Annotated in this window: 51 protein-coding genes and 2 pseudogenes (2 of these 53 cut by a window edge); 19 read left to right on the forward strand and 34 right to left on the reverse strand. The window is 68.8% G+C overall.

Annotated features, from left to right (window positions below):
- On the reverse strand, positions 1-418 hold the 5' portion of the coding sequence (locus ABEA43_RS40135; RefSeq protein ID WP_345570416.1) for a sigma-70 family RNA polymerase sigma factor. It extends 479 nt beyond the left edge of the window; only the first 418 of its 897 coding nucleotides appear in the window; its start codon is at positions 416-418; its stop codon lies off the left edge, out of view.
- A 75-nt stretch (positions 419-493) separates the two neighbouring features.
- Between ABEA43_RS40135 and ABEA43_RS40140 the strand changes: the two genes are divergently transcribed.
- Entirely contained in the window at positions 494-1,228 is a 735-nt protein-coding gene (locus ABEA43_RS40140; RefSeq protein WP_345570418.1) for an FMN-dependent NADH-azoreductase, read from the forward strand.
- Positions 1,229-1,410: 182 nt separating this feature from the next.
- Here the strand turns inward: ABEA43_RS40140 and ABEA43_RS40145 are convergent, their stop codons facing one another.
- Entirely contained in the window at positions 1,411-1,806 is a 396-nt protein-coding gene (locus ABEA43_RS40145; protein ID WP_345570420.1) for a CocE/NonD family hydrolase C-terminal non-catalytic domain-containing protein, read from the reverse strand.
- Positions 1,807-1,837: 31 nt separating this feature from the next.
- On the opposite strand from ABEA43_RS40145, the pseudogene ABEA43_RS68295 reads away from it, so the two are divergent.
- Positions 1,838-2,065, forward strand: a pseudogene (locus tag ABEA43_RS68295) (hypothetical protein); the annotation flags it as partial.
- Here ABEA43_RS68295 and ABEA43_RS40150 read toward each other — a convergent pair.
- The 4 genes from ABEA43_RS40150 to ABEA43_RS40165 are packed head-to-tail and all read right to left on the reverse strand — an operon-like array spanning position 1,971 to position 5,811.
- Complete coding sequence (locus ABEA43_RS40150) at positions 1,971-2,942, reverse strand: PhzF family phenazine biosynthesis isomerase (protein ID WP_345570422.1); 972 nt, start codon at positions 2,940-2,942, stop codon at positions 1,971-1,973. The pseudogene ABEA43_RS68295 and the gene ABEA43_RS40150 overlap by 95 nt on opposite strands.
- Before the next feature lie 28 nt (positions 2,943-2,970).
- The gene (locus tag ABEA43_RS40155; RefSeq protein WP_345570424.1) at positions 2,971-3,339 is read right to left on the reverse strand and encodes a RidA family protein; all 369 of its coding nucleotides are present in this window, start codon (positions 3,337-3,339) and stop codon (positions 2,971-2,973) included.
- Positions 3,340-3,370: 31 nt separating this feature from the next.
- Positions 3,371-4,885 (reverse strand): leucyl aminopeptidase, encoded by a 1,515-nt coding sequence (locus tag ABEA43_RS40160; RefSeq protein ID WP_345570426.1) that lies wholly within the window; start codon positions 4,883-4,885, stop codon positions 3,371-3,373.
- The gene (locus ABEA43_RS40165) at positions 4,882-5,811 is read right to left on the reverse strand and encodes a DMT family transporter (protein WP_345570428.1); all 930 of its coding nucleotides are present in this window, start codon (positions 5,809-5,811) and stop codon (positions 4,882-4,884) included. The genes ABEA43_RS40160 and ABEA43_RS40165 overlap by 4 nt, the downstream gene beginning before the upstream one ends.
- 130 nt (positions 5,812-5,941) lie before the next feature.
- Here ABEA43_RS40165 and ABEA43_RS40170 point away from each other — a divergent pair, with 130 nt between their 5' ends.
- Positions 5,942-6,844 carry a LysR family transcriptional regulator gene (locus tag ABEA43_RS40170; protein ID WP_345570430.1) on the forward strand — a complete coding sequence of 301 codons (903 nt, stop codon included), beginning with the start codon at positions 5,942-5,944 and terminating at the stop codon, positions 6,842-6,844.
- A gap of 78 nt (positions 6,845-6,922) precedes the next feature.
- A complete protein-coding gene (locus ABEA43_RS40175) occupies positions 6,923-7,150 on the forward strand; it encodes a hypothetical protein (protein ID WP_345570432.1) in 228 nt (75 codons plus the stop codon).
- Between the two features lie 1,248 nt (positions 7,151-8,398).
- On the opposite strand, the gene ABEA43_RS40180 is transcribed toward ABEA43_RS40175, so the two are convergent.
- Entirely contained in the window at positions 8,399-10,024 is a 1,626-nt protein-coding gene (locus tag ABEA43_RS40180; protein ID WP_345570434.1) for a helix-turn-helix domain-containing protein, read from the reverse strand.
- Between the two features lie 128 nt (positions 10,025-10,152).
- Between ABEA43_RS40180 and ABEA43_RS40185 the strand changes: the two genes are divergently transcribed.
- The 9 genes from ABEA43_RS40185 to ABEA43_RS40225 all read left to right on the forward strand — a co-directional run bounded on the left by ABEA43_RS40185 (position 10,153) and on the right by ABEA43_RS40225 (position 21,859).
- Complete coding sequence (locus ABEA43_RS40185) at positions 10,153-12,018, forward strand: SIP domain-containing protein (RefSeq protein ID WP_345570436.1); 1,866 nt, start codon at positions 10,153-10,155, stop codon at positions 12,016-12,018.
- Positions 12,019-12,058: 40 nt separating this feature from the next.
- The gene (locus ABEA43_RS40190; protein WP_345570438.1) at positions 12,059-13,069 is read left to right on the forward strand and encodes an ABC transporter substrate-binding protein; all 1,011 of its coding nucleotides are present in this window, start codon (positions 12,059-12,061) and stop codon (positions 13,067-13,069) included.
- Positions 13,066-14,109 (forward strand): FecCD family ABC transporter permease, encoded by a 1,044-nt coding sequence (locus ABEA43_RS40195; RefSeq protein WP_345570440.1) that lies wholly within the window; start codon positions 13,066-13,068, stop codon positions 14,107-14,109. Before ABEA43_RS40190 ends, ABEA43_RS40195 begins: the two co-directional genes overlap by 4 nt.
- The gene (locus ABEA43_RS40200; protein ID WP_345570442.1) at positions 14,106-15,164 is read left to right on the forward strand and encodes a FecCD family ABC transporter permease; all 1,059 of its coding nucleotides are present in this window, start codon (positions 14,106-14,108) and stop codon (positions 15,162-15,164) included. Before ABEA43_RS40195 ends, ABEA43_RS40200 begins: the two co-directional genes overlap by 4 nt.
- Before the next feature lie 2 nt (positions 15,165-15,166).
- Positions 15,167-16,015, forward strand: a complete 849-nt coding sequence (locus ABEA43_RS40205) for an ABC transporter ATP-binding protein (RefSeq protein ID WP_345570667.1) — start codon at positions 15,167-15,169, stop codon at positions 16,013-16,015.
- A complete protein-coding gene (locus ABEA43_RS40210) occupies positions 16,008-17,204 on the forward strand; it encodes an alpha/beta hydrolase (protein ID WP_345570444.1) in 1,197 nt (398 codons plus the stop codon). The genes ABEA43_RS40205 and ABEA43_RS40210 overlap by 8 nt, the downstream gene beginning before the upstream one ends.
- Positions 17,201-18,961 (forward strand): ABC transporter transmembrane domain-containing protein, encoded by a 1,761-nt coding sequence (locus ABEA43_RS40215; protein WP_345570446.1) that lies wholly within the window; start codon positions 17,201-17,203, stop codon positions 18,959-18,961. Before ABEA43_RS40210 ends, ABEA43_RS40215 begins: the two co-directional genes overlap by 4 nt.
- Complete coding sequence (locus ABEA43_RS40220; protein ID WP_345570448.1) at positions 18,958-20,709, forward strand: ABC transporter ATP-binding protein; 1,752 nt, start codon at positions 18,958-18,960, stop codon at positions 20,707-20,709. Before ABEA43_RS40215 ends, ABEA43_RS40220 begins: the two co-directional genes overlap by 4 nt.
- A gap of 343 nt (positions 20,710-21,052) precedes the next feature.
- Complete coding sequence (locus ABEA43_RS40225; RefSeq protein ID WP_345570450.1) at positions 21,053-21,859, forward strand: hypothetical protein; 807 nt, start codon at positions 21,053-21,055, stop codon at positions 21,857-21,859.
- Here the strand turns inward: ABEA43_RS40225 and ABEA43_RS40230 are convergent.
- The 5 genes and pseudogenes from ABEA43_RS40230 to ABEA43_RS40250 all read right to left on the reverse strand — a co-directional run bounded on the left by ABEA43_RS40230 (position 21,828) and on the right by ABEA43_RS40250 (position 28,324).
- Positions 21,828-25,064 carry a S8 family serine peptidase gene (locus ABEA43_RS40230; RefSeq protein ID WP_345570452.1) on the reverse strand — a complete coding sequence of 1,079 codons (3,237 nt, stop codon included), beginning with the start codon at positions 25,062-25,064 and terminating at the stop codon, positions 21,828-21,830. The two genes, ABEA43_RS40225 and ABEA43_RS40230, sit on opposite strands and share 32 nt — an antisense overlap.
- A gap of 275 nt (positions 25,065-25,339) precedes the next feature.
- The gene (locus tag ABEA43_RS40235) at positions 25,340-26,302 is read right to left on the reverse strand and encodes a CU044_5270 family protein (protein WP_345570454.1); all 963 of its coding nucleotides are present in this window, start codon (positions 26,300-26,302) and stop codon (positions 25,340-25,342) included.
- Positions 26,299-26,871 carry an RNA polymerase sigma factor gene (locus tag ABEA43_RS40240; RefSeq protein WP_345570456.1) on the reverse strand — a complete coding sequence of 191 codons (573 nt, stop codon included), beginning with the start codon at positions 26,869-26,871 and terminating at the stop codon, positions 26,299-26,301. Before ABEA43_RS40240 ends, ABEA43_RS40235 begins: the two co-directional genes overlap by 4 nt.
- A 337-nt stretch (positions 26,872-27,208) precedes the next feature.
- Positions 27,209-27,574, reverse strand: a pseudogene (locus tag ABEA43_RS40245) (IS1634 family transposase); the annotation flags it as partial.
- Positions 27,575-27,931: 357 nt separating this feature from the next.
- Positions 27,932-28,324: a VOC family protein gene (locus ABEA43_RS40250; RefSeq protein ID WP_345570460.1), complete on the reverse strand. Its 393-nt coding sequence runs from the start codon at positions 28,322-28,324 to the stop codon at positions 27,932-27,934.
- A gap of 88 nt (positions 28,325-28,412) precedes the next feature.
- Between ABEA43_RS40250 and ABEA43_RS40255 the strand changes: the two genes are divergently transcribed.
- Positions 28,413-29,051: a TetR/AcrR family transcriptional regulator gene (locus ABEA43_RS40255; protein ID WP_345570461.1), complete on the forward strand. Its 639-nt coding sequence runs from the start codon at positions 28,413-28,415 to the stop codon at positions 29,049-29,051.
- A gap of 618 nt (positions 29,052-29,669) precedes the next feature.
- Here ABEA43_RS40255 and ABEA43_RS40260 read toward each other — a convergent pair.
- From ABEA43_RS40260 to ABEA43_RS40325, 14 genes are all read right to left on the reverse strand, one after another.
- Positions 29,670-31,571, reverse strand: coding sequence for a hypothetical protein (locus tag ABEA43_RS40260; protein ID WP_345570462.1), 1,902 nt, complete (start codon positions 31,569-31,571; stop codon positions 29,670-29,672).
- A gap of 104 nt (positions 31,572-31,675) precedes the next feature.
- Positions 31,676-32,539, reverse strand: coding sequence for an ABC transporter permease (locus tag ABEA43_RS40265; RefSeq protein WP_345570464.1), 864 nt, complete (start codon positions 32,537-32,539; stop codon positions 31,676-31,678).
- Positions 32,539-33,603 carry an ABC transporter substrate-binding protein gene (locus ABEA43_RS40270; RefSeq protein WP_345570466.1) on the reverse strand — a complete coding sequence of 355 codons (1,065 nt, stop codon included), beginning with the start codon at positions 33,601-33,603 and terminating at the stop codon, positions 32,539-32,541. Before ABEA43_RS40270 ends, ABEA43_RS40265 begins: the two co-directional genes overlap by 1 nt.
- 27 nt (positions 33,604-33,630) lie before the next feature.
- Positions 33,631-34,326: a GntR family transcriptional regulator gene (locus ABEA43_RS40275; protein WP_345570468.1), complete on the reverse strand. Its 696-nt coding sequence runs from the start codon at positions 34,324-34,326 to the stop codon at positions 33,631-33,633.
- A 55-nt stretch (positions 34,327-34,381) separates the two neighbouring features.
- Entirely contained in the window at positions 34,382-35,233 is an 852-nt protein-coding gene (locus tag ABEA43_RS40280; protein WP_345570470.1) for an amidohydrolase family protein, read from the reverse strand.
- Positions 35,230-36,159 carry an ABC transporter substrate-binding protein gene (locus tag ABEA43_RS40285; protein WP_345570472.1) on the reverse strand — a complete coding sequence of 310 codons (930 nt, stop codon included), beginning with the start codon at positions 36,157-36,159 and terminating at the stop codon, positions 35,230-35,232. The genes ABEA43_RS40280 and ABEA43_RS40285 overlap by 4 nt, the downstream gene beginning before the upstream one ends.
- Positions 36,156-36,998, reverse strand: a complete 843-nt coding sequence (locus ABEA43_RS40290) for a substrate-binding domain-containing protein (protein ID WP_345570474.1) — start codon at positions 36,996-36,998, stop codon at positions 36,156-36,158. Before ABEA43_RS40290 ends, ABEA43_RS40285 begins: the two co-directional genes overlap by 4 nt.
- Positions 36,995-38,116 carry a DUF3500 domain-containing protein gene (locus ABEA43_RS40295; RefSeq protein WP_345570476.1) on the reverse strand — a complete coding sequence of 374 codons (1,122 nt, stop codon included), beginning with the start codon at positions 38,114-38,116 and terminating at the stop codon, positions 36,995-36,997. The genes ABEA43_RS40290 and ABEA43_RS40295 overlap by 4 nt, the downstream gene beginning before the upstream one ends.
- Before the next feature lie 29 nt (positions 38,117-38,145).
- Positions 38,146-38,934 carry a PhnD/SsuA/transferrin family substrate-binding protein gene (locus ABEA43_RS40300; protein ID WP_345570478.1) on the reverse strand — a complete coding sequence of 263 codons (789 nt, stop codon included), beginning with the start codon at positions 38,932-38,934 and terminating at the stop codon, positions 38,146-38,148.
- Positions 38,931-40,574, reverse strand: coding sequence for a thiamine pyrophosphate-binding protein (locus ABEA43_RS40305; RefSeq protein ID WP_345570480.1), 1,644 nt, complete (start codon positions 40,572-40,574; stop codon positions 38,931-38,933). Before ABEA43_RS40305 ends, ABEA43_RS40300 begins: the two co-directional genes overlap by 4 nt.
- Positions 40,571-41,587 (reverse strand): amidohydrolase family protein, encoded by a 1,017-nt coding sequence (locus tag ABEA43_RS40310; RefSeq protein ID WP_345570482.1) that lies wholly within the window; start codon positions 41,585-41,587, stop codon positions 40,571-40,573. Before ABEA43_RS40310 ends, ABEA43_RS40305 begins: the two co-directional genes overlap by 4 nt.
- Positions 41,584-42,441 carry an HpcH/HpaI aldolase family protein gene (locus ABEA43_RS40315; protein WP_345570484.1) on the reverse strand — a complete coding sequence of 286 codons (858 nt, stop codon included), beginning with the start codon at positions 42,439-42,441 and terminating at the stop codon, positions 41,584-41,586. Before ABEA43_RS40315 ends, ABEA43_RS40310 begins: the two co-directional genes overlap by 4 nt.
- Entirely contained in the window at positions 42,425-43,018 is a 594-nt protein-coding gene (locus ABEA43_RS40320) for an SRPBCC family protein (protein WP_345570486.1), read from the reverse strand. The genes ABEA43_RS40315 and ABEA43_RS40320 overlap by 17 nt, the downstream gene beginning before the upstream one ends.
- Before the next feature lie 13 nt (positions 43,019-43,031).
- The gene (locus ABEA43_RS40325; RefSeq protein WP_345570488.1) at positions 43,032-43,811 is read right to left on the reverse strand and encodes an ABC transporter ATP-binding protein; all 780 of its coding nucleotides are present in this window, start codon (positions 43,809-43,811) and stop codon (positions 43,032-43,034) included.
- Positions 43,812-44,329: 518 nt separating this feature from the next.
- On the opposite strand from ABEA43_RS40325, the gene ABEA43_RS40330 reads away from it, so the two are divergent.
- The 3 genes from ABEA43_RS40330 to ABEA43_RS40340 all read left to right on the forward strand — a co-directional run bounded on the left by ABEA43_RS40330 (position 44,330) and on the right by ABEA43_RS40340 (position 46,722).
- Positions 44,330-45,445 (forward strand): lactonase family protein, encoded by a 1,116-nt coding sequence (locus ABEA43_RS40330; RefSeq protein WP_345570490.1) that lies wholly within the window; start codon positions 44,330-44,332, stop codon positions 45,443-45,445.
- 306 nt (positions 45,446-45,751) lie between these two features.
- Positions 45,752-46,168: a DoxX family protein gene (locus ABEA43_RS40335; protein WP_345570492.1), complete on the forward strand. Its 417-nt coding sequence runs from the start codon at positions 45,752-45,754 to the stop codon at positions 46,166-46,168.
- A gap of 65 nt (positions 46,169-46,233) precedes the next feature.
- The gene (locus ABEA43_RS40340) at positions 46,234-46,722 is read left to right on the forward strand and encodes a hypothetical protein (protein WP_345570494.1); all 489 of its coding nucleotides are present in this window, start codon (positions 46,234-46,236) and stop codon (positions 46,720-46,722) included.
- On the opposite strand, the gene ABEA43_RS40345 is transcribed toward ABEA43_RS40340, so the two are convergent.
- The 6 genes from ABEA43_RS40345 to ABEA43_RS40370 form a co-directional block, all read right to left on the reverse strand.
- A complete protein-coding gene (locus tag ABEA43_RS40345) occupies positions 46,716-47,336 on the reverse strand; it encodes a DAK2 domain-containing protein (RefSeq protein WP_345570496.1) in 621 nt (206 codons plus the stop codon). The genes ABEA43_RS40340 and ABEA43_RS40345 overlap by 7 nt on opposite strands.
- A 3-nt stretch (positions 47,337-47,339) precedes the next feature.
- Positions 47,340-48,341: a dihydroxyacetone kinase subunit DhaK gene (locus ABEA43_RS40350; RefSeq protein WP_345570498.1), complete on the reverse strand. Its 1,002-nt coding sequence runs from the start codon at positions 48,339-48,341 to the stop codon at positions 47,340-47,342.
- A gap of 35 nt (positions 48,342-48,376) precedes the next feature.
- The gene (locus ABEA43_RS40355; protein WP_345570501.1) at positions 48,377-49,456 is read right to left on the reverse strand and encodes an ABC transporter permease; all 1,080 of its coding nucleotides are present in this window, start codon (positions 49,454-49,456) and stop codon (positions 48,377-48,379) included.
- Positions 49,453-50,508 carry an ABC transporter permease gene (locus ABEA43_RS40360; RefSeq protein WP_345570503.1) on the reverse strand — a complete coding sequence of 352 codons (1,056 nt, stop codon included), beginning with the start codon at positions 50,506-50,508 and terminating at the stop codon, positions 49,453-49,455. The genes ABEA43_RS40355 and ABEA43_RS40360 overlap by 4 nt, the downstream gene beginning before the upstream one ends.
- Positions 50,505-51,974, reverse strand: coding sequence for a sugar ABC transporter ATP-binding protein (locus tag ABEA43_RS40365; RefSeq protein WP_345570505.1), 1,470 nt, complete (start codon positions 51,972-51,974; stop codon positions 50,505-50,507). Before ABEA43_RS40365 ends, ABEA43_RS40360 begins: the two co-directional genes overlap by 4 nt.
- Before the next feature lie 107 nt (positions 51,975-52,081).
- Positions 52,082-53,122: a substrate-binding domain-containing protein gene (locus ABEA43_RS40370; RefSeq protein WP_345570507.1), complete on the reverse strand. Its 1,041-nt coding sequence runs from the start codon at positions 53,120-53,122 to the stop codon at positions 52,082-52,084.
- A gap of 186 nt (positions 53,123-53,308) precedes the next feature.
- Here ABEA43_RS40370 and ABEA43_RS40375 point away from each other — a divergent pair, with 186 nt between their 5' ends.
- Together ABEA43_RS40375 and ABEA43_RS40380 are read left to right on the forward strand one after the other, a co-directional pair.
- Complete coding sequence (locus ABEA43_RS40375; RefSeq protein ID WP_345570509.1) at positions 53,309-54,052, forward strand: DeoR/GlpR family DNA-binding transcription regulator; 744 nt, start codon at positions 53,309-53,311, stop codon at positions 54,050-54,052.
- Complete coding sequence (locus ABEA43_RS40380) at positions 54,049-54,333, forward strand: hypothetical protein (protein WP_345570511.1); 285 nt, start codon at positions 54,049-54,051, stop codon at positions 54,331-54,333. Before ABEA43_RS40375 ends, ABEA43_RS40380 begins: the two co-directional genes overlap by 4 nt.
- A 122-nt stretch (positions 54,334-54,455) precedes the next feature.
- Here ABEA43_RS40380 and ABEA43_RS40385 read toward each other — a convergent pair whose 3' ends face one another.
- Positions 54,456-55,823, reverse strand: a complete 1,368-nt coding sequence (locus tag ABEA43_RS40385; RefSeq protein ID WP_345570513.1) for an alkaline phosphatase family protein — start codon at positions 55,821-55,823, stop codon at positions 54,456-54,458.
- Positions 55,820-56,890, reverse strand: the 3' portion of a protein-coding gene (gene eboE / locus ABEA43_RS40390) for a metabolite traffic protein EboE (protein WP_345570515.1). It continues 78 nt past the right edge of the window; 1,071 of the gene's 1,149 nt are visible here — the last part of the coding sequence; its start codon lies beyond the right edge, outside the window; its stop codon occupies positions 55,820-55,822. The genes ABEA43_RS40385 and eboE overlap by 4 nt, the downstream gene beginning before the upstream one ends.

Below are 56,890 nucleotides of genomic sequence, written 5' to 3' on the forward strand. Positions count from 1 at the left end.
TCTGATCGAACGGCACGGCGAACATGTCGTGCAGCACGAACGCGATCCGTTCGGCAGGGTTCAGTGTGTTGAGGACGACGAGCAGCGCGTTGCTGACGGAGTCGGCAAGCTCCGCCTCTTCTTCTGGCTGGGTCCCCCGAGCGGTTGCAGAGATCTCGTCGAGCTTCTGCTGCTCGGTGGGATCCTCTTGCCGTGACCTGCGGGAACGGAGCAGGTCGAGGCAGATGCGGGTCACCACGGTACGCAGCCAGCCGGCCAGGTTGTCCACCTGCTGGGAGTCGATCCGGCTCAGGCGAAGCCACGCGTCCTGCACGGCATCCTCGGCCTCACCCGGCGAGCCGAGCATCCGGTAAGCGAGTGCGCGCAACTGGCCGCGCTGCTCCTCGAACCGTTCTGCCAGATCGTCTCGCTCGCTCACCCGGTCACCTTTCCGCGCCTCGTTCCGTCGCCTCCTATGACGTACCCGACGTAACTGAGGTGACAGGAGACGAGCATGGCGTCCTTGCTGCACGTGGATTCCGGTGCCAACCGTTCCGACGAGTCGATCAGCAGGCAGCTGACAGCGTTGTTCGCCGGCACCTGGAGGGCCGTGCACGGCTCGGCCAGCTACCAGTACAGGGATTTGGCCGCCACCCCGGTGCCGCCGTTGGGCACCGCCTATTGCGCGCTGGGCAGGCGGGTGGAGCGGCATGGTCTCCTCCCGCCCGCCAGGGTGGCCGAGCTGATCGAAAGCCCGGCCGAGCAGCGTGAATGGGAGCTGACCCGCCCACTGATCGCTGAGTTGCTGTCAGCCGGCACGGTACTGATCGGCGCCCCGATGTACAACTATTCGATACCTGCCTCGCTGAAGTCCTGGATCGACCGGGTGAGCTTCCCTGGGGCCTTCCATGCCTCTGACACCGGAGACAGCCTGCTGCGCGACACCAAGGTCGTGGTGATCACCGCGCGAGGTGGCTCATACGGTCCCGGCACCCCGCGGGAGTCCTGGGACTTCCAAACCCCTTACCTACGCGCGTACTTCGCCAAGCAGGGCGTGTCCGATGTGAACCTCTCCTTCATCACCGCCGAGATGACCCTGGCCTGGCTGGTCCCCCATCTGGCCGACTTCCGGTCGTCGGCAGCGAGTTCGCTGGCCACGGCACAAGCCGAGGTGATTGGCCTGGCCTCGTCCCTGTCCGGTGCCACGAGATCTTCCTCGATTGCCGATGAATCTTGCTCACCCCTCTGACCTGGCCACTGATGCGCGACTGTTGCGAGAGGTTCCGATGGACGGTCGCCACTCAAGATTCCGCACCGCAGGTCAGCCCGGGCGGCGTGACGATCAAGTTCTGACACCGGGCAGGGAGAACCCGGCCTTCGCTGTACGGTCGCGACCACGCCGGCCGCGACCGTAGGCGAAGATCGATCGGCCTATTGCCCGCTGGACGCGCCGGCGACCAGCGGCAGCGAAACTGACGTGCCGGCCACGTCAACGGTGACCTTGGTCCCAGTGCCGGGTTCGGCGTCGGTGATGTCGTCGTTGGTTCCGGTCCGTACCAGGCCCAGCCGGTGCCCAGCCTTGAACTCGTAGTCCTGCGGCAGCATCTTCAAGGTGATCTCGTAGGGCTTGCCCGGCGTCAGCGGTGTCGGACGACTCAGCGACTTGTGGTTCTGCGCGTCCAGGACCCCGCGGGTGACTACCTGTAAGCGCAGGTCACCGTGTTGTCGGCGGAGGTGCTCCGGGCCGCGGCCCCGGCCGGCTCCCGCCTCAGCGTCGCCGCCGAGTTCCTGCTCCTCGTGGCAGCAGAACCAGGACGACCGGAACACCGGTCACCATCTACGCCGAACCCTCACCCGCTACCTGCAGCACTACAACACCGCCCGACCCCACCGCGGCATCGGACAGCTGACCCCATCGCAAGCCGAAACAAGACCGCCAACCCCCATCGACCTGCTCGACCAACGAGTCCTGATAGGGACCGACGTGCGCTTCAGCGGAATGAAAGACCCGGCTCGTTCAGCGGTCCGGACGCCGTGGCGTCCGCTGGATGCCCGTCCGGCGGGGGACTGTGCAGCTCGGCCCTGAATGCTGTTGCCGCATCACCTGTGATGGATGCCAGGAGTCTGCCGTCAAACTGGGTTTCGACATGAACGCGAATATCACCGGGCCGTCCCATCGCTGCTCCCTGTCTCCCGGTGAAGGTGAGTCGGCCGCCGGGTGCCGGGACGATGCCGTGCCACACCAGATACGCGCCGAGCGGGCCGTGCCCGTTGCCGGTTACCGGATCCTCGGTGATGCCGATCGCGGGTGCGAACATCCGCGACCAAGTGAGCAGACCGGCGTCACCGGTGGCACGGGAGAAAACGAAGAAGCCGTTGCTGCCCACTTCATGGCTGAGCTCCATCAACGCGGCGGGATTCGGCTTCAAGGCGTCCACCGCGGTGCGGTCACGCAGTTCCACCAACACTTTGGAGTGCCCGGTCGAAACGACCTGGACCGGACCGTTGTCGGCGAGGTCGCCGGCGCCGGCGCCCAGACCTCGCAGCAGCCTGTCCACCTGGTGGCGGTCCAACTCGGCGCCGAAGCCGGCCACTCCCTGGTGCATCCCGATCCGCACCCGGTCGCCGTCCCGGTGGACTTCCACCCGCTGGAGCAACCCAGTGCCCGTCTTCTGCACCAGCGAGCACGACGGTAGGTCATACTCGACGGCTCGGGCGAAGTGTGCCCCCACGGTGGCGTGCCCACAAGTCGGAACCTCTGTTGTCGGGGTGAAGAAGCGGACTCGCACATCGTGGTCAGAACCATCCGGGGGCAGCACGAAGGCGGTCTCGGAGTTGTTGAGCTCTCGCGCGACCGCAAGCATCTCGGCGTCCGTCATGCCCTGTGCCGTCAGCACCACACCGGCCGCATTGCCGGTGAACGGAGTGCGGGTGAAGGCATCGACTTGGTAGAGAATCCTCATGGCCGCCGGCCCCTTCGATCGGGATTCATCATTGTGTGCGCCAGGAGACAGCGTCTGCCGCTACGCGAAAGCCATGGTGCAACCCGCCGACTTGGAGCACAGTCCGCGCTGGGCGATGTTCGCCGAACACCTCAGCGAAGACGGTGTCGACCGCGTCCCAGTCGGAGATGTCCGTCAGGTAGAGGTTGACCTTGGCAACGGACTCAATCCTGCCTCCGAAGGATTCGACGATCGACAAGACATTCGACAATGCCTGTCGTGCCTGCCGTGGAACGGGGGAATCGGAAGAGATGCCGCTGCCCACCGGAAGCTGCGCGGACACCCAGATGGTGCCGTCCGGCGTGACCGTGGCCAGTGAGTAGTGGCCGAAGGGTGCGGCGGAGTCGAGAAGGGTCATACGGTCTTCGGTCCTCATTCGTCGTGGATTGTCATCTGCCGGCAGGCTTGCGATCGCCCGCGATGTCTTCCGCCAGTTGGACCAGGGTCCGCACTGCGGATCCGGTACCGCCCTCCAGGGTGTAGCCGTAGGGGGCGCCCTCGTGGAAGGCCGGTCCGGCGATATCAAGGTGAGCCCAGTCGGTGTCGTCCGGCACGAACTCTCTGAGGAACAGGCCGGCCACCAGGCCGCCTCCCATCCGCTCGCCGGTGTTGGCGATGTCGGCCACCCGGGAGTCCAGGCTCTTGCGCAGCTGGTCAGGCAGCGGCAGCGGCCAAGCCTGTTCGCCGGCCCGCTTGGAGGCGTCGAGGATGCGGTCGCGGAAGTCGTCGTTGTTGGACATCACGCCGAAGATGCGGTTGCCCAGTGCCATCCTCATGGCCGCGGTCAGGGTGGCCACGTCCACGATGGCGTCAGGCTTCTCCTCGCCCGCGCGTACCAGGGCGTCGGCGAGCACCACCCGTCCCTCGGCGTCGGTGTTGAGCACCTCGACGGTCTTGCCGCCGTACATCCGCAGCACGTCGCCGGGGCGGGTGGCGGACCCGGACGGCATGTTCTCGGCCAGCGCCAGCCAGCCGGTGAGATTGATCCGCAGGCCGAGCCGGGATACGGCCGCCACGGCTGCGAACACGGCGGCGGCGCCGGACATGTCGCGTTTCATGATCTCGTTGGAGCCGACCGGCTTCAACGAGATGCCGCCCGAGTCATAGGTGATGCCCTTGCCCACGAAGGCCAGGTTGGTCTTCGCCTCCGAGTGGTTGTAGGCGATCTTCACCAGCCGAGGTGGGTTGGCTGACCCCTGACCGACACCGAGGATGCCGCCGAACGAGCCTTCCGCGAGCATCTTGTCGTCGAGGACCTCGACCTCGAGCCGGTACTCCGCACCGACTGCCTGCACGGTGGCGGCGAAGCTGTCCGGGGACAGGTCGTTCGCCGGCATGTTGACGAGGTCCCGGCAACGGTTCAGCTCCCGGCCGATCACGGTGGCGCGCTGTACCGCGGCCTTGGCGCTCGCGTGGCCCGCGTGATCGGTGAGGATTGTCAGCTCACCGACAGGGGCCTTGGCGTTGCCGGCTGTGCGGTACGCGGTGAAGGTGTACGCGCCGAGCAGACCGCCTAGGGCCACCGCCTCCGCGGCTTCGGCGGTCTCGACAGGAAGGGCCAGGGCGGCCTTGCCGGTGCCGGCCAAGCTCCGGGCGGCCGCACCTGTGGCCTCGCGCAGTTTCTCGGCATCGTACGCGCCGCTGTTGACGGCGTCGCCAAGGCCGACCGCGAGGACCATGCCGGCCTCGACGCCGTCGGGGGACGGCAGCTTGACCACCTCGCCAGCAGCGCCGGTCACGCCGAGCATGCCGAGGATCTCGGCCAACGCACCGTCGAACGCCTTGGCCACTGTCTCCGCGCCGGGTGCCGGCACCGGCCCCTGAGGGCCTTTGGCGACACCGATCACGATGGCGTCCGCTCGCAGCGACACCGCCGGGGAGATGCTCACTGTCACTGTCGTCACTGAAGGACATCCTCTTCTTTCGCAGTCCGCGAGGTTTCGACGGCCGGTTTCCGTCGACGCGTCATTCCGACACCGATGAGGACGACGACCATGCCGGCGGCGACCCTGACACTGAAACCCTCGTCCAGCACGATGGCCCCCAGCACCACCGAGACCACCGGCAGCAGGTAGCCGACTGTCGCGGCATTGGTCGCGCCCTCGTCCGCGATGATCCGGAACGTGAGGTGGAAGGTGATTCCGGTGGCGAAGATCCCCAGGATGACGACGGCGATCAAGCCCCGCTGGTCGGCCTGGACCGGCGCCAGGCTGCCGGCCGGCAAGGTCAGCGCCGTCAGTGCCGCCGCCGCGAAGAGCTGAGCCGTGGAGAGGGAGATCGTGGCGGCACCCTTCCCGACGAGGTTTCGTCCCATGTAGATGAAGCCGATGGCATAGCTGGCCGCTGCGACGACGATGGCGAGCACCCCCCAGCCGACAGGGCCGGCATGCTGCCATGGAGCGAAGATCACCACGACTCCCGCAAACCCGAGAAGCAGCCCGCCCAGGCGGATCGGATGGATTCCGCGTTCGGTGCCGATGATGATCCCGATCAGCAGTGACCACAGCGGGGTCGTCGCGTTCAGCACGCCGGCCACCCCGGAGTCCACGCTCTGCTCACCGATGCTGAAGAGCAAGAAGGGCAAAGCGTTGCAGAAGAAGGCGGCGGCGAAAAGGTGTCCCCAGATCTTGCGCCCACGGGGGAGACGCTGACGCGCCCCAAGGCACAACGCCAGCAAGGTGAGCGCCCCGAGTACGCAGCGAGCGAAGGTGAGCTGGGCAGGAGACAGCGCGGTCAGAGCCAGTTTGATCCAGAGGAATGTCGATCCCCACAAAAGGGCGAGTACGCCCAGACGGGCCCATGCCCACGTTCTCCCGGCGATGCCGTTCACACGTGTTCTCCTCGTCTCGAGGCGTCTTGCGGACGCATGCCGTCGCTGATCGTGCCGTCACCTGCTCAGTTTCGGTAGGCTGCAGAGATGAAGCAAATAAATCAAGCTCATCTATTCATGAGGTAAATGCATGAGCGTGACCCTGCGCCAGCTGGAGGTGTTCACGGCCGTGATCGACCACGGTGGCTTCGGTGCGGCAGCCGACCATCTCCGGATGAGCCAGTCAGCCGTCTCCCACACACTCGCCGCGTTCGAACGCGCCACCGGAGCCCCGCTCGTGCGCCGTTCCCCCGCCATCACCGCAACCGTGCTCGGCGAGGTCCTCCTCCCGCACGCCCGCAGTGTGCTCGCGGCGGCACGCGCCCTGGAAGCCGCCATCGAGACCCACAACGAAAAGGACGCCACCGGCCTCGTCCGGGTGGCAGCGTCGCCGACTGTCTCCCACCGGCTCATTCCCGAACTGTTCGCCCTGTGGCGTAGGGAGATCCCCGGGGTCGACATCCGGCTCTTCGAAGGCAACGATGCCGAGCTCGAGGAATGGCTGGCGACCGGGGCCGTCGACGCCGCCGTGCTCATCGACCCCGACCCGTTCCCGGCGGGCGGTCTGCTGCTGGCCAGCGACGACTTCCGGGCCGTGCTCCGACGGGATCACCCCCTGGCGGCCAGCGGACGCATCGAACTCGAGGACCTTCTGGCGGACCCGCTCGTGGTGACCTCCAGCGGCTGCGAGCCCCAGATCAAGCAACTGCACGCCACGTCCGGCGCCCGCTACGCCCCCGCGCAGAGGGTCCACGAGGTCAGCACCGTCTTCGCCATGGTTGAGGCACACCTCGGCGTCGCGATCATGCCTTCGCTCGCCGCCACCATGCTTCCCGACACCCTGATCATGGTCGAGCTCGAACCGAGACTCGGCCGTCGGCTCGTACTCACCGGCCCCACGGACCGGCCTTGGCATCCCCATGTCACACGCATGCGAGACATCGCACAGAAGTCCACGGGGAGTCGCCCCGAGGCGGGCCAGCGCCGGGCGTGAGCACGCTGGTCAACTCGCGCATCGTCAGGGGCGGCGCCTGCACCCATCTGGCGGCAACAGCACCAGTGGCGCCGCCAGATGGCGCGGGCCTGCGACGACCTCGCCGATGACCTCGAAGCCGGACACCTGCCAATCCCGCGCCGCTTCGCCGAAGAGCCGGCACTCCACCCGGCCCTGTCCGAGGAAGCTCCGTCGATCCTCGAACAAAAGGAGGACATCGAAGATGAGCTGCACACCTCATTGCCAACCCATGCCGGCGACTACGACGTCACACCGCGCAACCCTGAACGGGGAGACAGGCGCTGAGACGACCCACACCGGCAGTTTCGCCACCACGTGAGGCGCTGAGGTTTGGCGAAGAGGTTTCCGCCAAACCTCAGCGCGGTTCACCGGGCTCGCCGACGCCACACCGGCCAATGGATGCTCGATGGTTGACGCGTTCGATCTGCAGCGAAACTCCAGCCTGATCACGAAGTTCTGGCCCCTCTGCAGGCCACCGAGACGGGCACAAATGACGCATATTGCCGATCGACACTCGTCGGCATTGGGCGACATTGATCGAACCGACTCATAATCCGTGGGTCGTGGGTTCAAGTCCCACCCGCCCTACTTCTCTGGAACAGCCAAAACCCTCGCCTGACCTGCACTTTCGCGCAGAGACGGGGGGTTCCACGTGTCCGGTTGCCGCTGTGACCGGCCCACTCCGCTGCCTGCGTGGCCGGTACGCCGGCGTTGAGCCACGTCGAGACGCAAGCGTGGCGTAGGCCGTAAGGCCGCTTCGCCAGAGGCGGCCCTTGTCCGGTGCCAGAGCTGATGCAGCATGTCTGACCTGGTCTTCCAGGCTTGACTTTCGGGCTGTTTCGACTTGTGAATCTGCTGATGGTCAGGGTGTTCGGCTGGCTGGTGCTGCTCACACGGGGCAGCGCTTCCCAAGAAGCGGAGATCTTGGTGTTGCGGCATGAGGTCGCCCGGCCCAGGCCGGACTGGGCCGATCGGGCGGTGCTGGCCGCGCTGGCCGCGCTGGCCAGGCTGCTACCCGCTCGCCTTCGACGGCATCGCATCGTGACGCCCGGCACGCTACTCGCCAGACATCGCAGGCTGGTCAAGAAGAACTGGGCCTACCCCGCCACGCAGGGCCGGCCCCCAATCTCCGAAGAGATCCGTGATCTGATCATCCGGCTGGCACGGGAGAATCCGCGATGGGGACATCGACGCATCCAGGGCGAGCTCCTCGACCTTGGCTACAGGTCGGGGAAGGGACGGTCCGCCGGGTTCTGGCAGCGGCGGGGCTGGAGCCCGCGCCGCGCCGGGCCTCACCGACCTGGCGCCAGTTCCTCATCGCTCAAACCTCCGGCATCCTGGCATGCGGCTTTCTCCACGTCGATACGATATTCCTCAAGCGCCTGTACGTGTTGTTCGTCATGGAGACCCGGCGCGAGAGGGCTGGTACACCTGCACCGGCCGCACAGCCGTCTCGGCTACCGTAGCCCTGCCGAGTACGAGGCACCCAGGCGATGGTGTCCGCCGAAGCGGAGCAAGCTCACAGCAACGGCACTACTGGTTCCGCTCAGACTCGCGCTGCTGGTAGTCCCGCGGAGACAGTCCGTGGAAGCGAGAGAAGGCGGCGCTGAACGTAGGCAGGTGGGCGTACCCGACCCGGCGCGCGACGGCGCTGGGCGGGGCGCCCGCGGCGAGCAGGTCGCGAGCGATGCGCATGCGGGCGGCATAGCGCCAGCGACCCAGTGTCATACCCGTCTCGTCGCGGAAGGCACGGTGGATCTCAGCGCGGACATCGACATCCTGCGTCTCGCCAGGCTCGCCAGGCTCGCCAGGCTCGCCGATACGACGCAAGCACTCCATCGCGACAGCACGCGCGCGCGGATCGCTGGGCATCGGCACCGACAGCGCTCGCTGCGCGGCGACCTGTTCCGCGAACAGGTCGAGGATGTGGCGGGGGTTGTGGTCGTCGGGACGCAGTACGGACCGGGCGCTGATCGAGCAGAACATCAAGTAGTCGTCCCACGCGGGCGAGAACCGCACCTGCAGCGGCGCTGTCAGTTGGAGGTCGCCGGTGCTCGCGTTACCCAGCGGCAGTGAGACGGAGTTCTCACGCAGGCCGGTGACATGGTCCAGTTCTGCGGGGATCCAGGTCGCCACCCCTCGCTCCCGCTCGTAGCGTCGGTCGCCGATGTCCAGGTACCCGCTGCCCCGATACATCCAGCTGAGGACGTGGATGTCGTTGGTGTGCGACGGCGTGCTGGCCGCGGGCAGCATCTCGGGCGCAGCGGGAGCGTCCGTCTTGCGCATCATCCGGATCAGGTCGTCGGTCTGCCGTGCCGCCGCTGCCCGTTGCGTCAGTCCACCGGCGCCAGGTCGGGCGGAGAGCTCCCGTCCGAACTCGTGGGGGGTCAGTCCGAACCGTCCCTTGAAGGCCCGGGTGAGGCCGTTGCGGCTGGCGAAGCCCACTCGAGCGGCCACCTGGTCCACGTCGTAACCGGCGGCGAGGAACTCCACGGCAGCGCCGAGCCGGCAGAGCAGGCGCCACTGCTCGAACGTGAGCCCGGTGTCGGCGAGAAAGTCGCGGCGAAGGGTGCGCGCGCTGGAGAGCACCCGCGACGCCCATTGCTCGACCGTGAGGTCAAGCGCGGAGTCGCGAATCAGCTCCTCGGCGACTGCTCTGGCGCCGCGGGCTCGCGGCATCGCCGGCGATGCGAATCCCTCCGAGCTCGGATGTCGCCCGACCTCGACGGGCACCGACGAGCGCGAGCCAGGACGCCGCAGGAGCTCCTCGATCGCCTCGGGTGAGTACCCGCGGCCGCTGAACGGAGTGACCTGCAGGTTGAAGAGCTGGATCAACCAGTCCTGCCAGCCACTGGGAACGTCGAACCGCGTCGGTTCCGACGACCCCCAGGCGCCGACGCCGGCGTGGGGCCACAGCGGGAAGGCGACAGTGCCTGGCTCAGTGGTGATCGCCCGCTCTGCCCAGCCATCTGCGGGAATCCAGACGCCCTCGCCGGTCTTGAGGTGGAGCGCCGGCCCGCCGTCGAGACGCACGTGCACCGCGCCGGTGCGAACCCAGAGCAGCAGCGGCCGAACGGGCGCATCTGACGTACCCAACCGCGCGCTCGGAATCGGCGGCGGGTCGCTGGCGCCTGCGGCGAACGACGAGGGCACCACCACGTCCTAACCATTCGGCAGTCTGCGCACACTATTGTTAGTGAGGTTTGCCTAACCTTACCAGTGCGTGCCGTCCCGATGCCGACGCGCGGCTTCTGCCCTCGAAACGAGCGGAAAGTTCGGTTCCCCGCATGCCCAAGACCTCACGCCGGCTCACCGTGCACCCGCCGACCCTGCGTGAGGTCGAGGTGGTCCGGACCGTCGACATCACCCCGGGGATGCGGCGGGTCACGCTGGGCGGCGAACAGCTGCGTGCGTTCACCACCGCGGACGGCTTCGTACGGCCGGCCTTCGAGTCCTCGGGCTTCGACGACGACCTCGCGTTCTACTTCCCGTACCCAGGTCAGCGCGATCCGGCGCTCCCGGTCCAGGGCGAGGCCACGTTGATCGTGCCCAAGAATCCTCGACCGCTGTCGAGGGCCTACACGGTTCGCCGGTGGGACCCCGAGGCCGGCGAGCTGGACGTGGACTTCGTCAAGCACGGGGTGGGCGCCGGAACGACGTGGGCCTATCGCACCCAGCCGGGTGACCGCATCCACCTCAGCGGCCCGAGCACGTCCAAGGCGTTCCCGGTCGGCGTCGACTGGTTGCTCGTGGCAGGCGACGACACCGCACTCCCCGCGATCGGCCGCCTGCTCGACGAGCTCCCGCCCGACGCCCGGGCGCAGGTGTTCATCGAGATCGCCGAGGACGCCCACCGCCAAAAGCTGCGCGAGCTGCCCGGGGTGGACGTGACGTGGCTGGTCCGCCCCGGCGTGACGGCCGGGACCGTGTCGCTGCTGACCGAGGCCGTCCGCGGTGCGGAGTGGTGGTCGGGCCAGGCGTTCGCGTGGCTGGCCGGCGAGCACACGGCCGTCCGGGACATCCGCCGGCACCTGGTCGAAAACCGTGGCGTGCCCAAGGAGGACATCGACTTCGCCGGCTACTGGCGTCGCTCCCAGGTCGTCGCCCTGGAGAGCGACGGAGCGGTACCCGACCCGGAGAAGACGGTCACCCCGTTCCAGAAGCTCCACGATCTGACCGAGCTGGTCGCGCCGATCGCGATCCGCACCGCCGTCGAGCTGGGCGTCCCCGACCTGGTCTCCCGCGGCGTGACCAGCGTGACCGAACTGGCCTCCAAGTCCGGCGCCGACGAGCGCGCTCTGGGCAAGCTGTTGCGTTACCTGCACACCCTGGACGTGGTGACCGAGACAGAACCGGGTCACTACGCCCTGACGCCGGTCGGCGATGTCCTCACTCTCGAGTTCATCGCGGACCGGCTCCACTCCGCTGGGGTGGTCGGCCGCGAGATGCTCGGGATCCACGGCCTCACCGAGTCGGTCCGCACCGGCCGGCCCGCCTACGCCTCGGTCACCGGCCAGACCTTCGCCGACGTGCGAGCCGAGCAGGACTACGAGGACCGTCACCTGGAGCGCCTGGCGAAGTTCCAGCCCGCACTCGCCGAACCGATCGCCATGTCCGGCCTGCTCACAGGAGTCCAGCACCTCGTGATCCACTCCGGTGGTGCCGGCGCCCACGCCCGTGAGTACGTCGCGGCCCACGAAAGCCTGCGCGTGACGATCTGCGCTCTACCGGCCCAGGCCGGCTGGCTGCGCCGCGACCTGCCCGCCACGATTCCCGACGAGCGGCAACGCACGCGGGTCAGCGTGCTGGAGCAGTCCGTCTTCGAGCCCAGCCCGGCAGCCGACGCCGTGCTCGTCAGCCGCGCCTTCAAGACCCTGCCCGACGCCGACGCCGCTCACGCACTACGCCGGGCAGCCGAGAACCTCGCCCCCGGCGGACGGGTGCTGCTGATCGAGGAGGTCTTCGACACCGACGACCTCGACGAGCACGACGGCGAGGAAGACCTGATCGGCCTGGTCTGCCACGGCTCCGGCCTTCGCACCGCAGCGGAGCTGGACGCTGTCATCGCCCGGGCCGGCCTCACGCGCAGGTCGGCGCACACCGTCGGCCTGGGCACCACCGTCCACGAGCTCCTCCGCTCCAGCGCCGACTGAACCCCTCCCTCCCGAGAAGAAGTGAAAGAAGAGACCACCCATGAGCAACATCCCCCTGAGGAGGCGCGGCGCCGCCCTTGCCGCCGCGCTGATGAGCGCGTCGCTCGTCCTCACCGCCTGCGGCGGTGACGGCGACGGCACCGGCGTCAAGGCCGCGGAGGCCCCCGGCGTCAAGGCCGCCGAGACCCGAACCGTCAAGGCCGAGAACGGCACCATCGAGGTTCCCGTCAGCCCCCAGCGGGTCGTCACGATCGGCAACACGAACCTCCCCTTCATCGATCTGGGTGGCAAGCCAGTAGGCGTCACCGAGGCGTCCGACTCCGAGCTGGGCGTGCTGCCGGAGGAACAGAGGACCGTTTACGAGGCAGCCGAGATCATCGGCAGCAACGGTGGTGAGGTGGACCTCGAGAAGCTCGCCGGCCTCAAGCCGGACCTCATCCTGGTCCAGTTCCACTCGAGCGACTGGGACAAGGTCGGCAAGCGGCTCGAGGCGATCGCCCCGACCGTGCTCTGGGGGCTCGACACCGAGTGGAAGGCCTTCGCCGACGCAATCGCGGAGGCCGGCAACGTCGCGGATGCACTCAACCGGCAGAAGGCGGAGTTCAAGGACAAGGTCGCCAAGATTCAGGCGACCTACGGAAAGATCATCGACGACACCTCGTTCGTCGACGTCTCCCGCGGCGACTGGAACGACCCCGGAACGTTTTACATCGCGGACATCGGTTGCTCCGAGATCGCCCGGGACGACGTCGGCCTGGACCTCCCCGAGGCGGCCGAGGGCAAGGACCCCTTGGCCTACGAGTCCTTGCCGTTCGAGCAGATCGGTGAGCTGTCCAAGTACGACGTGATCACCTACCCCGTCGACGCCGAGGGCCGGCCGGCAGAGTCCTTCGTGCCGGTGGTCGAGACCAACACCTGGAAGGCGCTGCCTGCCGTGAGCTCCGGCCGTGCGCTGGGAGTCTTCTGCCCCGGCAACAACTCCTACGGGCCCGTCATCCGGTACCTGGACTCGCTCGCCGGCGCACTGGCGGCCCTGCCGGCCAAGAAGTGACAGCCCTGGCCCTCCGGCAGGACGGTCCGGGCACCGAGACGGTGCCCGGATCGCGTCGTCGTCTGCTCGGCCTGGTCGTCGCGCTGGTGGTGCTGGTGGTCCTGCTGGTGCTGAGTGTCATGATCGGGTCGACGGCGATCGCGCCGTCAGTGGTGTGGGACGCGCTGTTCCGCTCCTCGGCCGACATCGACCAGTTCGCGATCCGCGATTTCCGGCTGCCGCGCACGATCGTGGGTCTGGTCGTCGGCGTCGCACTCGGTTTGTCGGGCGCGTTGATCCAAGCCCTCACCCGCAATCCCCTGGCCGATCCGGGTGTCCTCGGCGTCCACGCCGGCGCGTCCTTCGCGGTGACGGTCGCCGTGGGCGTGCTCGGCGTCCGCGACGCCCAGGGCTACATGTGGTTCGCGTTCGCGGGGGCACTGATCGTCACGCTCCTGGTGCTCGCCCTCGGGTCGACCCGGCAGGGTTCCTCGCCGGTGTTCATGGTGCTCGCCGGGGTCTGCGTCGGCGCCGTGTTCGGCGGCGCCAGGGAGGCGCTCCAGTTGACCAACCCGGACGCCTTCGACGCGATGCGGTACTGGAACGCCGGGTCGATCGTGGGTCGCCCGCTCGAGGTCGTATGGCCGATCCTGCCGTTCTTCGCGGTGGCACTCATCCTGGCCTTCGCGGTGTCGGGCCCGCTCAACGCCCTGGCTCTGGGTGACGAGCTGGCGGTCGCCCAAGGGGTCCGGTTGGTACGCACCCGTGTGCTCGCGGTGATCGCCCTCACCCTGCTCGCCGGTGGCGCCACCGCGATCGCCGGACCCGTCGGATTCGTCGGGCTCATGGTGCCGCACGTGGCCCGCTGGATCGTCGGCCCGCACCAACGCTGGATCTTCGCCTACAGCATCCTTCTCGCCCCGAGCCTGCTGCTGGTCTCCGACATCCTCGGCCGCATCGTGATGAGACCCAGCGAGATCCCCGTGGGTGTCGTCACCGCCTTCGTCGGAGCTCCCGTTCTCGTCGCGCTGGTGCGGCGGAAGAAGGCGAGCAGACTATGAGCACGCACATTCCGCGGGTGGACTTCGGGAGGCGGGTGCTGGTGCTGCGGCACCGGCGGATCGCCGTACGGCTCCAGTGGCGCTCGGTCGTCGTCTGCGCGGTGCTCGCGGTCACGGTCGCCGGTACGGCGGTGCTCGCGCTGATGACCGGCTCGTACGGCCTGAGCCCGGGTCAGGTGCTCTCCGCACTGACCGGCCAGGAGACCGGCATCGTCCACGACATCGTGGTCGAGTGGCGCCTGCCCCGGGTGGCCGCGGCGCTGGTGTTCGGCGCGGCTCTGGGGGTGAGCGGGGCGGTCTTCCAGTCACTGTTGCGCAACCCTCTCGCCGACCCCGGCATCATCGGGTTCTCCCAAGGCTCCTACACCGGCGCGCTGATCGTGATCCTGGTCGTCAACGGCACCTACGCGCAGCTGGTCGGCGGGGCGTTGCTGGGCGGGATGGCCACCGCCGTGGCCGTGTACGTGCTCGCCTACCGACGAGGGGTGCACGGGTTCCGGCTGATCATCGTCGGCATCGGCGTCTCGGCGATGCTCGCGTCGCTCAACACCTGGCTGATCCTCAAGGCCGACCTGGACCAGGCGATGTCCGCGGCCGCGTGGGGTGCCGGGTCGCTCAACGGCGTGTCCTGGGACCATGTCGTCATCGGCGGCGCCTGCGTCGCCGTACTCCTGCTGCCGGCCGGGATGTTGAGCCGGCCGCTGCGGCAGATGGAGCTGGGTGACGACGCGGCCGCCTCGCAAGGGGTACGGGTCTCGCCCGCACGCCTCGGCCTGATCCTGGTGGGAGTGGCGCTGACGGCGACGGTCACGGCCGCGTCGGGGCCGATCGCGTTCATCTCCCTGGTCGCGCCTCAGATCGGACGCCGGCTCGCCCGCACCGCCGGGATCACCCTCGCCCCCGCCGCCCTCGTCGGCGCGCTGCTGTGCCTGGCGTCGGACTACCTCGCCCAGCACGTCGCCCCCACCCCGCTGCCGGTCGGCATCATCACCGTCGTGCTCGGCGGCGGCTACCTCGGATACCTGCTGTTCACCGAAGCCAGGAGGCGCCTGTGAGCGTGACCCCGCCCGGCGCCGCGCGCCTCCGTGTGGAGTCGGCGACGATCGGCTACGACAGGCGGATCATCTCCGAGCACCTCTCGGTGGCGATCCCCGACGAGTCGTTCACCGTCATCGTCGGCCCGAACGCGTGCGGTAAGTCCACCCTGCTGCGCGGCCTGTCCCGGCTGCTGAAGCCGTCGGCCGGGCAGGTCGTCCTCGACGGTGCCGACATCAACTCCTACAAGACCAAAGAGGTGGCGCGGCGGGTCGGACTGCTGCCGCAGGCCTCGATCGCCCCGGACGGGATCACCGTCGCCGATCTGGTGGCCCGGGGACGGTACCCCCACCAGGGGTTCATCCGGCAGTGGACCGAGGACGACGAGCAGGCCGTGCTCAGGGCGATGCACCAGACCTCGGTCACCGACCTGTCCGGGCGCCTGGTGGACGAGCTGTCGGGCGGGCAGCGCCAGCGCGTGTGGGTGGCGATGGCGCTCGCGCAGCACACCGACATCATGCTGCTCGACGAACCGACCACCTTCCTCGACATCACCCACCAGATCGAGCTGATGGAGCTGTTCACCGACCTGCACCACGCCGGCCACACCCTGGTCGCCGTCCTGCACGACCTGAACCACGCCGCCCGCTACGGCACCCACCTGATCGCCATGAAGGACGGCGCCGTGGTCGCCGAGGGCACTCCGGAGGAGGTCGTCACGGCCGAGCTGGTCGAGGAGGTGTTCGGTCTGCGCTGCCTGGTGCTGCCCGATCCGGTGGCCGGCAGCCCCCAGGTGGTGCCGCTCGGCCGCGAACGAACCCGGCCGAGGCCCGCTGACAACGCCGACGTGGAGAGCGCGAGAAATGGCTGATCCGTTTGTCGAGAAGCTGTCGACCGGTGAGTGGAGCCCGGAAAGGTTCAGACGACATCTTGAGGAGACGGGTGCACCGCTCGTCGAGCGGGTCTCCGCGGACGAGGTGGAGGTGACGTTCGTCGACGAGCCCGGAGACGACACGACGGTCACCCTCTCGGTGGTGATCGGCCCCAGAATCGGCTTCAACCCGATCGGCACGGAGTTCGCCTCGGTGGCGGGGACGCCGTTCCGCGTTCTCCCCCTGCGGATGCGTTCCGACCTGCGCTTCTCGTACGTGTTCACACGACGTGGGCCGACGGGTGAGGGTGAACGGATTCCGGACCCGTTCAACCCGCCACCGAGGTTCTCGGAGTGCTCGGTGGAGCGGTTCTCCGATGCCTCGGTGGCAGTGCTGCCCGACGCGGTGCCGATGCCCTGGCTCGATCAGGCCGAAGCGCGACCGGCCCCGGCAGTGGAAACCGCCGTGCTGACGAGCGAGATCCTGGGCGACGAACGCCGCGTCTGGGTCTCGATGCCCCCGGGAGAGTTCTCGGGCGAGAGCGCGCTGCCCTTCGTGATTCACCTGGACGGGACGCCGGACCACAGCGCGCCGAGCGTTCGTGACGCCCTGGTCCGGGCGGGACTGGTCCGACCCTGCGTGGTGGTCCTCGTCGGTCAGCCCGCGCTGCGGCGCGATGAGGAACTGCTCTGCAACCCGGCATTCTCCCAGATGCTGGTCCAGGAACTGCTGCCGTGGCTCCACCACCGTTATCCGCTCTCACGGGATCCCGGTGACGTTGCGCTGGCCGGCGAGAGCTTCGGCGGTCTTTGCGCCGGCTGGACGGCGCTCCACCACCCGATGACGTTCGGCAACGCCATCCTCCAGTCCCCGTCGTGCGGGTACCACCCCGACCTCACGTGGGGCACCGGCTCAGGTGAGCTGCTGCGCCGTACCCCCGTACCGACACTGATCGCCGACTACCTGGCCGCGGAAACGGCACCGATCCGCATCTTCCACGACGTCGGTGAGCTGGAGACCTCCAACACCCACAGCCGCTGGCTGGACCACGTGCTCACCGGGAAGGGCTACGACACCCGCTACAGAGAGTTCGCCGGCGGACACGACTACGCCTGGTGGCGAGGAATCTTCGCCGACGCCCTGCTCTGGTGCTTCCCGCTCAGGAGCACGGACCGGAGCCAGGCATGAGGAACTCCTCGCGTTTCTCGGGCGCCGACACCGCAGGCCTGGGGCGAGGACCGCTGACCCGCTGGCTGCCAGTGCTCCTGCCCGCTCCCACTGAGCCGCTCGGTGCCCGGCCGTTCGAATCCGGGCCGGGGATCACCCCGGGCCGGTTCCTGCTGCGCGTGATCTTCTCGGTGCGGTGGGTCAGCGTTCCCGCGATGCTGCTGGCGATCGTGTGGCAGGTGGGCGAGTCCGCGGTCCCCGTGGTGATGGGACTCGCGATCGACCGGGCCCTGGCGACCGGGGACGAGGGACAGCTGGTCCTGTGGCTCGGCGTGCTGGTGGCCCTCTACGTCGCGCTGACGTCGGCGGCGAGGCTCTCGCTGCGGCTGACCGCCTACGCGGTGCAGGTACTGCAGCACCGACTCCGCGGCACCCTGTCCACCGGCGTGCTGCACCCGGTCGGCGGCACCGCCCGGGCGCCGGGCGGCAGTGTGGTCTCCGTGATGACGAACGACGTCGCGCGCCTGTCCAACGCGGTGATCCTGATGATCATCCCGGTCTCGAGGATCACGGCCATCGCATTCATCGCGGCATCGCTGCTGGCGACGCACTGGCTGCTCGGACTCGTGGTGCTGCTCGGGGCGCCCGTCGCGGTCTGGTCGATGGGCGTGCTCAGCGAGCGGCTCTCCCGGGACACCCGCGCGTACCAGGAGCTGCTGGCCTCCACGGCCGGACGGGCCACGGACCTGGTCGCCGGATACCGGGTGATCAAGGGGGTGCGTGCCGAGGCCGAGGCGACCAGCCGGTACCGGCAGGCAAGCCAGGAGACCCTTGCCGGCGCCAGGCGCAACGCGGGCCTGCTGGGCAGGTTCCTGGTGGGCTCGGGCGTGGTCAGCGGCACGTTCGTCGCCGCGGTGATGGGGCTGGCGGGCTGGTTCGCCGTGGACGGACAGCTCAGCATCGGCGGGCTGATCACCGCCGTCGGCCTCACCCAGGCACTGCTGCCGCAGATCCAGGCCATCGCAAGCACGTCCATCCCGAACCTCGCCGGCGCCCGCGCCTCGTCCTTGCGTGTCCTCGACGTGCTGCGGGACAACGCCGCGTCGACCGCTGGGCCCGATGACGTGACCCGGCGGGAAATCACCGCGCTGCCGGAGCTGGACGTGGTCGTGCCGAGCCTCTCCGGGCCCGGCGTGACGATCCGGGTCGAGCCCGGCGAGCTCGTGGGCGTGCGCGCCGACGACCGGACCGCCGCCCGTGTCGTCGAGGCGCTGCTGGACCCGAGGGCCGAGGGAGGGATCGAGGCGCGGCTGGACGGGATCGCGGCGCGGGAGCTGTCCCCGGTCGAGTACCGCTCCCTGGTCACCGTCTCGCCGCACCGCGCCACGCTGTTCAGCGGCACCCTCCGCGACAACGTCACCGTGATCGCGGGCGCGCCCGAGCGGGTGGACGCCGCGGTGCGAGCCGCCGCTTGCGACGACTTCGCAGCCGACCTCGACGTCCCTGTCGGCGAGGACGGCAACCGGCTCTCGGGCGGCCAGCGCCAGCGGGTCGCGCTCGCCCGCGCCCTGGCGAGCGACGCACCGGTGCTCGTGCTCCACGATCCGACCACCGCGGTCGACTCGGTCACCGAGCACACGATCGCAGGCCGGCTGGGCGGTGTCCGTGCAGGCCGCTCGACGCTGCTGATCGCCTCGACCCCGGCGCTGCTCGCCGCCTGCGACCGCGTCGTCGAGCTGCCTGACGACGTACCCGCGCCCTCAAGGACGGCGCGGTGAGCGGCGGCTCCGCCGTACCCGAGACCGCGGCCTCCGATGCCGGGCTGCCCGGGCTGCCGGTCGCGGGCGGCCGCGAGACGGTCAGGGAGGTGTGGCGGCTCAGCCACGGGTACCGGCTCCGGCTCGCCGCGACCGGGGTGCTGGGGATCGTCAGCACCGGCGTCGACCTGATCGTGCCCGGGGCGATCGGATTCCTCGTCGACCGCGTGCAGGCAGGCACCGCGGACCTCGCCACAGTGCTGACGGTCACGGTCGTCATGGCGCTCTCGGTGGTCCTCGGTGCTTCGGGCACCGCGCTGACGATCGTGCTCGCCACCCGCGTCTACCACTCCATCCTCGCCGCGCTGCGCGAGCAGCTCGTGGGCCACGCGATGACGCTCCCCCAGCACCTCGTCGAGCGCGCCGGCACCGGAGACCTGATCTCGCGGTCCAGCGACGACGTCACCGCGGTCGCCGACGCCGCCCCCGCCGTGATCCCGGTGCTCACCGTCACCGCCTTCACCATCGTCGTGTCGCTGGGCGGGCTCGCGGCACTGGAATGGCCCTACGCGGTCGCCTTCGCCGTCGTGCTGCCGGTCTACGTGCTGGCCGTGCGGTGGTACCTGCGCATCGGACCAGGGGTCTACCGCGCCGAGCGAACGGCGATGAGCGCGCGTGCCCAGCAGATCCTCGAATCCCAGCGCGGCTACGCCACCGTGCTCGGCTTCGGGCTCGCCGAGCAACGACACCGGGCCGTGATGACGGACTCCTGGCGCGTCGCGGGGCAGTCGCTACGCGCACGCACCGTGCTGAGCATGCTCAATTCCCGGCTCAACCTCGGGGAGTGCCTGAGCCTGACCGCCGTCCTCGTCGTCGGCTTCGTCCTCATCGACCACGACGCATCGTCCGTCGGCGGCGCCACCACCGCCATGCTGCTCGTGCTACGCCTGCTCGGACCGGTCAACCAGCTGCTGCTGGTCGTCGACACCCTCCAGTCCGCCCTCGCATCGCTGAGCCGCATGATCGGGGTCGTCACGATTCCGTTCAGCTCGCCTGATGTCCCAGCACAGGCCGCAGGCACCGCCGTACGGCTCGACGAGGTCTCGTTCCGTTACGGCGAGGGGCCACGGGTGCTCGACGACATCACCCTCGACATCCCGTCCGGTCAGCGCGTGGCCGTCGTCGGCGTGTCCGGGGCAGGCAAGACCACGCTCGCCGGTGTGGTCGCCGGCACCCACCTACCGGAGGCCGGGAAGGTGACTCGCCCCGGCCGTACCGCGATGATCACCCAAGAGGTCCACGTCTTCGCGGGCACCCTGCGCGACAACCTCACCCTCGCCGCCCCCCGGGCCACCGATCGCGACCTCCATGCAGCGCTCGAAACCACCGGCGCCGCATCGATCCTCGATGTGCTCCCGGACCGGTTGGACACCCTGATAGGTGTCGGCGGACACCCGCTCACCGACGCGCAGGCACAGCAGCTCGCCCTCGCCCGCCTGCTGCTCACCGACGCTGATCTGGTGATCCTCGACGAAGCGACCGCCGAGGCCGGCTCCACCTACGCCGGACAGCTCGACCGCGCTGCCGATGCCGTCCTCGCCGGGCGCACCGCGGTCGTGGTCGCGCACCGTCTCTCTCAAGCGGCAACCTGCGACCGGATCATGGTGATGGAGCACGGCCGGATCATCGAGACCGGCACCCACGGAGAGCTGGTTGATGCCGGTGGTGTGTACGCCGGGTTGTGGAGGGCCTGGGAGGCCGCTCAGTGACGACGGCGCGACCATGGACGGTCTCGGCGAACAAGGCGTCGAACTCGGCCACCCGCAGCGGCTGCTCGGCGGTCGGCAGCGTGCACTTCGCGGCGATGGCCGAGACCGAGCGCGAGAACATCCGGGAGTCGGCCCTCGAAGGACTCGACGCAGCGGCCCGCAAAGGCAAGCACGGCGGCCGACCTGTGCGGTGCCAAACTCGCCCATGGCATCTGATCTGGTCTTCTATCCTCGACACTCGTGTTTCTGCGCCTGCTTCTGCTCATGGTCCGGTTGTCCGGCTGGTTGACGCTACTCACGCGGGGCGACACCTCCAAGGACGTGGAGATCCTGGTGCTGCGTCATGAGGTCGCCGTCCTGCGTCGTCAGGTCTCCCGGCCACGACCAGACTGGGCCGACCGGGCGCTGCCGGCCGCACTGGCGCGACCGCTGCCCACCCGGCTTCGCCTCCATCGGATCGACGCCAGGCACCCTGCTGTCCTCGCACCGCCGCCTGCTCGGCCATCAGATCGGAGAAGGCACCATCCGCCGCATCCTCACCGCGGCCGGCCTCGGCCCAGCGCCACGCCAGACCTCACCGACCTGGCGACAGTTCCTCACCTCGCAAGCCGCCGGCATCCTGGCCTGCGACTTCCTGCACGTCGACACCGTCTTCCTCAAACGCCTGTACGTCCTGTTCGCCATGGAGATCGAAACACGCCGCGTACACCTGCTGGGCCTCACCTCCAACCCGACGGGCGCATGGCCCTGCGCACCCAGCACCAACACGCCCGCCACATCATCGCCGCCGGTGGCTCCTACCTGTTCATCGTCAAGGGCAATCAGCCCCTTCCCCCACGCGGCCCAGGCCATCCAGATCAAACGCCGCCGCACCGACCAACGCAGCAGCAAGACCACCATCGTCACGGTCTACGCCGTCACCAACCTCCCACCGGGACGCATCACCCACGCCCGGCTCGCCGCCCTGATCCGCGGACACTGGAGCGTCGAGACCCTGCACCACATCCGCGAAGACGCCTCCAAGGTCCGCACCGGCAACGCACCCCGGATCATGGCCGGCCTCCGCAACCTAGCCATCGGCCTGGCCCGCCTGATCGGCTGGACCAATGGCTACCGGGTCACGACGGCCGGATGCGGTAGGCCCGGATGATCGTCTGCTCTACCGTGTTGCCCGCCTCGTCCACCGCTCGGGCGCGCAGAGACACGAACCCGTCGCCGGCCGGGTGGCGCAGAACGGCCGCCGGCCCGTGGATCTCGGTCTTGGTCCAAGTGGCTCCGTCGTCGTAGGAGACCTCTACCGAGAGCCGCTTGACGTGGCGGGAGGTGCTTCCCTGCAGCGGCTGAACGGTCACCGGCACGGTGAAGCGCCGTCCGGACGGGGCGGAGTTCTCGGTGTCGAGGGCCGGGCTGAAGCGCACGACCGACACGGGCAGCCGCGCGGGCGTGTCGCTCGTGGCGGCGTGCCCGGACCGGAACGTCCACACGCCGGACACGCGCGTGGACAGCGTCGCGGGCGCACCGCGCTCGGATTCGACGACGAGACGGTAGGCGGCCTCCCGCGCGGGCACGGTGAAGCTCGTCCTGGTCTCCGGCTGCTCGCCCACGAGGGTGCCGTCACGGTAGAGGGCTGTTCGCTGCGTGGCCCGGGTGGAGGAGCCGAGCGCTCCTCTGCCGTCGCCGTACATGAGCAGGTCGGTCGAGATGACGTCGCCGGTGCGGCTGACGCCGTTCAGTCCTTCCGCGCCCGCCCAGGGCAGCGTGGGCGAGAAGACGCCGCGGTTCCACAGTTCCGTGTACGTCCGCCCGGACCGGTAGACCGTGAAGGGCGAGTCGAAGCGGTTGAGCCGGCCGTCGGAGCCGTACTCGAACAGGTGACGCTGCCAGCGGATGCCGTCGTCGGTGTTGACGTACTCGACCTGTTTGAACGGCGTGCCGAACGTGGTGGGATACAGGAAGGCGAAGACGGCGCCGTCGCGCGGCCAGGCGCCGCTGTACGCGTTGGCCTCCGCGTCGGGCAGGTGGCGGGCGTAGTCGGTATGGATGGCGGCCAGGTCCCGCTGCGCCACGCGCCGCTCGAATCCGTTGACCATGCCCCCGGAGTGGAACCAGGTCAGGTGGTAGGCGTACGGGCTGCCGACCCGGGCGGCGGCCCACAGCCCGGCGACCTTGGTGCGCACGCCCGGATAGGTGCGGGCGGGGCCGAGCTGGGCGGTGAACGTGCTGTCGTAGGAGTTGCCGAGCCAGCCCCAGGCACGCGACGTCCCGTCGGCAACCTGGTACTGGTAGACGACCTCGGCCAGCAGCGAGACGGCGTCCGCGCGGGGAAGCGTCAGCGAGATCGGCCGGCCCAGCCGCGCGTCGGCCTCCACGGTCTGCGACCGGTCCAGGTCGAGGCCCGGGTGGACGAGGAGCGTCCTGCTCTGGTCGTCGCGGATGGAGGTCCTGATCAGCCATCTGCCCTTGGGCAGCCGCAGGGTGGCCGGCCCCTGGGGCTCCTCCAGGTCGATCGGCGTCTGCTCGGCGTCCAGGCGGTACAGCGTCGTGAAGGTGCCGGTGGCCGGTTGGCCGTTCCTGTCGGTGAACCTGAGGGTGAGGTCGTAGCTCTCGATCTCCTTGTCCACCCCGACCGGCGTGCTGAGGACCAGCTCACCGTCGCCGGTGGCGACGACGTGCCCGCTGAGGAGGCCGTCGGGCCCGCCGGCGCGAGTGTCGGAGGTGACGACGGCCTCGGCCTGCCCGCCCGCGGGGACGGTCAGCGTGGCGGGCGTGACGCTGAAGGCCTTGTCGCCACGCACCTCCAGGTGGAGGGTCACCGGCTGCTGCTGGTGGTTGCGGTAGACGATCTTCTTGCTGGCCGGCTGGTCGTCATCGTGCGGCCATGCCTGCCGTCCGAAGCCGAGACCGGTCGGTTCGGCGGTGACGGCCTGGCTCGTACCGCGGTCGGCGTCGACGAGCCCCGCGCCCTGCGCGAATACCCCGATCCCCGGCAGCGGCCGGGCGGTGCCCATGAGGGTCGCCTTGAGCGTGCCGCCCTTCCAGCCGGCATGCGCCCCGGCCAGCAGCGCGGCGACGCCCGTGACGTGCGGGGTGGCCATGGAGGTGCCGGACATGGCGACGTAGGAGCCGTCGCCGGGACTGTCCTTGCCACGAGCCGCGGTGATGTCCACGCCGGGGGCGGTGATATCCGGCTTGAGGCCGTCATCACCGGCGCGCGGCCCGCGGCTGGCGAAGCCGGCCTGCTCGCCCGACTTGCTGACGGCGCCGACCGCGAGCGCGGCGTCGGCGGTGCCGGGCGAGATGAGCGTGCGATCGGCGCCGTAGTTGCCGGCCGCCGCCACGAACAGGGTGCCGTAGCGCTCGCTGAGCGTCTGCACGGCCTCCTCCAGCGGGTCGGCTCCGGGGGTGTCCGGGCCCCCGAGGCTCAGGTTGACGACCTTCGCGCCCTGCTCGGCCGCCCACTGCATGCCCGCCAGGATGGCCGAATCCGAGCAATACTCCGACTCGCACACCTTGCCGTCCAGCAGCGTCACTCCGGGCGCCACGCCACGGTACCTGCCGCCCGAGGCGGCGCCGCTGCCCGCGATGGTGGAGGCCACGTGTGTGCCGTGCCCGATCACGTCGCGTTCGTCCTGGACCTCGGTGAAGTCGGCCCGCGCCGCGACCCGCCCAGCGAGATCGGGATGGGTCGCGTCGATCCCCGTGTCGAGCACCGCCACCTTGACGCCGGCGCCCGTGTGCCCGCGCTCCCACGCCTGCGGCGCGCCGACCTGCTTGACACTCACGTCGAGCGTGATGTGCCGGCGCCCGTCGAGCCAGATCTTGCCCGTGCCGGCCGCGAGCGTCCGCCACGTCCGCGCGGACTCGCCCCTGCGCTGCCGTACGGAGAAGCCCCGCACCGCGCCCAGCGGCCTGAACCCGCTCATCGCGCGGACGGCGGGCGTGGGACCAGAGGACCCCGTCACGAGCAGGGGGAGCTCCTTGCGGTTGTCGTCGTACCCGAGCTCCAGTAGCCCGGTCACGTCGAACAGCCGGGGGTCCAGCCGTCCGGCGGCGACCAGCGGCGCGGCGTCGCTGGGTAAGACGCGCAGCCGCCCCCGCGCCTCGTCGGTGAGGAAGGTGACCTTCTCCCTGCCCTCCCCCGGCTCGACCATCGCGCTCGTCGGGCCGGTCACGGTCACCTTGTCACCGGTGATGAGCGTGACCGTCCGCACGCCGGTCATCGCCTGGTCGCCGGCCGCCGCGACCGCCTGTGGCGGGGCGGCCGACTCTGCGACCGCTTGTGGCAGGGCGGCCGGCTGGACGGTCATGGCCACAGCGAGCACGGCGACACCGGCCCACCTCGTCGTTCTTTGCACTCAATTCTCCGATCATCAGGGAGATATCACTACGTAGTGGGCGATGGTTAGGTTTAGTTACACGGCATTTCAGAAACGCCCGCAGGACAGCGGAGACCGGGGCCGGGGTCAGGCGCGTTGTGCACCGCTGTTCTCACGCATCCATTCCGGGGCGAGCGTGATCCGCTCAAGACCAAACCCCAGACAGGCGCTGTGTCCTGCTCGACGTCGGCGGCGACCCTGCCAACGCGCGCTCGCTGGAGAACAGCCGGGCGGGTCCCTCAGCCGTGGGTGTTTCAGCCGCGGGCGGGGCCGGTTCGCTCTGGTTCGGGGACCACGGGAGGCAGCGTGTCGGTCCACTCGGAAACTCGGACCGTGGTCGTCCCCTCCTTGTAGATCTTGCCGTCCTTGCCACTGCGGTAGCTGCGGCTGACGACGAGCGAGGTTTCGGGGTCGATGATGACCTTCAGGTCCACGCCGAGGTCGGAGATCTCCAGGCCGTCGCCGGCGCGGCCCAGATCGTCCTTCATGGTGCCGATGCTCTTCACGATGGGAATCGTGGCCAGCGCCCGGAAGGCCGCGGCGCGAACCTCCGGTGGAGCCGGCAAGTCGCCCAGCAGGTTGACCAGAGAGTTGGCCACGAACCACTCGCGTGCGGCGGGATCCACATCGCCATCGCCGTTGTCGACCTTGTCGGCGATCCACGCCTTCAGCTTCTCCGGATCGGTCGGCAGCCTCTCGATCTGGGAGAAGCTGACGTGGTTGTCGGCCAGGGAGAACGTCTTGGGGCCCTTGGCCGCGTAGACGGTGTCGCCCTCGCCGGAGGGCACCCATGCCTGCCCGTCGCGCCTGACCCAGCTTTCGGAGGACTTCGTGGGACGTGTCTTCTTTCCGGCGCGCACGCTGTGGTCGGCCTTGATATGCCAGTAGGTCCCTGAGTCGGCCCTGTTCTGCGCGGTGGAGGCGGCCGCGAGCAGGATCTGAGTGCTGGACAGCTGCGCTGGCACCGCCGACGCACTGTGAGGCGTTGCGTTCGGCGATCCGGTGGTCACCGCCACAGGCGTTCCGCTGGTGGTGACCACCACGGCTACGGCTGCGGCCGCGGCCGCCGTGAGGCCTATACCTCCGGTCAGCCAAGCGAAGCTCCTGCGCCTCGGTCGTGCCTGGGCGTTTTGGAGCCGGCGCCGCCCTTCGCCTACGACGGTGTCGGAGGGATCGGGCTTGTGCAGCATCTTGCTGATCATCTCCAGTTCGTTCATGGTTCGATGTCCTTCAGTTCGGTGCGGAGCTTCTTTCGGGCCCGGCTGAGCCGGGAGCCGACGGTGCCGTACGAGATCCGCAAGGTCTGTGCGATCTCCTCGTGGCTGAGCTGACCGAGCGCCATCAGCAGCAGCACATCCCGTTCGCCTCGGGTCAGTTTCATCAGCGCCTTGGCCAGCTGAGGCTGCAGTCGTTGGGCGCTGACCGCGCTGACCACCTGGGTCTCGTGGCTGTCGGCATCCGGTTCCGCCCCCGCGCGAGCCAGGGCTCGGTAGTGGCGGGCCTCCTTGCTGCGGTGCCGCGCCACGAGGTTGGTGGCAATCCCGAACAGCCAGGGCCGCAGGCCGCCACGCTTGGGGTCGAAACTCTCTCTTCTGCGGAGGGCGATAAGGAAGGTTTCGGCGGCCAGGTCGTCGGCGGCCTGTACGTCCAGCCGTCCGGCGATGTACCGGTAGATGTCTCGGAAGTGCCGGTCATAGACGGCCGAGAAAACGGCGGGATCACGACCGGCCTGGGCGGCAAGCTGGGCATCTATGACGTCCTCGACCGCGCTTGGTCCAGGAGTCACGTGTGGGTCTCCGTCATGCGGGCACCTCTTGGGGTTTGGCGACACTCACTTGAACTTCTCTCAACCGCCCGATCGCTTTCCCGCATGGTGCTGTACGGTCCGACGCTCACCGTGGCTCAGGTCTCCGGGCCGGCGGACCGGATGGCGGGCCGGCGGTTCCGGGCGCTGGTCCTTTGACGACCTTCACGAGCCTGCTGTCGTGACGCCGGTGCAGTCTCCGGGGTTCCGCAGCTGGTAGTCACACGCGAGCCCGGATTTGGGTGTCGACCTGCGGGAACGCGTGCAGGGCCGGGGATGATCGTGTGCCTACGCCCTCCGCGGCCGATTGCTGATCGAGTCAGGCGGGTTCGAAGACGGAGACTCGGGCCGGTGGCGCGATGGAAAGTGCCTGGTAGACGGCTCGTTGAGCGGGTCGCAGCGAGGTGGTGTGGACGACGGTTCCGGCCGGCCCGGCGAGGGTGACCTGGGATAGACGCGACAATTCGCGGTTGATCCGAGGCCATCTTTGCCCGCATCGGCGTTCGGCGACCCGGGTCAGCAGCAGGGCCAGCCAGCAGATCAGCACATGCGCGCCGAGGCGGTGCTCGAGCCGGTGGAAGACCGGACGAAGCAGGAGCTCGGACTTCATGTCCCGGAAGCCTCGCTCCGCTTCGAGGAGGTTTTTGTAGCCAAGTGCGACGTCTTCGGTGCTGATCTCGGGATCACCGGCACCGCCCTTAACGATCGGCAGTCGTGAGCCAAGCCCCGATCTGGTGCGCCGTGGCGCACCGGCGGTCACCGCCGAACAGGCGCTGCGGGCTCGCCATGTGGTCACCGCGACCAGTACCCGCTGCGCTGGCAAACACATGGCTGCCAAGACCGAACCACTCCCGGTTCGTTCTCTACGTCAGGAGGCGAAGCCCATCCTGACTCTCCTTCGAGCACGGCGTGCCTTCGGCAACCATCCGGCCCACCCCGACAACGGCCGTATCGACCACCCGCCGGCCCGCACGGGCTCTTCATAGTCGATGCCGCTCGCAATCTCTATGAGGTGATGTCCCGGTCTGAACCGGCCCGCCGATCAGTGCGCGGGCGCGGTGCCGTAGGGAACGGTCATCAGCTCCATGTTGTGGCCGTTGGGGTCCTGAAAGTACACGCCTCGGCCGCCGAAATCGTGGTTGATCTCGCCCAACTGCTGGTGGAACGGGTCGGCGTAGTAGGTGAGCCCAGCCTGCCTGATGTGCGCGAAGGCCGCGTCGAACTCCGCGTCGCCGACCAGGAAGGCGTAATGCTGCGGCTGAATCTCCCCCGTGCCGATGTCGACGAAGTCCAGCGTGACCCCGTTGGACAGCACGACTGGCAAAAACGGCCCCCATTCCGCGCCGACCGGCAGGTCCAGGATCTCGGCCAGGAAGCGGGCTGACACGTCCTTGTCGCGGGTGTGGACGATGGTGTGGTTCAGTTCGATGCTCACGATGGTCCTTTCACAGCATCTTCTGGATCGTTGAACTAAACTTTAGAACAGTAATCCAGTAGATGGAACGTTGTTCTTTGGAGACTGTATGCCAGTGGACCTGCCCGGTGTCGTCCGGCTGCGCGACCAGCGCGAGGCACTGACTCTGCGCACGATCCTCACCGCGGCGCGACGCCTCTTTGCCGAGGGCGGCTATGCCCGCACCCCGATCCGCCGGATCGCCCAGGAAGCCGGTGTCTCACCGCAGACCATCTACACGTGCTTCGGTTCCAAGGCGGGCGTTCTCATTGGCCTGGTCGACCTGATGGACGATGTGGCGGGCATGCCGGACCTGATGGCGGACCTGGAGGGAACAACCGACCCGGACGAGCTGATCGGCCTGCTCGCCCTGGCCGCACGCCGGCTCAGGGAGCATTGCGGCGACATCCTCGCGATCCTGAACTCCGGCGCTGCCGTCGACCCCGACATCGCCGCCACCCAGGCGGAGGGCGCCCGGCGCAACCGCCTGGGCGTCGAGATGGTCGTCGAGCGCATCCGCGCCACCGGCCACTCCGTCGACGCCAAGGCGACCGACATCGCCGTCGCTCTGATGAGCGGCGGCGTTCACGACAGCCTCGTCATCGACGCGGGCTGGTCTCATGACGACTACGAGATCTGGCTCAGACGCACTCTCGGGTCCGCCCTGGTCGCCTCACCCGCATCACGCCGGGCAGACCAGGCCGAGTAGGGAGCTGTCGACAACGGAACGACCGGCGGCCTTATCCGACGACGCTCCTAGGCTCACCTAATTGGAGGTGTCGCATGGAGAACTGGGACCAGTGGCCGCTGCTGGAGGTGAGCGACGGGGATCCGGTATCGGTCACCTCGGCGCTACGGCCGGCCACGCAGCGGCAGACGCCCTTCGCCGCCGTGGTGGTGCTGACCACCTCGGGCCCCGCCCCGCGCGGGCAGGAAGCACGGGCGCGGGTGCGGATGCTGATGCAGGTCCGGCCGGGCCTGCGCCGATGGTGTCGCGGCCTGGCCTTCGTGCTCAAGGGCGAACCGCCCGCGAAGTCATTGCGGTCGGCCGACACGTTGTGGGGCTGTCCGACTTACACGACTCGTGACCTGGCACAGGCCAGGGACTGGGCGCGCCACTCACTTGCCGAGGACGCCATCGCCGCGGTGCTGGTGGCCGCGTTCGCGGCGAGCACCGCGCAGACGATCGTGATCGCGGCCGGTCATACCGCCCCGCCCGGGCGGGGCATGTTCGCCAGGGCGGGGAACCCTGACGTCTACAGCGCCGCATCCGCATGGTCGCTGTGTTCTGCCGCGTCCCGAGGCAGAACACAGCGACCTTCTCGGGTCAACGAGACAGAACCTTGTTGGGGAGGTAGATCGGCATGGAGTCCTCCCAGATGCTGTCGGTCAGCATCTTCTTGCCTGAGCCGTCGGCATTCATGAGGAAGATCTGGCCGTAGGGCTGGAAGGTGTTGTCGTACAGCGCCGCTTCCTCGCGGAAGCCGTACATGCCGCTGTTGTAGAGGATGCGCCCGTCGGGGTTCCAGACCGCGTGGCCCTCATTCGCGCCGCTGCCGCCGGTCAGGACCCGCAGGCCGGTGCCGTCGGGACGGATGGTGCACACATCGAAATTGACCGCGTCCATCTTGCGGGTGAACAGGATGAGCTTCCCATCCGGCGACCAGTCGGGCAGGTTGTCGTACTCGGTGGTGAGGACACGCGTCGCTCCGGTCTCAAGGTCGAGGATGCGCAGACCTTTGTTCTCCGCGCCCCACACGCGATAGACGAGGAGCTTGCCGTCGGGCGAATAGCTCGGAAAACCGGCGTGCGAGGTGCCGTCGGTGAGCACCTCCCACTCCGAGCCGTCGGCGCGCACCCGCGCGACCACGGCCGTGCTGGTGGCGCGCATGAAGAACCAGCCACCCAGGCCGAAGGCGATCCACTCGCCGTCGGGTGACCATGCGGGCCGGAACGCGCCGGCCAGGCCGCGCGCGACAAGCGAGGGGTCCAGCCCCCGCCCGTAGGAGTCGAAGACGACGCGCTGGTCCGTGCCGTCGGGGTTCATGGTGACGATCGAGGAGTGGCCGAGCTGCTTTTCGGTGTAGGCGAGGCGGCCCTGGTTGGACAGGACGGGGAACACGTCGCAGAAACGGTAGTCCCAGTCCGGATCCCAGCTGTAGAGCGGCGTGTCGAGCGGGCGTACCGACCAGCCGACCTTGTCATAGATCACTGACGTGCCGTCCGGCGACCAGACCGGCGAGCGCACCCAGGGCCGCTTGACGGCCGGGATCGTGCCTGAGGTGTAGGCCAGGCCCTCGGCGGCTCCGCCCTTGACGAGGTAGCCGATCTCGGTGGCGTTCACGAACTGGGGTGAGACCTTCAGGCCGGGGCCGGAGGTGTGCTCGACGCGCGCACCGGTCGCGACGTCGACCGAGACGATCTGGGATTCGACCCTTCCGATGTAATCGGGGCGGTGGGCGCCCCAGGTGCCCTCGGTGGTGATCTCGTAGAAGACGACCCGGCGGCCGTCCGGCGACCACTTCGGCGAGCCGAGGCAGTACCCCTCCTTGGTGGCGATCTTGCGGAAGCCGGTGCCGTCGGGGCGGATGACGTAGATGCTGAGCTCCTGGGTGTGCTCCCAGCCGCGGCCGTCGTCATGCCCGCGCCATGGCGTGTTGCGGTCGCTGGAGAAGGCGATCCACTGGCCGTCGGGCGACCACGAGGGGCGGAAGTGACCGTCGGGCATGGTGGGGTCGCCGGCGACGTTCGGGGCGTTGGTCAGGTTTTTCAGCTTGTTGGTGCGCAGGTCGAGCACCCAGATGTGGGTTTTGTGGTCGCCGGGGGTGGCTTCGCGGGTGGAGACGAAGGCCAGCTTGGTCCCGTCGGGCGACAGGACGCCGGCGTCATGGACCGCCCGGCCGATCGCTAACGGTTGGAGGCCCGTTCCGTCGATACGGGCCCGGTAGATGCTGGAGTCGCCGTCGCCCCTGCGTTCCGAGGTGAAGACCACCGACTGGCCGTTGGCGGAGAAGCCGGCGTGGTAGTCGAAGGTCGCGTTGCCCAGCAGCGGGCGCTCGTTCGAACCGTCGAGGTTGGAGATGTACAGGTGTGATGCTGAGGGACCGATCCGGTTCATCAGCATCACGCCCTTCTTGTCGCCGGTGGCGGCTGCCACGGCGAAGGGCTTGGGCAGGAAAGCGGTGCCGACGGTGGCCGCTCCGGCCACCAGAAAGGCTCGCCTCTTCATTCCGGATTCCATCGCTGACGCCCTCTCTTGTGTTTCGATGCGCCCTGAATAGGCATGACGATGTGTCACACCGGACAGGGTTGGAGAAAAGCGAGTCGGTGCGCTCAGGCGTGCTGCTCGGCCGGGCGGCGCCGGGCGATGAGCCCGAGGCGTTTCAGGGCGAGCTTGTCGAGCCAGGTCAACAGCCCGTTCAGGGTGAGCGTCATCACGATCAGGACGATCAGACCGGCGAAGGTGGCGGCCGCGTCCAGGTTCATGGCGGAGGTGAACAGGCCGTGGCCGATGCCCTCGGTGGAGGCGATGAACTCGGCGCCGATGACGCCGAGGATGGCCAGCGGTCCGCCGGTCTTGAGCGCGGCGAAGAACGGGGCGGCCAGGGTGGGGATCGTCACGTAGGTGAGCAGGTGGTGCCGGCGGCCGCCCATGACCTGGACGATCTCCATGAGCTCCCGCTCGCGCAGGCGCAGGCCGAGGTAGATGTTGTAGAAGGTCACGAAGGCCGGGCCGATCATCGCGATCGTGATCTTCGACCAGGGGCCGATGCCGAAGAACAGCAGGAACAACGGCGCGAGCGCGATCTTGGGGATGCCGTTGAAGGCCGCGACGAGGGGCTCGAGCACCCGGCCCGCCAGCGAGAACGAGCCCAGCACCAGGCCCACCACGGTGCCGAGCGTGACGCCCATGGAGAAGCCCGCTACCACCTCGATCAACGTGGCCCTGACGTCGATCCATCCGGACTCTGAGCCGAGTAGCTTGACCAGGGCCTGCGCCACGTCGGTGGGTTTGCTGACCGCGTACTCGGGCAGGACCGGTCCGCTCAGCAGCTGCCAGAGGGCCAGCACGACGGCGATCACCACAATGCGTAGCGCCACCAGGGTGAGCGGGCTCTGCCACCGGTCGCTCTTGCGCTTGGTCGTGGCCACGGCTGAGGTCTTCTTCCGCACCGGCTTGTCAGTAGTCGCCACCATCACGATCCTCCGCCCGACGGCACGTAGGCGTTGCTCCAGTTGTCCGCGGTGACGGACATCGTCTTGGGGAGCACGCCGAGCCCGTTGATGAAGTCCAGGGTCTTCTTCCATTCCGCGTCGTTCATCGCGACGCTGGTCGGCCAGCCGACCTGCTTGAGGGCGGCCTTCAGCACGGGGGCCGGGGTACCCTCCATCGCCTTGGCGGCGATGTCCAGCAGTTCCTGGTCGTCCACATGCGCGTTCATGTACGCCGTGGCCTCTTGGACCGCGGCGACGAATTTCTTGGCGGTCTCGGGGTTCTTGTCGAGGTAGTCCTTGCGCGCCACCACGAATTCCCCGTAGCCGGCGCGTTCAGGAGACCACTCGGGAACGCGGAGAGGGTCGGCCACCACGATGCCTTCCCCGGCGTGCTCGATGGACAGCGGCGTCGGCTGGCCGGTCATGAACCAGTCGATCTGGCCGCTGTTGAGGGAAGCCTTGTTCGCTGCCGGGCTCGGCAGCTGCACCCACTTCACCTTGGTGGGGTCGACGCCGCGGGCCTTGAGGAACTGGCTCGCCTGGGCCTTGGTGTTGGCCGAGCTGGCGCCGGCGGTGGAGGTGGCCAGTGCCTTGGCCGCCTCCTCGGGCGTGGTCTCGGCAGTGATCTTGTTGGCGTCGGCGAACTTTTTGCTGACGACGATGGCGATCGGGTTGCCCAGGCCGTCGGCGGCGATGGCGACCTGCGGAACGTTCTTGGCCAGCGCGGACAGGAAGCCGGTGGGGCTGGAGTTGAGGAAGTGCACCGAGCCGGATTCGAGGGCCGCCGGGCCGGTCGAGGCGTTGGTCGACACGAACGTGACCTGGAGCCCGTGCTTGCTGAAGTAACCCTTGGCCTCTGCCACCTTCATCGGCAGGTCCATGATGTTGTCGCCGCTGCCGACCATGACCTGGATCAGGCCGCTCGCGGTGCTTTGGCCAGCCTGGCCGCCGGACTCGCCGCAGGCGGCGGCCACTCCGGCGCTGAGGACCAGTGCGGCCGTGACCGCCAGAGTGCGCAGGCCCCGGCGGGTATGGTGCTGTCTCATTTCGGCTCCTGACACGTGCATGGGGGGTTATTCGGCAGGGGTGCCGGCGGGGCTGACCGCCGTCTGCAGCAGCAGGGCCCGCCGGGCGGAGGCAACGTGGTGACGCATCGCGGCTACGGCCGCCTCCGGGTTACGGGTGACGATGGCCATCAGGATCGCCTGATGCTCCTCCAGCGACCCGGTCCTCGGATGTTGTGCGGACAGGTTGCGATATTGGCGCATGACCAGCGGATACAGCAGGGTGTCGTAGGCCCTGGCCAGGGTCTGCTGGTGGGCGGCTTCCTTGACCTGCTGGTGGAACCTGCGGTTGCCGCGCGAGTACCCCACCTGGTCCCCGCGCCTCTTGCAGTCCTCCATCGCCTCCAGCGTGGCGCGCAGCTCGCGGATCTCCTCCTCGGTGGCCCGCTCGGCGGCCTTGCCGGCCAGGGCGGACTCCAGCACTTCGCGCGCCTCCAGGATGTCGGCCGCCTCCTGCGGGGAGAAGTTCCTCGTCCGCACGCCACGGTTGACCTCGCTGGTGACGTAGCCCTCCTGGGCCAGCTGGACCAGCACCGAGCGCATGGTGCTGCGCGAGACGCTGAACATCCCGGTCAGCTCGGCCTCGGTGAGCCGCGTGCCCGGTGCGATGTTCTCCGACAACAGCAGTGAGCGCAGGCCCTCGTAGGCCTGGCTGTGCCTGTTGCGCGTCTCCGCGGCCTGGCCGTGGTCGCTGCCGTTTGCCATGATCACCTGTGTCCCAGAAGAGAGATGACGACTGCTCCGGGGAGCATTTCGAAGGTCAGCCTGCGGCCAGGCTCGGATACAACCGCCGCGCCGTGCCGGCGAAGATCTCCTCCCGGGCGGCCTGCGGCAGGTCCGCGAGGATCTCCTCGGCGAGCCGCAGCAGTTCGGGCAGCGACTGCTCGGCGGCCGGGAGGTTCGAGCCCCAGGCGATTCGCCCGGCGCTGAACGCCTCGATCACCGGCTCCAGGAAGCCGGCCGCCTCCTTGCCCGCGTCCTGGAGGCGTTCCAGGTTGCGGTGGGTGAGCTTGAGGTGCAGGCCGGAGTGGCGGGCGAGCCTGGCCACCTCGCCGCCGGCGTCGGCGGGTGAGGCGGCGATGTCGGGGTAGCCGATGTGGTCGAGGAGCACCCGCACGCCGGGGAAGCGTTCCAGCATCTCCTCCAGCTGCTTGGTGGCCGGTCCGAGGCGCATCTGGAGGCAGACGGTGACATCCAGCTCCTCTGCCTTCTCCCAGAATTCGTACGTCTCGGGTGCGGCGAACCACTCGCCTTGAACGGGCACGGTGCTGCCGTGGGTGAACAGCCGCACCCCGGCCAGGCCGCCGTCGATCGCCCCGGACAGGCGAGCGGCGGCATCGGGCCGCAGGGGGTCGAAGGTGCCCACCGCCACGAAACGATCGGGGCGCTGCCGGGCGCTGTCCACGACGTAGGAGTTGTCGTACCCGTAGTTCGTGGTGGCCTGGACCAGTACCGCCTGACCGATGCCCGTCGCGTCCATCCGCTCGACCATGCCGTCGGCGGTGACCGGCCGGGATTCGGCCCAGTCCGACTGCTTGCCGCCGATCGGCCCTCGCGGGTACCTGCTCAGGTCATCCGAGATGACGTGGCAGTGGGTGTCGATCACGGTCATCTGTAGTCTCCTTGCGCGAACAGCTCATGGACGTCGGTGGGGAAGTCAGGGTCGAGCAGACCCTGATCCCTGCAGAAGCGCACGAGTGCCTTCAGGCTCGGCTCGTTGGCCTCGATGCCGTACGGGATCGGGTCTGCGCCGATCTGCTCCGCCTGGCGGGCCAGCCGGGGAATCGTGGACCAGGCCGTCTCGCTTCGCCGTTTGCTCTCCACCAGTGCCGCATACAGCGCGGCCGGCAGGCCGGGGTCGCGTTCGACCAGATCGGAGCGGATCACGACCACCGAATGCAGGGGATAGATCCCGGTCCGCAGGTACCAGTCGGCGCTGAGCACCTCGGCGTGGGGAAAGAGCGGATAGGAGCCTTCGGTGCCGCCGCCGTGAGCGGTCCAGCCCGCCTGAGGTGCGCCCGCGCGTCCGGTCCCGGCGTTACCGGTGAGCGCGGCGTCCAGCTCCCCGGCGCTCAGCAACTCGCCCAGGGAGCGCCCGTCGGTGACCCGCTCGACGTTCGCGGGGACCCGGCCTTCGACGTGGTCGTCGTCGTCCACCACCCACGTGATCTTCTCGTGCGCCACGCCGTACTCCTCGGCGAGGACGCCGCGCACCCACACGCCGGTGCTCACCGAGTACGCGCGCACCCCGACCCGCCGGCCCTCCAGATCCCGCGGCGTCCGGATGCCCGAGAGCGCGGCGCACTGGACGTCCTCGTGGTGGAAACGCCGGTTGAGGAAGATGGGAATCGCGGTGAGCGGCACGCCCGCCTGGCGGGCCATCAGATAGGACACCGGCGCCAGCTCGCACACGTCGAACTCGAGGTCGCGGATCATCCGCCGGTAGGCGGCGATGATCGGCTTCACCTCCACCGGCTCGACGTCATACCCGTCCAGCTCCAGCTGCGCGTGGGGGTATTCCCCCAGAGCGACCTTCATAGCCTGCCTTCCCTTACTCCGAGCGCCTCGCAGGAGCGCGCCACCAACTCGTCGAAAGCCACCGGCCGGGGCACAACCTCCTGCTCCAGCGCAAAGGCCGCCACCTTCGTCACGGCTCCGCGCAACGCCTCGAAGCCCACCGCATCGCTGGTGATCTCCCGCATCGCGTCATAGGCGGCGAGGACGGCGCCCGAGTGCTCGCGCGCAGCCTTCTCACTGACGCCCACGACATGGTTGAGGGGCAGGAAGCCGCTCCGCTCCGTCCATGCGGCGGCGACCTGCGCGGCGTCGGGGATGGCGGTGCGGATGCGGTCGTCGGCCGGCAGCTCGTTGCCCATGATCCCGAAGTCCAGGGAGCCGCCGAGAAAGTCCGCCTGCAGGCGAGCCCCCTCCGGCGCCCGCCGTACCCAAGAGGGGTCGTGCTGCTCGTCGACGTGGCCGCCCTCGTACACCACCCAGTCGACCTTGCGCAGGTCGACCCCGTACTGCTCGGCCAGGAAGCCGCGCATCCACACCCCAGTGGTCTGGCTCCACGAGCGGACGCCCACGCTGCGGCCCTGAACGTCCTCGACAGTCAGGTCGCCGCAGGTCACCAGAGTCTGGTGCTGGGCGCGGCCGAGCATGGTGACCGGCAGCAGGATCACCGGGTGGTCGTGCGCGACGGCCTGCAGCAGCGTCACGATCGGCAGTTCGCAGATGTCCACCGAGCCTTGGCCGATCATGCCGCGTGCGGCCTTGTGCACCGGGCGCACGTCGAGCCGCTCCACCTGTGTGCCGGTCCCGCGGACGGCCGCTGCCGCGGCAGCGGCGAGGTCGTCACGCCCCAGAACTAACTTCACGTGCTCTCCTTCTCGAAGTGGAACCGTTCGTGGTGCTGTCGCAGCAGGTCGATGCCGTAGTCGCCGGCGTTGGGCGTGCGGACCACGGTGTGGATGTGCCGGCGGGTCGGGTAGTCGTTGTCGAACATCACGCCGGCCATGTGCTCGAACTCGATGAGGATCACCGGGCTGTGCAGGCGGTAGTAGAACACCCCGTCGGGGTCGCCCGCCCAGGCGAAGTGCGTCTCCGTCTCGTGGGCGAGCACCTCCTCCATGCGGACCCGGGCGTGGTCCTCGCGGGCCCGGCCCACGTAGAGGCCGAGCAGGTCGGTGGCGATCAGCCGCTGCGGCTCGGTGAGCTCGCCGAGCGGCAGGCCGGTGTAGTTCAGCTCGAAGTTGTCGCGGAAGGCGCCGACGAACAGCTCGGGCGGCAGGTCATCGGCGAAAACCGCGCTCTTGCGCTGCTCGGCGGTCAGGCTGGTGAACAGCCGCGCGGCCACGGCCTCCTCGCGGCGGAAGGCGGCGGTCCCGGCGTACCGGCCGCCCTCGGCCACCGTTGGTTCAGCGCCCAGGAAGGTCGGGGTGAGGGTCATCTGGTCGCCGACGATGACGGCGTTGACGCAGATGTGGTGGCCGTCGAGCTGCCAGCCCCACGGCTGGCCGCTCTCGGGCGAGCCGTAGATGCTGAACCAGTACAGCCACTCGTTGAGCAGGTGCTCCTCGCCGCGCAACTCGCCCATGGTCAGGTTCAGATTCATCAGGTCGATGATCTGCGTGTAGCCGTAGGCGCTGAGGCTGGTGCGTACCAGGGCGAGAGCCTTGTCCCGCTGCCGCTGGTCCAGATCCTCCAGGCACAGCCCGTGGCGCAGGAAGTAGCGCACGCCGTTCGCCCAGTGCCGCCAGGTCACATCGTCCATGGGGAACCGGCCTTCCGCCAGCTGCCCGGGTTCCAGCGCGGCCAGGTAGTCCAGCGCCGCCTGCCGGATGCCGTCGACGTCGAGACCGGTTTCGCGCAGCGGGAACAGGCCCGGGCGGATGCCGTCGGAGGCGGCCACCCCGTGAAAGGGTTCGTCGGCCGCGCGCCGGCGCCATTCGATCTTCTCGAGCAGGTCCGGGGTGAACTCGGCCGGGCGCCGCACGGGGGCATCGCCCCGTTGCCTGTATCCGATCACGTCCATTTCCGGGTCGCTTTCTCCAGGTCGACGGGTTCGCGGAGGAGCTCCTGCTGCAGGGCGTAGCGGGCGGCCAGCTCCAGGCAGGCGCGCAGCTCGTCCGTCCATCCGGCCCCGAGCTTGTCCGCCAGCGCCCGGACCTGGTCCGGTACGGCACGCAGCACCTCATCGCGGACCACGAGCAGGTGGTTGATCGGGCGGAAACCGTGTCGCTCGGCCCAGGCGCGCTCGGCGGCGTCGGCGTCGGGGATGACCGGGATCAGGCCCTCTCCCTGCCCGCCGATCGCGCGAGGGCCGAGCACGGCGGCCTCGACCTCGCCGTCGCGTAGCAGGTCAGCGACCCGTGCGGCCGATGATCGCGTCACGTACGCCGGTTCCCGGTACTGCGCCACGTGGGGTTCCTCGGTGGTGACCCAGGTGACGTCCGAGGCGGCGACGCCGTACTCCTCCTGCAGGATTCCGCGCACCCACAGGCCGGTGGTCTGGCTGTAGGAGCGCACCCCGATCCGCTTGCCGGGCAGATCCTCAGGGGTGAGGGCGGGACCGTCGGGCAGGCGGGTGAGCGAGCGGTGGTGGCCGCTGCCGACCAGCTCGACGGGCACCAGGGTGATCGGGACGCCCGCCTCGACCGCCTGCAGGTAGGTCGCGAGCGCCAGCTCGCAGACGTCGAACTCGAGGTTCCTGACCATCCGGGCGAAGGCCGAGTAGAGCGGCTTGACCTGCGGGAACTCGAAGCCGGGCAGGTCTTCCACGGTCCGGCCGAGCACGGCCGTGAGCTGCTTCATACGTCCTCGCCGTGGAGCAGCCGACGGTACGGCACGCTGACCACGCCGCGGGTGATGCGGACGTCGATCACGGTCGGGCGCGGGGCCCTCACATACTCCGCGAGCGCGGCACGCAGCTCGGCCTCGTTGCGGACCGTCGCGCCGCCGCCGCCGAGCGCCACCGCGACCGGGCCCAGCTCCGGTGTGGGAATCACCGCGAGCTCCGGGTCCAGGCCGGCGGCCGCCGCCTTGTGGTACTCGGCGCCCAGGCCCTCGTCGTTCATGACGACGATCAGGACGGGGATGTCGTAGCGGCAGGCGGTCTCGAACTCCGGCAGGTGCATCAGGAAGCTGGCGTCGCCCTCGACCACGAAGGCGGGCCGGTTGCCGTTCGCCACGATCGAACCGATGGTCAGCAGCGGGGCCTGGCCGATGGCGCCGAACATGCCGTAGTTCGACATGATCTCGCGGGAGCGCTGGAAGAGCATGGTGCCGAAGTCGGTCTGATGACCGCTGCCCAGCACCAGGCCGATCTCGCCGGGGATCTCCTCGTCCAGGACGTGGATCACCTCGCGCGGGTCCATGCGGCCCGGCTCGCCGCGGAACTCCGCGGGAACCACCAGCGGGGCGGTCAGCCGGTGCAGCACCTCTGCCGTGTGGTAGCCCTCGGTCCGGCCTTCCAGCGTCTGGCTCAGCTGGGTCAGGCCGGTGACCGCGTCAGCCCTGATGTAGGCATCGGCCACCGCGCCGTTTCCCATGACGATGTGCGAAGCCGTGTCGATCTGGATGAACCGGGCGTCCGGGAACAGGTAGCCGTGCTCGATCGTGTAGTGGTTCAGGCTGGCGCCCACCGCGATCACGCAATCGGCCTCCTGCAGCAGCTCCATCGCGACCTTGTTGCCGTACAGCCCGGCGATGCCCACGTGATAGTCGGTTTCGCCGCACAGCCAGTTCTTGGCCTGAAGGGTGGTGGCCAGCAGGGCGCCGGTCTGCTCCTGCAGGCGCAGGACCTGCTCGCCCGCGGCCGCGCCGCGCGCCCCGCGACCGGCGATGATGACCACACGCTTGCTCGACCGGATGATGTCGCGGGCCTGCTCGACGGCGGCCGGGTCGGGCAGCGAGCGTATCTGCGGGATGAGCGTGGTAGAGGGGACGTAGTCCTCAAGTTCCTCGCATTCCTGCTTCTGCACGTCGATCGGAGCGCTGAGCATGATCGGGCGCGACTCGGTCCTGGCCAGATAGAAAGCCTTCTGCACGGCTTCCGCCGCGAGGTCGGCCCGGGACACGTGGACGAACCCGCACTCGATCGCCGCCGCGAAACGCCGCTGGTCCAGGTACTGCACCGCACCCTGGTCACCCCAGGGCGTCTCACCGCAGAAAGCCACCAGCGGGGTTCGCGCCCGGCTGGCGCAGATCATCGAGGTGGCCAGCTGCGCGACGCCCGGCCCGCTGGTCGTCGTGACGACCCCAGGCCTCCCTGCCGCCCGCGCCCACCCATCGGCCATGCCCAGGCCGGAGCCCTCATGCCGCACCTCATACAGGCGCACACCGCGCTGGGCGAGCGCGTTCATCCAATGCATGTTGGCGTCGCCCATCATGCCGAAGACGTCGCTGGTGCCTTCCGCGACGAACGCCTGGGCGAGTGCTTGGTAAACCTTCATTTCAGGGCCCCCTTCAGCCTTGCGAACACGCGCAGCGCGTTATCGCCGTAGACGGCATCGCTCACCGTGCCGATGGAGTCCAGGAGGTACTTGGTGTCGTCGAACCGCCGTCCGGTCTCGGGATCCACGGAGCGGACGGCGCCGATCATCTCGGAGGCGAACAGGATGTTCTCCTGCGGGATCACGTCGAGGAGCAGTTCCAGCCCGCGCCGGTGGTAGACGCAGGTGTCGAAGAAGACGTTGCCCAGCACCGCTTCCTCCAGCGGCGGGCGGCCCTGGTCCAGCATGAAGCCCCGGTAGCGGCCCCAGTGGTACGGCACGGCGCCGCCGCCGTGCGGCAGGATGAGCTTCAAAGTCGGAAAATCAGTGAACAGATCCGACATCAACAGCTGCATGAACGCGGCGGTGTCGCCGTTGAGGTAATGGGCGCAGGTGCCCTGCAAGGCAGGGTTCCGCGACATCGCGACGTGGATCATCGCCGGCACGTCGAGCTCGGCCATTTTCTCGTAGAGCGGGTAGTACACCCGATCGGTCAATGGGGGCGCCTGCCAGTAGCCGTCGGAGGGGTCCGGGTTGAGCAGGCAGCCGACGAAACCCAGCTCCTCGACGCAGCGCTCCAGCTCGGCGACACTGTTGCCGATGGAGGCGGCCAGGCCTTCGCCGGGCGACTGCGGAAGCTGGCAGGCCCCGATGAACCGGCCGGGGAAGAGCGCGCACACGCGGGCGATCAGGTCGTTGCTCACCCGGGACCAGTCCAGGCTGGTCTGCTCGTCGCCGTAGTGGTGGGCCATCTTCCCCGCTCCGGGAGAGAAGATGGTCACGTCCGTGCCGCGCTCCCGTTGCAGTTTGAGCTGGCCCCCTTCGATGGCCGCCCTGATCTCGTCGTCGGTGATGACGAGCTCGCCGGGCGAGACGCGGGCGCCGGAGTCCTCGAACGCGCGGATCTGCCGTTCCCGCCATTGCCCGAGGGCGGGCGGGGCGGTGGTGAAGTGGCCGTGACAGTCAATGATCATGACGTGCTCCTCGTGAGCGTCCGGCCCAGCTCCAGGCCCGGATACGAACGCACCGGGGCCGTCATCAGGAACCGGTAGCCGTCGTCCAGCACCTGCTTGACGTTGTCCACCGTGACGTGGGGATGGCCGACGGCGACCCCCCGCTCGGTGCAGACCTCGAGAATGCGGCGCTTGGACTCCGCGACGCGCGGATGGTCGTACTGGCGGGGCACGCCGAGCTCCTGGCTCAGGTCGCCCTCACCGGGGATGACCAGGCCGATGCCCGGGACCTGGTCGAGGATGTCCGGCAGGTTCGCCACGCCACGCCGGCTCTCGATCATGATCGCGACGAGGATCTCGCCGTCCGGGTCGAGCGGCCAGACGTCGCTCCTGGCGTAGTACTCCTTGGTGGAGACGCCCCAGTAGCGCGCCGCCGCGGCCGGGCTGTCGCCGCGCAAGCCGGCGGGCTCGTAGCGAGGGGCTTCAGGCAACCGGGGGTAACGGCAGGCCGCGACCGCGTTGTACGCCTCGTCCACCGAGGTGACGTGCGGCCAGACGATGCCGTACGCGCCCAGGTCCAAGGCCTGCTTGGCGTGCCACTGCGCCTTCTCGCCGCCATTGGTCGGGACCCTGACGAGAGGGGTGATCGGGGCCGCGAGGCTGTCCGCGCCGAAGATCTGGCGCCGGTTCAGCAGGTACTGCAGGCTGTCCCGCAGCGCGACGGCGTCCCACGGCTTGTGCTCGGTCTCGAAGACCAGGGCGTCGTAGTCGGTGGTGCCGAACTCGACGGCGATCGACGGGTCGGCCGCGGCGAAGGAGGCGAAGACGTGCCTCCCCTCCGCCAAGCCGCCGATCACCCTATTCAGCCTGGGCATGGGCACTGCCTGCCTTTCCGGTGTGTGTGAAGCGACGCACCCACCAGGCCCGCAACCGGGCGAACAGGCCGGTGGGCCGCGGTGTCTCAGCAATCGCGGCAGCCGTACCGGCCTCGACAGCGGCCGGACCGGCGCACAGCTGGACCAGTTGCTCCGAGAACTCCCTCGTCATCCGCGCGACCACGGCCCCGGCGCCCGACTCCACCAGCGAGGCGAGCTTGCCGTTGATGGTGATCTCGCCGGTCACGGCCACCCGAGCCGCGCCGGGGCCGTCGCCCGGCACCACCCGGAACGTGGCGTCCGCGGTGAAGCGGGTGGCCCGCTGGCCGTCCCGGCCGCGCGCCGACAGGCGGCCTTCTCGTTCGTCCTCGGTCAGTTCCAGCGTGACCTGGGCGGCGAACCTGACGCGGACCGCGCCGAACTTGACGACCAGCGTTCCGTCGAACGAGCCGTCGTCGTGGGCCGCCCCGAGTTCGGCGCCGCTGATGCAGGACACGACGTCCGCGGGATTGGAGATGACCTCCCAGACGCGGGCCGGAGGACTGGGGACGGCGATCTCTTCTGTGATCGATATCAATGCTGTCGTCTCTTCATGCGGTGGCGTGCTCGGACCTGAACAGGCTCCAGAGGTCGTTGTAGAGCTCGGCGAACTCCGGCGACTCGACGAGGGAGCTGATCTGGCGTGGCCGCTCGAAGGGGATGGGCAGCACACGGCGGATCGTGCCCGGTCCCTCGGACATGACGATCACCTCATCGGCGAGGTAGATCGCCTCGTTGAGGTCATGCGTGACGAAGACGAGCGTGCCGTTCTGCTTCTCCCACAGGTTGAGCAGGTCCTGCTGGAGCTTGAGCCGGGTGATCGCGTCCAGCGGGCCGAAAGGCTCGTCCATCAGCACGATCGACGGCTCGTAGATCAGCGCCCGCGCGATCGCGACGCGTTTCTGCATGCCGCCGGACAGCTCCCGGGGGAAGTGGTCCTCGAACCCGGTGAGCCCGACCCTGTTCACCCAGTGGGCGATCTTCGCGTTCCGCTCCTCCTTCGCAACCTTACGGAACTTCAGCGCCAGGCCGATGTTGCCCCTGACGCTCAGCCAGGGCAGCAGGTTGGCCTGCTGGGTCACGTAGGCGGCCTCGGAGTTGACCCCGGTGACCGGCCTGCCGTCGAAGTGGACCTCGCCCTGCGTCGGCGACAACAGCCCCGCGGCCAGGTTGAGGATGGTGCTCTTGCCGCAGCCGCTCGGCCCGATCACGGCGACGAACTTGCCGCGCCCGACCTGGAACGACACGTCCTCGATGGCCGGCTGGTGAGCACCGGGAAACTCTAGGGTGACGTGCTCCAGGCGGAGCGCGTCTGGATGGTCGTTGGACAATGTGTGCTCCTTGACCGCCTGGGGGACGGGTAGGGGAGGTCAGAGCGGGAGTGTCCTGGGGGTGTATCCACGCTCTACGTCTGGCTCATGGTTGGTGCGTTGGCGTTCGCACGGTGGTCTCTCGCCTGTCGCTCGACTCAATGGATTGTCCGACAAGCGATGAGCGAAACGTAACAGCGGCGACATGTATCCGCAAGATTCGGTTAGCGGATATTTCGATTCCCTAACGAGGTTGTCCGACCATCACCTCCCCTGCGTGGCCGCGAGACACGTGGATGGCCTCGCCCGCTGCGCGGACGCCGTCAGATCGCCGAAGCTGAGACTGCGCTGCGAACAGTCATCAGGCGGTTGACGAACTACCGCGACCGGTCACAGACTGTGGCGCAATGTGGTTGGCGTTCTTCTGGGGTGCACGGCTGGTCGCTCGCCTGTGTTCGTTCGCGAACAGAGAGGTCAGCGCAACAATGTCGGACTTCGGAAACGAGATTTGGCGACCGGCCCGTAGGCAGGTGCTGGGCGTGTTAGCGGCATCCGCCGCCGCCCCGGTGCTCTTCGGCGCGCAGGGCGCGAACGCTTCATCGAACTCGAAGCAGGAACTCTTCTATCTCGGAACGTGGCGGGGCACCCAGGTGACCGGCGCCCGGTTCGATCCCGTCAGCGGGACCATGACCCCGTTCGGCGTCGCGGCTCAGGTGAACTCGAGCTGGCAGGTCAAGCACCCGTCCAAGCCGGTTCTCTACGTCGGCAGCGGCGACGCCGGCGGCACCGTCTCCGCGTTCCGGATCGACAGGTCGACCGGCGCCCTTGACCTGATCGCTCAGGCGAAGAGCGACAGCGCGGACACGCCCGGCGGCCTGTCGTACATCGGCATCGACCGGCCCTCGGGCACTGTTCTGGTGGCGCATTTCGCGGCGGGGCTGACCGTCGCCATGCCCATCCTCGACGATGGCGGCATCGGCTCTCCGGCCTCCGTCGTGGTGCACACCGGTTCCGGGCCCCACCCGCGCCAGACAGGCCCGCACCCGCATCACGTGGTCGTGGATCCGAGCGGCCGGTACGCGCTGGTCCCGGACCTCGGCGCGGACCGCGTATTCGTCCACCGCTTCGACCGCAGGACGCGCGCGCTGTCCGGCGGCCCGCTCCCGTACGCGGTGAAGCCAGGTTCGGGCCCCAGACGCGTGCTGTTCCATCCCCAGGGCCGGACGGTATACCTGCTCAACGAGCTGACCGCGGAACTCCAGGTCCTCGACTGGAATCCGCGTAAGGCACAGCTCACTCTCAACGAGAGCCTCTCCATCACCTCGCCCGAATACACGGGCGCCACCAAGAGCGCAGCCGAACTGGGAATGAGCCGCGACGGCCGGTTCGTCTACACCTCCAACCGTAGCGAGAACACCATCGTCGTCTTCGCGGCCGACCGGCGAACCGGCCGGCTCGCCGTCGTCCAGCGCATGCCCTGCGGCGGCCTGACACCGTGGAGCTTCACGATCCACCGCAGCAACCGGTGGATGCTCGTGGCGAATCAGGCGAGCAGCACCGTCAACCTGTTCAGCATCGACCCGCGATCCGGGAAGCTGACAGATACCGGGACATCCATGCCCGTTCCGAATCCGGACTGCATAACGTTCGCTTAGGTCGTTCGCGCTGGTGCGGGCTCCTCCGACCGGGGTGAGTTCAGGACCCATGTTCGGGTTGACCTCGTTGATCCGGGACCTGGAGTGAGGATCCGGAGTCCTGGCTCCCGCGCCGCAACCGCCCAGCCGGACAACGCTCTGTCGCTCGCGGTCAGGCTCCTGCCCTCGAGTGACCACCTCGCGAGGCCCCTGCATTCCGCCGGGGTGGTCTCCCGCCGTGGGGCTCCAACGAGCTGATCAACACGTTGCCCTGCTCCCGCTCAGATTCACTCTCGACAACTCGTAAGACTCGATCAGGAGAAGCCAATGAAGCTCGACCAGGCAAGGTCTGTCTCCCTGCTCCTGGCCCGCATCGCCATCGGGACGATTTTCATCGTCCACGGGCTCGAGAAACTCAACGAGCGCGGTGTCGGCGGCACCATCGACTACTTCGACTCCCTCGGCATCCCGCTGGCCGTGATCGCCGGACCCGCAGTACTCCTTCTCGAAGTGGCCGGGGGTGCGGCCATCATCCTCGGTGCCGGGCTGCCCTTGGTCGGCGTCATGCTCGCCATCGACATGATGGGCGCCATCTTCTTCGTGCAGGGCCCCAAGGGATGGAAGGCGAGCGAGCTCTGCCTCTCCCTTCTGGTCGCCGCCCTCGTCCTCGCCTTCAGCGGCGGCGGAGCCCTGGCCGTGGACAAGCTCTGGATGAACCGGAAACGCACAACGGCCACTTCATAACCCTGCCCTGTGCGGTGCCAGAACTCGCCCCTGGCATCTGATCTGGTCTTCCATCCTCGGCACTCGTGTTTCTGCGCCTGCTGTATCTGCTCATGGTCCGGTTGCCCGGCTGGTTGACGCTACTCTCGCGGGGCGGCACCGACCGGGCGCTGCCGGCCGCACTGGCGCGACCGCTGCCCACCCGGCTTCGCCTCCATCGGATCGTGACGCCGGGCACCCTGCTGTCCTCGCACCGCCGCCTGCTCGGCCTCGGCCATCAGATCGGAGAAGGCACCATCCGCCGCATCCGCACCGCGGCCGGCCACGGCCCAGCGCCACGCCAGACCTCACCGACCTGGCGACAGTTCCTCACCTCCCAAGCCGCCGGCATCCTGGCCTGCGACTTCCTGCACGTCGACACCGTCTTCCTCAAACGCCTGTACGTCCTGTTCGCCATGGAGATCGAGACACGCCGCGTACACCTGCTGGGCCTCACCTCCAGCCCAACGGGCGCATGGACCACCCAGCAAGCCCGGAACCTGCTGATGAACCTGGGTGAACACACGGGTCATTGAGGCGATGTGGCTCGCTGCCAGCATTGCAGGAATCGCCACATGGCGGTCGCGCCGGGATCCTGCAGGCCGATGCTGCGCTCCTGAAGCCACGCCGCACGCCCGCGCCGAGACTGGAGCGCGCGCGTGTCGACGACGGCCTTCTCAGCGGCTGCGGTGGCCGCGTTCAGGCCGGCGGCGCTGCTGGTGGCGTCGCTCAGGGCGTCGGCGGCAGGCAGGATGACGTCGAGGATCGTCTTGTCCCCGAGCTGGGTCTTGCCCCGCTGGGCGATGTTGTCGCCGGCCGCGCGGACGAACCGCGCGGCGGCCGGTACGTCGACGTCCCCGACGTTCGCCCACGCCTTCGATCCCGCGAGCAGGCCCCCGGCGACGAGGGCGGCGAGTGTCGAGGGGTTGGCGTTGGCGAAGGCCTTGGCGCACGTCCGGGCGATCTCCGACGGGGTGACGTCCTCGGGAAGCGCGTCGAGTTCCTCGATGACCGCGGCGGCGCCCAGCGAGACCGTGATGCCGAGGTCACCGTCGCCCAGTGCCTGGTCGAGGTCGCGTAGTTCGTCGGCGTAGCCGACGAGTTGTGACAGGCTACGCTTGATCGTTTCGATCAGCTCTGCCGAGCGCATGCTTCAGACTCCCAGGAAGAACGGTGAAGACGCCGGCGCGTTGAGAAGTTCGAGGCGAGCGTCGTCGAGCTTGAGCAGGGAGATCGAGGCCCCGGCCATCTCCAGGCTGGTCGCGTACTCACCCACGTACTTCTTCTCGATCGACAGACCGCGCTCCGTCAACCCCTGGTGCGCCCGGCGGTACATCACGTAGAGCTCTTCCAGGGGTGTGGCCCCGAGGCCGTTGATCAGTACGGCGACGCGTTCGCCCGAGACCAGCTCCAGGTCCTCGACGAGCGCATCGATGATCCGGTCGGTGATCGCGTCCGCCGTTTCGAGCGGGCCGCGGTGGATGCCGGGCTCGCCGTGGATCCCGATGCCGATCTCCATCTCGCCTTCCGGCAGGTCGAAGCTCGGCGTTCCGGTGGTGGGCAGGACCGTCGGGGACAGGCCGATGCCCATCGTGGCGGTGTGCTCAACGACGTCCTCGGCGACCGCCGCGACCTGTTCGAGGCCGTCGCCACGCTCGGCTGCGGCGCCGGCCGCCTTGTAGGCGAACATGATGCCGGCCACGCCGCGGCGCTCGTGCTTGAGCTCCTTCGGCTGGCTGGCGACGTCGTCGCGGCCCAGCACCGTACGGGTCTCGATGTCCTCGAGCTCGGCGAGGTCGGCGGCGAGGTCGAAGTTGAAGACGTCGCCGCCGTAGTTGCCGTACAGATACAACACGCCGGCGCCGCCGTCGACCGCCTTCGTGGCCTCCAGGCACTGCTGCGAGCTCGGCGAGCTGAAGACGTTCCCGATCGCCACGCCCGAGCACAACCCCTGGCCGACATAGCCCTTGAAAAGGGGCAGGTGACCCGAGCCGCCGCCGGTGACGATACCTACCTTGCCGGTGACCGGCGCGTCGGCCCGCACCAGGATCCGCCGGTCCGCACCGGGCGTCTTCACCAGATCGGGATGAGCGAGGACGATGCCCTCGATCATCTCGTCGACGAAGTCACCAGGCTTGTTTATGATCTTCTTCACCGTTTTCCTTTCAACGTGAACGGAGGATTCCCGCGTCACGAGCTTGCACGCCGGGCCGGTCGCCGGCTCACGGGCCGGGCCCATCGCCTGCGCACCTCGTCGTAGGCCATGACGACGACGAGGATGAGACCCTGCGCGATCCCGTACTCGTAGGCGGACAGCCGCATCGCGGTGAAGCCGCTCGCGACGATCTGCAGCGTCAGGGTGGCCAGCACGACGCCGAGGACGGAGGCGAAGCCGCCCTTGGGATCGGTCCCGCCGAGCACGGCGATCACGATGACGAGCAGCACGTACGAGGCGCCGTAGTCGGCGGAGGCGATGGGGTTGCGGGCGATGAACAAGCTGCCCGCGATGCCGCCGAGCAGCCCGGTGAGGACGTAGGTGCTGAGCAGGATCCGGCGGCTGGCGATGCCCGAGTAGCGGGCGGCCGTCGGGTTCGCGCCCTGCAACTGGATCCGCAGGCCGAGCGGCGTACGGGAGACAAGGACGCCGAGCGCGACGGCGACGACCACGAAGACGACGAACAGGGCCGGGATGCCGCCGACGGTCGATATGCCGAGGTTGGTCAGGGCGGACGGCGACCCGGACAGCGTCGTGCCACCGGTCCAGACCACCGCGACGCCGTTGTAGACCTGCATCGTCCCGAGCGTGGCCAGGATCGGCGTGATGCCGACAACCGAGACGAGCAGGCCGTTGATGAGGCCGCCCAGCAATCCGACGGCGAGCCCGGCCAGCAGAATGACCGGGGCCAGCCGCTCGGCCTGGCCAGGATCGGCCGCGGCCATCGTCGTGTACAGCGTCGACATGGTGATCGCGGAAAGGTTGGCGATCGACACGAGCGACAGGTCGATGCCGCCGGTGAGCATCGCCAGCATCATCGCCAGCGCGATCACGCCGATCTCCGGCGCTGCGAGCGCGATGTTCTGCAGATTGGTCGCGCTCAGGAACACGGCCGGGTTGAGCACCGAGAAGAGCGCGAAGGCCATGATCAGCAGGCCGAGCATGCGCCGCGCCCCGCCCTGCGGCGAGACCCGGTTGATCAGGCGGCCCCAGCCGGCGTCCACCGTGGTGTTGAGCCTGTCCAGCGGGCTTTGCTCCGGTCGGGTGGTTTTCATGCCGTCACCTCCCGCGCCGTGTTGATCCCGAGGCGCCCTCGTGCTCGCCAAGTGCCTCTGGCGGCGAGCGCCTGGACGCCGACGCCGATGACGAGGAGAACGCCGACGGCGGTCCGCTGCCATGCGCTCGGCACGCCGGCGAGGGTGAGGCTGTTGTTGATCACCTGGATCAGCAGCACGCCGAGGACCGTCCCGAGCACCGAGCCGCGGCCGCCGAAGATCGACGCGCCGCCGAGGACCACTGCCGCGATGATGTCGAGCTCGCCGCCGACGAGCTCGTGGGGGTTCGCGCTGCGGCCCATGATCATGTAGATCATCCCGGCTACCGCGGCCATCATGCCGACGACCACGTAGACCACGAGCTGGATGCGCGTCACCCGGATCCCGGCGCGCCGCGCCGCGTCGATGTCGCCGCCGATCGCGTAGATGCTCCGGCCGAACATGGTGCGCCGGAGCACGAGGCTGAGCGCGAGCGCCAGTATCGCGGCGGGAATCACCAGGACGTGCAGATACGCGTGTCCGCCCGCGGTGGTGACCTCGATGAGGTTCGTCGTCGAGATCGCCGCCATCGGGTCGGGCAGGTTGGCGATGTAACGGGAGCCGACGTAGGCGAGCAGGACGCCGTTGAAGATGCCTTGTGTGCCCAGGGTGACGATCAGCGTGGGCAGCCGGAACCTGGCGATCAGGAACCCGTTGACCAATCCCAGCAACGCCCCGATGATCAGCGCGGACACGACCGCCCCGACGAGGCCGAGACCGAACGTGTCGCCCTCGAACACCATCACCGTCGTATAGGCCGCGAAGACCGCGATCGCCGCGAACGATACGTCGATGCCGCCGGAGATGATCACCAGGAGCACGCCCAGGGCCAGGATCAGCGGCACGATCGAGCTGCGCAGGATGCTGAAGGCGGTCGGGAGCGTGAAGAACGCGGGGTTCGCGATCGACATCCCCACAACGAGCAGCACCAGGACGATCGCGAGGATGCCCTCGTTGTTGGATCCCCGCAGACGGTGCGCCACCGCGCCCGCGGTCACACCTCGTGCGGTCATGCGGCGACCTTCTCCCGGATCGCGTCGACCGTGACCTCGTCGCCTTGGAGCACCTCGACGATCCGCCCGTGGCGGACGACGAGGACCCGATGGCAGCAGGCTACGAGCTCTGGAGCGTCGTCGGAGATGATCAGGATGCCCCTTCCGTCGGCGGCCTCCGACCGGAGGATGCCGAGGATCTCCGCCTTGGACCCGACGTCCACCCCGACGGTGGGGCCGTTGAGTATGAGGACGCGCGGGCGGCGCGCCAGCCACTTCGCGAGCACCACGCGCTGCGCGTTGCCGCCGGACAGCGACCGCACCGGCGCGTGGGCGTCGGGCGCCTTGACGCGCAGCCGGGTGAAGAGGCCGCCGATCGTCTTACGCACGGCACGCCGGTCGAGCATCCGGCCCCGGTTCGCGTGCTGGTCCGGCGAGCCGGCGATGATGTTGTCGGAGATCGACTTGTCGAGAAACAACCCTTCGGTGAGCCGGTCCTCAGGCACGTAGCCGATCCCGGCGCCGATCGCGTCGCGGATCGACCGGAGCCGGACCGGCTTGCCGTCGACCTTGACGGTGCCGGTGTCGTGCGGCAAGGCACCGAAGAGGGACTCGGCGATCTCCGTGCGCCCGGAGCCGAGCAGCCCGGCGACGCCGAGGATCTCCCCGCGCCGCAGAGAGAAGGAGACGTCCCGGTACGCGCCGCGCAGCCCGAGCCGCTCGACCTCGAGCACGACGCCGGCGTCCGGCTCCAGCTCGGTCACCTGGCGGGACTCATCGAGCTCCCTGCCGGTCATGTGCTGGGCGATGGCCCTCGGGTCGAGGTCCTGCGACGCGCTCGTGATGACGTGCTCACCGGAGCGGAGCACGGTGACCCGCTGGGAGATCCGCAGGACCTCGTCCAGCTTGTGCGAGACGAAGATCAGGGCGACGCCACTGGAGCGCAGCCGCTCGACGACGGCGAAGAGCCGGTCCACCTCGGTGTGGGTGAGCGCCGCCGTGGGCTCGTCCATGATCAGCACTCGGGCGTCGTTGACGAGCGCCCGGCAGATCGCAGTCAGCTGCTTGTCGGCGACCGAGAGTCGCTCGACGTCGGTGTCCAGGTCGACGTCGAGACCGAGATCGTCGACGATCGCCTGGGCCCCGGCCCGTGCGGCGCGATCGCTGTAGAAGCGCCGGCGGTCCGCGACGGCCGAGGTGAGCACGATGTTCTCGGCGACACTAAGGTTGGGAAACAAGGAGAAGTCCTGATAAATCACCTGGATTCCGCGATTGATGGCGCCCGTCGGATCCATCGACCGATAGCCGGCCCCGTCGATGACGATCTCGCCGGAGTCAGGTCGTTCCACCCCAGAAATGATCTTGATGAGGGTCGACTTGCCGCTGCCGTTCTCGCCGGCCAGGCACAGCACCTCGCCGGGCAGCACGTCGAGCGAGACACCGCGGAGTGCGGTGACACCGCCGTAGGTCTTGACGATGTCCCGCACCGCGAGGACGGGCGGAGGAGGGGACGAGGGAGTTGCAGGGGGCATGGCGAGCGCCTTTCCACTGGGGCCCGGAGCGCGCGCGGAGGCACCCGACCCCTCTTCTGTGATCAGAAGTCGTACTTCTTGGCAGCCTCGGCGTCCGCCTCGATCGCGGCGTCACCGAGGAAGACGTTGTCGTAACCGTCAAGCTTCTTGAGGCTGTGGTAACCCTCGATGCCGAGGTCCGTGCCAGGCTCGATCTTCCCTCCGGTGGAGAGGATGCGGGCGATCTCGAGCTGGGCCTTGCCTGCCAGCGCGGGGTCCCAGAAGAAGATCTTGTCGATCGATCCGGTGGCGAGATACTTCGACGCCGCCGACGGGATCGACGTGCCCATGACGCACACGTCCTTCTCCTTGCCCGCCTCCTCCACGGCGCGGGCGATGCCGGGGACGTCGTTTCCGGACGAACCCTGGAAGCCCTTGATGTTCGGGTACTTCGCGAGAACCTCCTTGGCCTTCTGGTACGCCGTGGTCTCGTTGTCGGTGCTCTCGATCGGGTCCTCGACGCGCTTCATGCCGGAGAAGTTCGCCTGCTGGTACTCATGCGCGGCGCCGACCCATTCCATGTGGGTCTTTGCGGTCAGACCACCGACGAACTGCACGTAATCACCCTGGCCGCCCATGCACTCGCCCAGGCTCTTCATGATCTTCTGCCCATAGACGGCGTTGTCGAATGCCTCGATGTCCACGTCCGCGTTCTTGATGCCGGTCGCCTCGTGCGCGACCGTGATGATGCCCTTGGCCTTGGCCTGCGCCAGCACGCTGCTGAGAGCCTCCGGAGAGTTGGGCACGACGGTGATCGCCGCCGGCTGCTGCGCGATGAGGTTCTGGATGATCTGGATCTGCTTCTCCGGGCTGATGTCGTCACCGCCTTCGGTACGGGTGTCGATGCCCTTCTCCTGCCCGTAGGCCTTGACGCCCTCGTCCATCCGGTCGAACCAGGCAATTCCCTTGACCTTGACAACGGTGACCATCGTGGTACCCGACGCGGAGGTACGGCCCGTGGCGCTGGGATCGCCGGCGGCTCCGTCGTTCACAGTGCCGCAGCCGGCCATCAGCAGGGCCGAGAGCCCGGCGGCCATGACTCCTTGTGTGCGCTTCCACTTCATTGCCGTCTCCTGTGCGTACGGATCCTGAATCCGTGCATCAATGCTCCGGTGTGGGCACACGCTAGGCGTTATACGAGCGCATGTCGAGAGTTTCCAGTGAATTTCCGCTCGATTACGTGTAGAGTCTGCACGAAATCGAGCATCGGATGGACCGGCGTATGCTCACGAACCGAAGGAAGGGGTTGGATGGAACGCCGGGAACGCATCGTCAAGCTCCTCGAGGAGCACGGGTTCCAGAGCGTCACCTCGCTGGCCCGGCAGTTCGGTGTCGATCCCTCCACGATCCGGCGGGACCTCGAACACCTGGCCACCACCGGCGCGGTCAACCGCACCCATGGTGGTGCCGTTCCGGCAAGCGTTCCCGCGCCGAGCCAGGGAGCGGTGCCGCAGCTGCACGAGAAGCGCGCGATCGGCCTCGCCATGGCCGAGCGAGTCCTGGAGAATCAGACGATTCTCATCGACGGCGGCACGACATGCCTGGAGGTGGCACGTCACCTCACCCGTTCCCGCCTCACCGTGGTCACCCATGACCTGCTCATCGCTCTCGAGATCGCCAGAAAGCCTCAGTACAACCTGGTGTTCATCGGCGGCGAGCTCCTGCCGACGACCACGTCCATGTGGGGCCCGACGTCGTTACAGCAGCTCGAGAACATGCGGGTCAACGTCGCTGTGTTCGGTGCCGAGGCGGTGCTGGAGGACGGGATCCACGCGAGCTCCAGCTACGCCACCGAGCTCAAGCGCAAGATGTCTTCGATCGCAGCAGAAGCGTTCTTCGTCGCCGACAGCACGAAGTTCGGGCGTGAGGCGCTGTTCAAGGTCTTCGGGTTCGAACGCTTCACCGCCGGCGTCACGGACGCCATGCTGGACCCGATCCGGGCCGCCCACTGGGCGATCCCGCTGATCAGGGTCAGCCCTTCCGCCGGCGAGTGAGGCCCATCCGGTGCGGTGACAAGCACGCGGATGAGGCCACGCTCGCCGAAAGCTCCCCCAGCCGAAGATCCGCCACCCTGCTCACCAGCCTGGAGAGCAGCGGCCTGCTGCTCGAACGCGAGGCCGGCGCCTATTCCTTCTCCCACCAGACCTTCCAGGAGTATGTGGCCGCCGCGCACATCCACGACCACCCCGACCTGCAGCCCCGGCTGCCCGCCGCCGTAAATGACCCGTGGTGGCGCGAGACGATCCTGCTGTGGGCGCACATCGCCTACTCATGACTGCTCGGTGGATGCTCGCGTGTACGCGATACAGCACGGCATCCATCATCACTTCCCGACACGACGGCGCCGGGTGCGGAACCGGACACCGGGGCGCAGCCGCATCGACTCGGCGAGAAGGTCTAGGGGGCGGTGAGGTCGGCCAGTGAGAGCAGGAGCGACTTGACATCGGTGGCGGCGTAGGCGTCCCGGTCGAGCGGCTGGGAGCACAGCAGCACCGGCCCGTCGGCGGGATCGGCCGGGAGCCGCCCGTGGCTGCCGCGGACCACGCGCGGGTCGAGTGGAACGACGTTCATCGCGTAGCGGAATCCGAGCTGCTTGCGCGCGAGCGCCATCGCGGCACGGACCTTCACCAGCGGATCGGCGGGGTCGAGGAACAGCTCCGCCGGGTCGTAGCCCGGTTTGCGATGGATCTCCACCTGGCGGGCGAAGTCCGGGGCGCGGGCGTCGTCGAGCCAGTAGTAGTAGGTGAACCACGCGTCAGGCTCGGCCACCGCGATGAATTCGCCCGCCCTGGGGTGGTCGAGGCCGTACGCGCTCTTTCCGGAGGAATCGAGGAGTTCTTCGACACCGGGCAGTTCCTTCAGCACTGCATGGACGGTCTGCCGGTCGGCGGGGTCGCGGACGTACACGTGGGCGACCTGGTGATCGGCGACCGCGAACGCCCGTGACGTCCAGGGATCGAGGTACTCCATGCCGGACTGCCGGTACACGGACAGCAGTCCGGCCCGGCGCAGCGCCCGGTTGATGTCGACCGGGCGGGAGACGGCCGTGATGCCGTATTCGGAGAGTACGACCGTGGTCAGGCCGGCCGCGTCGGCGTCGGCGAGCAGCGGGGCGAGGATGTCGTCGACGTCCCCGGCCGCCGCGATCGCCTCCGGGCCGTCCGGGCCGAACCGCTGGAGGTCGTAGTCGAGGTGGGGCACGTACACGAGCGTGAGATCGGGGCGTTCTCGTTCGAGCAGCAGCCGGGAGGCGTCGACGATCCACTGGCTGGAGGTCAGGTCGGCCTTGGGACCCCAGTACGAGAAGAGAGGGAATCGTCCGAGCTCTCGGGTGAGGTCCACCCGTAACGACGGCGGCACCGTGTAGCAGTCGGGTGATTTGCGGCCGTCCGCGTGGTAGACGGGCCGGGGGGTGACGCAGTAGTCCGTGGCGGCGCCCATGGCGTACCACCAGCAGACGTTGGCGACCCGATAGCCGGGGCGCAGGCGCCGCGCGTCGTCCCAGATCTTGTCGCCGCCGACGAGGCCGTTGTGCTGGCGCCAGAACAGCACCTCGCCGAGGTCCCGGAAGTACCAGCCGTTGCCCACGATTCCGTGCGTGCTCGGCGGCGCGCCGGTCAGGAACGTGGACTGCACGGAACAGGTGACGGCCGGAAGCACCGTGCCCAGCGTGGCCCGCCCGTGCATGGACCGGGTGAGGCGCGGCATGTGGGCGAGCAGTTTGGGGGTCAGCCCCACGACGTCGAGGACGAGCAGGCGGTTCATGTGTCCTCCTTGAGCCCGAGGTCGATCAGGAGGTCCCGCATCCAGGTCAGTTCGGAGGCGATTCCGCCGACGAGTTCGTGCGCGCCGGTGGGAGCGGCCGGAAGGACCTCCCAGGTGTAGGTCTCCACCTCGACGTGGCTGGTGAGCGCCTGGCTGCCGCCGAGCAGGGCATCGAGGGCGCCGATGAGCACCTGCTGTGTGGCGCGCAACGGCGGAGCGGGTTCGGCGTGCACGGGTACGTGGAAGTGCACCCGCCAAGGCCGGATGCCGGGCAGCTCCCCGCCCAGTGCGAGGGAGAGGTCGTCCGCCCCGGCTTCGACGCCTTCCTCCCTGGTCTGGTGGAGGAAGCGCGGTTCGGTGAACGCGGCGAGCGCCCGCCGTTGATCGGCCCGCGCCGGCTGGTCGGCCTGTAGCGCGCAGGAGGCCTGCACCTTCACCACCGGCAGCCCGGCGGCGGACAGCTCCGCCACCGCGTCGGCCGTCTCGAACGCGACGGCGAGATGGCAGGTGTCAAGGCAGATCCCCAGGTGCTCGGTCCGGCCAGGCAGCAGGCGCACCGCCTGCGCGGTGTTCTCGACGACGCAGCCGGGCTCCGGCTCGAATCCGATCCGGATCGTCTTGCCGGTCCGCACCGCGAGCTGGGCGAGCCCCTGTTCCAGGCGTTCGAGCCGTGCGGCGGCCTGCGACGCGCGTTCGGCGGACCAGGGGGTGCGCCAGGCGAGCGGCAAGGTGGAGACACTGCCTGTCTGCACGTCTTCCGGCAGCAGCTCGGCCAGCAGCCGGGCCAGGTCGAGGGTGTGACGCAGCCGGTCGTCGGTCGTCCAGTCCGGGTGGTAGACGCGTTTCTTCACCGTTTCGGCGTGGAAGCCCTCGTACGGGAAGCCGTTGAACGTGACCACCTCGAGCCGGAGGTCGTCCAGAGCGCGTCTCAACCGCCGCACGTCGTCAGGGTTCGCGACCAGCCGGGTGACGACCCCTCTGCCGAGCCAGAGGCCGACGCCGAGGCGCGGCACGCCGAGGCGCTCGCGGACGGCGGCCGCGTACACCTGGAGCTGCGTGATGACCCC

Source organism: Nonomuraea rosea, from assembly GCF_039539705.1.
GTDB classification, from domain to species: domain Bacteria; phylum Actinomycetota; class Actinomycetes; order Streptosporangiales; family Streptosporangiaceae; genus Nonomuraea; species Nonomuraea rosea.

Bases quoted from the DNA above. Each gene is read 5' to 3' on its own strand.
- ABEA43_RS40375 (WP_345570509.1), top strand. From the start codon at position 53,309: ATGGAACGCCGGGAACGCATCGTCAAGCTCCTCGAGGAGCACGGGTTC.
- ABEA43_RS40190 (WP_345570438.1), top strand. From the start codon at position 12,059: ATGAGCAACATCCCCCTGAGGAGGCGCGGCGCCGCCCTTGCCGCCGCG.
- ABEA43_RS40280 (WP_345570470.1), bottom strand. From the start codon at position 35,233: ATGACCGTGATCGACACCCACTGCCACGTCATCTCGGATGACCTGAGC.
- ABEA43_RS40175 (WP_345570432.1), top strand. From the start codon at position 6,923: ATGGCGCGGGCCTGCGACGACCTCGCCGATGACCTCGAAGCCGGACAC.
- ABEA43_RS40200 (WP_345570442.1), top strand. From the start codon at position 14,106: ATGAGCACGCACATTCCGCGGGTGGACTTCGGGAGGCGGGTGCTGGTG.
- ABEA43_RS40215 (WP_345570446.1), top strand. From the start codon at position 17,201: ATGAGGAACTCCTCGCGTTTCTCGGGCGCCGACACCGCAGGCCTGGGG.
- ABEA43_RS40315 (WP_345570484.1), bottom strand. From the start codon at position 42,441: ATGCCCAGGCTGAATAGGGTGATCGGCGGCTTGGCGGAGGGGAGGCAC.
- ABEA43_RS40260 (WP_345570462.1), bottom strand. From the start codon at position 31,571: ATGAAGAGGCGAGCCTTTCTGGTGGCCGGAGCGGCCACCGTCGGCACC.
- ABEA43_RS40300 (WP_345570478.1), bottom strand. From the start codon at position 38,934: ATGAAGCAGCTCACGGCCGTGCTCGGCCGGACCGTGGAAGACCTGCCC.
- ABEA43_RS40185 (WP_345570436.1), top strand. From the start codon at position 10,153: ATGCCCAAGACCTCACGCCGGCTCACCGTGCACCCGCCGACCCTGCGT.
- ABEA43_RS40155 (WP_345570424.1), bottom strand. From the start codon at position 3,339: ATGACCCTTCTCGACTCCGCCGCACCCTTCGGCCACTACTCACTGGCC.
- ABEA43_RS40310 (WP_345570482.1), bottom strand. From the start codon at position 41,587: ATGATCATTGACTGTCACGGCCACTTCACCACCGCCCCGCCCGCCCTC.
- ABEA43_RS40225 (WP_345570450.1), top strand. From the start codon at position 21,053: ATGAGGTCGCCGTCCTGCGTCGTCAGGTCTCCCGGCCACGACCAGACT.
- ABEA43_RS40360 (WP_345570503.1), bottom strand. From the start codon at position 50,508: ATGACCGCACGAGGTGTGACCGCGGGCGCGGTGGCGCACCGTCTGCGG.
- ABEA43_RS40275 (WP_345570468.1), bottom strand. From the start codon at position 34,326: ATGGCAAACGGCAGCGACCACGGCCAGGCCGCGGAGACGCGCAACAGG.
- ABEA43_RS40270 (WP_345570466.1), bottom strand. From the start codon at position 33,603: ATGAGACAGCACCATACCCGCCGGGGCCTGCGCACTCTGGCGGTCACG.
- ABEA43_RS40255 (WP_345570461.1), top strand. From the start codon at position 28,413: ATGCCAGTGGACCTGCCCGGTGTCGTCCGGCTGCGCGACCAGCGCGAG.
- ABEA43_RS40285 (WP_345570472.1), bottom strand. From the start codon at position 36,159: ATGAAGGTCGCTCTGGGGGAATACCCCCACGCGCAGCTGGAGCTGGAC.
- ABEA43_RS40235 (WP_345570454.1), bottom strand. From the start codon at position 26,302: ATGAACGAACTGGAGATGATCAGCAAGATGCTGCACAAGCCCGATCCC.
- ABEA43_RS40210 (WP_345570444.1), top strand. From the start codon at position 16,008: ATGGCTGATCCGTTTGTCGAGAAGCTGTCGACCGGTGAGTGGAGCCCG.
- ABEA43_RS40170 (WP_345570430.1), top strand. From the start codon at position 5,942: ATGAGCGTGACCCTGCGCCAGCTGGAGGTGTTCACGGCCGTGATCGAC.
- ABEA43_RS40335 (WP_345570492.1), top strand. From the start codon at position 45,752: ATGAAGCTCGACCAGGCAAGGTCTGTCTCCCTGCTCCTGGCCCGCATC.
- ABEA43_RS40345 (WP_345570496.1), bottom strand. From the start codon at position 47,336: ATGCGCTCGGCAGAGCTGATCGAAACGATCAAGCGTAGCCTGTCACAA.
- ABEA43_RS40140 (WP_345570418.1), top strand. From the start codon at position 494: ATGGCGTCCTTGCTGCACGTGGATTCCGGTGCCAACCGTTCCGACGAG.
- ABEA43_RS40150 (WP_345570422.1), bottom strand. From the start codon at position 2,942: ATGAGGATTCTCTACCAAGTCGATGCCTTCACCCGCACTCCGTTCACC.
- ABEA43_RS40370 (WP_345570507.1), bottom strand. From the start codon at position 53,122: ATGAAGTGGAAGCGCACACAAGGAGTCATGGCCGCCGGGCTCTCGGCC.
- ABEA43_RS40265 (WP_345570464.1), bottom strand. From the start codon at position 32,539: ATGGTGGCGACTACTGACAAGCCGGTGCGGAAGAAGACCTCAGCCGTG.
- ABEA43_RS40385 (WP_345570513.1), bottom strand. From the start codon at position 55,823: ATGAACCGCCTGCTCGTCCTCGACGTCGTGGGGCTGACCCCCAAACTG.
- ABEA43_RS40355 (WP_345570501.1), bottom strand. From the start codon at position 49,456: ATGAAAACCACCCGACCGGAGCAAAGCCCGCTGGACAGGCTCAACACC.
- ABEA43_RS40305 (WP_345570480.1), bottom strand. From the start codon at position 40,574: ATGAAGGTTTACCAAGCACTCGCCCAGGCGTTCGTCGCGGAAGGCACC.